This is a genomic window from Pseudoalteromonas sp. 2CM41L, assembly GCF_023161905.1.
GTDB lineage: Bacteria > Pseudomonadota > Gammaproteobacteria > Enterobacterales > Alteromonadaceae > Pseudoalteromonas > Pseudoalteromonas atlantica.
The window spans coordinates 272811-329886 of sequence record NZ_JALNTN010000004.1 but is presented as its reverse complement, the minus strand read 5'-3'; the positions used below and the strand labels follow the sequence as shown (position 1 = coordinate 329886).

The 57076-nt window shown below is 40.6% G+C and carries 57 protein-coding genes (2 of these 57 only partly in view); 28 read left to right on the top strand and 29 right to left on the bottom strand.

Annotated elements, in window-relative coordinates; genetic code table 11:
- The 4 genes from MTF64_RS08330 to MTF64_RS08315 all read left to right on the top strand — a co-directional run.
- On the top strand, window positions 1-1266 hold the 3' portion of the coding sequence (locus MTF64_RS08330) for a DUF1800 family protein (RefSeq protein WP_248451098.1). Its footprint begins 642 nt before the window's first position; 1266 of the gene's 1908 nt are visible here — the last part of the coding sequence; the start codon falls outside the window, past its left edge; it ends in the stop codon at window positions 1264-1266.
- Between the two features lie 9 nt (window positions 1267-1275).
- Complete coding sequence (locus tag MTF64_RS08325) at window positions 1276-2616, top strand: DUF1501 domain-containing protein (RefSeq protein WP_248451097.1); 1341 nt, start codon at window positions 1276-1278, stop codon at window positions 2614-2616.
- Between the two features lie 262 nt (window positions 2617-2878).
- Window positions 2879-3592, top strand: a complete 714-nt coding sequence (locus MTF64_RS08320) for a DUF1499 domain-containing protein (protein ID WP_248451096.1) — start codon at window positions 2879-2881, stop codon at window positions 3590-3592.
- 202 nt (window positions 3593-3794) lie between these two features.
- Window positions 3795-4844: an NAD(P)-dependent alcohol dehydrogenase gene (locus tag MTF64_RS08315; protein WP_248451095.1), complete on the top strand. Its 1050-nt coding sequence runs from the start codon at window positions 3795-3797 to the stop codon at window positions 4842-4844.
- 69 nt (window positions 4845-4913) lie between these two features.
- Here the strand turns inward: MTF64_RS08315 and MTF64_RS08310 are convergent, their stop codons facing one another.
- A complete protein-coding gene (locus MTF64_RS08310; RefSeq protein WP_138577556.1) occupies window positions 4914-6116 on the bottom strand; it encodes an MFS transporter in 1203 nt (400 codons plus the stop codon).
- Window positions 6117-6486: 370 nt separating this feature from the next.
- On the opposite strand from MTF64_RS08310, the gene MTF64_RS19915 reads away from it, so the two are divergent.
- Window positions 6487-7788, top strand: a complete 1302-nt coding sequence (locus MTF64_RS19915) for a PAS domain-containing methyl-accepting chemotaxis protein (protein ID WP_282446991.1) — start codon at window positions 6487-6489, stop codon at window positions 7786-7788.
- A gap of 98 nt (window positions 7789-7886) precedes the next feature.
- Window positions 7887-10016: a TonB-dependent receptor gene (locus MTF64_RS08295; RefSeq protein ID WP_248451094.1), complete on the top strand. Its 2130-nt coding sequence runs from the start codon at window positions 7887-7889 to the stop codon at window positions 10014-10016.
- A 42-nt stretch (window positions 10017-10058) separates the two neighbouring features.
- On the opposite strand, the gene MTF64_RS08290 is transcribed toward MTF64_RS08295, so the two are convergent.
- A complete protein-coding gene (locus MTF64_RS08290; protein WP_004587415.1) occupies window positions 10059-10232 on the bottom strand; it encodes a DUF2986 domain-containing protein in 174 nt (57 codons plus the stop codon).
- A gap of 215 nt (window positions 10233-10447) precedes the next feature.
- Here MTF64_RS08290 and MTF64_RS08285 point away from each other — a divergent pair, with 215 nt between their 5' ends.
- Window positions 10448-11935, top strand: coding sequence for a dipeptidase (locus MTF64_RS08285; protein WP_248451093.1), 1488 nt, complete (start codon window positions 10448-10450; stop codon window positions 11933-11935).
- Window positions 11936-12008: 73 nt separating this feature from the next.
- On the opposite strand, the gene MTF64_RS08280 is transcribed toward MTF64_RS08285, so the two are convergent.
- A complete protein-coding gene (locus MTF64_RS08280; RefSeq protein WP_248451092.1) occupies window positions 12009-12794 on the bottom strand; it encodes a putative porin in 786 nt (261 codons plus the stop codon).
- Between the two features lie 239 nt (window positions 12795-13033).
- Here MTF64_RS08280 and MTF64_RS08275 point away from each other — a divergent pair, with 239 nt between their 5' ends.
- Entirely contained in the window at window positions 13034-13222 is a 189-nt protein-coding gene (locus tag MTF64_RS08275; protein ID WP_004587412.1) for a 2TM domain-containing protein, read from the top strand.
- A 58-nt stretch (window positions 13223-13280) separates the two neighbouring features.
- Here MTF64_RS08275 and MTF64_RS08270 read toward each other — a convergent pair whose 3' ends face one another.
- The 3 genes from MTF64_RS08270 to MTF64_RS08260 form a co-directional block, all read right to left on the bottom strand.
- On the bottom strand, window positions 13281-13718 hold the full coding sequence (locus MTF64_RS08270; protein WP_248451091.1) for an OsmC family protein: 438 nt from the start codon (window positions 13716-13718) through the stop codon (window positions 13281-13283).
- A gap of 147 nt (window positions 13719-13865) precedes the next feature.
- Window positions 13866-14003, bottom strand: coding sequence for a DUF2256 domain-containing protein (locus tag MTF64_RS08265; protein ID WP_248451090.1), 138 nt, complete (start codon window positions 14001-14003; stop codon window positions 13866-13868).
- A 1-nt stretch (window position 14004) separates the two neighbouring features.
- Window positions 14005-15507, bottom strand: a complete 1503-nt coding sequence (locus tag MTF64_RS08260; protein WP_248451089.1) for a deoxyribodipyrimidine photo-lyase — start codon at window positions 15505-15507, stop codon at window positions 14005-14007.
- Between the two features lie 84 nt (window positions 15508-15591).
- Between MTF64_RS08260 and MTF64_RS08255 the strand changes: the two genes are divergently transcribed.
- The 4 genes from MTF64_RS08255 (at window position 15592) to MTF64_RS08240 (ending at window position 20600) form a co-directional block, all read left to right on the top strand.
- The gene (locus tag MTF64_RS08255; RefSeq protein ID WP_248451088.1) at window positions 15592-16200 is read left to right on the top strand and encodes a flavin reductase family protein; all 609 of its coding nucleotides are present in this window, start codon (window positions 15592-15594) and stop codon (window positions 16198-16200) included.
- Between the two features lie 70 nt (window positions 16201-16270).
- Window positions 16271-18199, top strand: coding sequence for a S9 family peptidase (locus tag MTF64_RS08250; RefSeq protein ID WP_004587407.1), 1929 nt, complete (start codon window positions 16271-16273; stop codon window positions 18197-18199).
- A 262-nt stretch (window positions 18200-18461) separates the two neighbouring features.
- Window positions 18462-19916 (top strand): ATP-binding protein, encoded by a 1455-nt coding sequence (locus MTF64_RS08245; RefSeq protein ID WP_248443043.1) that lies wholly within the window; start codon window positions 18462-18464, stop codon window positions 19914-19916.
- 9 nt (window positions 19917-19925) lie between these two features.
- Entirely contained in the window at window positions 19926-20600 is a 675-nt protein-coding gene (locus MTF64_RS08240) for a response regulator (RefSeq protein ID WP_029773415.1), read from the top strand.
- Between the two features lie 18 nt (window positions 20601-20618).
- Here MTF64_RS08240 and MTF64_RS08235 read toward each other — a convergent pair whose 3' ends face one another.
- Entirely contained in the window at window positions 20619-21473 is an 855-nt protein-coding gene (locus tag MTF64_RS08235; RefSeq protein WP_248451087.1) for a PA4780 family RIO1-like protein kinase, read from the bottom strand.
- 254 nt (window positions 21474-21727) lie between these two features.
- Here MTF64_RS08235 and MTF64_RS08230 point away from each other — a divergent pair, with 254 nt between their 5' ends.
- Together MTF64_RS08230 and MTF64_RS08225 are read left to right on the top strand one after the other, a co-directional pair.
- Window positions 21728-22003 (top strand): EF-hand domain-containing protein, encoded by a 276-nt coding sequence (locus tag MTF64_RS08230; protein ID WP_248451086.1) that lies wholly within the window; start codon window positions 21728-21730, stop codon window positions 22001-22003.
- Between the two features lie 11 nt (window positions 22004-22014).
- The gene (locus tag MTF64_RS08225) at window positions 22015-22467 is read left to right on the top strand and encodes a hypothetical protein (protein WP_004587402.1); all 453 of its coding nucleotides are present in this window, start codon (window positions 22015-22017) and stop codon (window positions 22465-22467) included.
- Between the two features lie 128 nt (window positions 22468-22595).
- Here MTF64_RS08225 and MTF64_RS08220 read toward each other — a convergent pair whose 3' ends face one another.
- The 5 genes from MTF64_RS08220 to MTF64_RS08200 form a co-directional block, all read right to left on the bottom strand.
- Window positions 22596-23897, bottom strand: a complete 1302-nt coding sequence (locus tag MTF64_RS08220; RefSeq protein ID WP_055252985.1) for an MFS transporter — start codon at window positions 23895-23897, stop codon at window positions 22596-22598.
- 4 nt (window positions 23898-23901) lie between these two features.
- Window positions 23902-25842: a bifunctional diguanylate cyclase/phosphodiesterase gene (locus MTF64_RS08215; protein ID WP_248443047.1), complete on the bottom strand. Its 1941-nt coding sequence runs from the start codon at window positions 25840-25842 to the stop codon at window positions 23902-23904.
- Window positions 25843-25988: 146 nt separating this feature from the next.
- Window positions 25989-26828: a glutathione-dependent disulfide-bond oxidoreductase gene (yghU, locus tag MTF64_RS08210; RefSeq protein WP_004587400.1), complete on the bottom strand. Its 840-nt coding sequence runs from the start codon at window positions 26826-26828 to the stop codon at window positions 25989-25991.
- A gap of 90 nt (window positions 26829-26918) precedes the next feature.
- Window positions 26919-27500, bottom strand: a complete 582-nt coding sequence (locus tag MTF64_RS08205) for a rhomboid family intramembrane serine protease (RefSeq protein ID WP_024034245.1) — start codon at window positions 27498-27500, stop codon at window positions 26919-26921.
- A 104-nt stretch (window positions 27501-27604) separates the two neighbouring features.
- The gene (locus MTF64_RS08200; RefSeq protein ID WP_029773419.1) at window positions 27605-28288 is read right to left on the bottom strand and encodes a type 1 glutamine amidotransferase domain-containing protein; all 684 of its coding nucleotides are present in this window, start codon (window positions 28286-28288) and stop codon (window positions 27605-27607) included.
- 164 nt (window positions 28289-28452) lie between these two features.
- Between MTF64_RS08200 and MTF64_RS08195 the strand changes: the two genes are divergently transcribed.
- Entirely contained in the window at window positions 28453-29376 is a 924-nt protein-coding gene (locus MTF64_RS08195; protein ID WP_024034243.1) for a LysR family transcriptional regulator, read from the top strand.
- Between the two features lie 12 nt (window positions 29377-29388).
- Here MTF64_RS08195 and MTF64_RS08190 read toward each other — a convergent pair whose 3' ends face one another.
- From MTF64_RS08190 to MTF64_RS08170, 5 genes are all read right to left on the bottom strand, one after another.
- Window positions 29389-30123 carry a dienelactone hydrolase family protein gene (locus MTF64_RS08190; protein WP_248451085.1) on the bottom strand — a complete coding sequence of 245 codons (735 nt, stop codon included), beginning with the start codon at window positions 30121-30123 and terminating at the stop codon, window positions 29389-29391.
- A gap of 77 nt (window positions 30124-30200) precedes the next feature.
- Window positions 30201-31532, bottom strand: a complete 1332-nt coding sequence (locus MTF64_RS08185) for a glycerophosphodiester phosphodiesterase family protein (RefSeq protein WP_248451084.1) — start codon at window positions 31530-31532, stop codon at window positions 30201-30203.
- Window positions 31533-31587: 55 nt separating this feature from the next.
- Window positions 31588-32451, bottom strand: coding sequence for a carboxylate/amino acid/amine transporter (locus MTF64_RS08180; RefSeq protein ID WP_248451083.1), 864 nt, complete (start codon window positions 32449-32451; stop codon window positions 31588-31590).
- A gap of 103 nt (window positions 32452-32554) precedes the next feature.
- On the bottom strand, window positions 32555-34690 hold the full coding sequence (locus tag MTF64_RS08175; protein ID WP_096042068.1) for a M3 family metallopeptidase: 2136 nt from the start codon (window positions 34688-34690) through the stop codon (window positions 32555-32557).
- A gap of 212 nt (window positions 34691-34902) precedes the next feature.
- Complete coding sequence (locus MTF64_RS08170; protein ID WP_004587392.1) at window positions 34903-35109, bottom strand: hypothetical protein; 207 nt, start codon at window positions 35107-35109, stop codon at window positions 34903-34905.
- 204 nt (window positions 35110-35313) lie between these two features.
- On the opposite strand from MTF64_RS08170, the gene MTF64_RS08165 reads away from it, so the two are divergent.
- The 6 genes from MTF64_RS08165 (at window position 35314) to yegD (ending at window position 42263) form a co-directional block, all read left to right on the top strand.
- Window positions 35314-36177, top strand: coding sequence for a mechanosensitive ion channel domain-containing protein (locus tag MTF64_RS08165; protein WP_154944788.1), 864 nt, complete (start codon window positions 35314-35316; stop codon window positions 36175-36177).
- Window positions 36178-36586: 409 nt separating this feature from the next.
- The gene (locus tag MTF64_RS08160; protein ID WP_248451082.1) at window positions 36587-38845 is read left to right on the top strand and encodes a TonB-dependent receptor; all 2259 of its coding nucleotides are present in this window, start codon (window positions 36587-36589) and stop codon (window positions 38843-38845) included.
- A gap of 106 nt (window positions 38846-38951) precedes the next feature.
- Window positions 38952-39251 (top strand): hypothetical protein, encoded by a 300-nt coding sequence (locus tag MTF64_RS08155; RefSeq protein WP_004587389.1) that lies wholly within the window; start codon window positions 38952-38954, stop codon window positions 39249-39251.
- Between the two features lie 53 nt (window positions 39252-39304).
- Window positions 39305-39961, top strand: a complete 657-nt coding sequence (locus tag MTF64_RS08150) for an HAD family phosphatase (protein ID WP_248451081.1) — start codon at window positions 39305-39307, stop codon at window positions 39959-39961.
- Window positions 39962-39994: 33 nt separating this feature from the next.
- The gene (locus MTF64_RS08145; RefSeq protein WP_248451080.1) at window positions 39995-40837 is read left to right on the top strand and encodes a DNA ligase; all 843 of its coding nucleotides are present in this window, start codon (window positions 39995-39997) and stop codon (window positions 40835-40837) included.
- A gap of 61 nt (window positions 40838-40898) precedes the next feature.
- On the top strand, window positions 40899-42263 hold the full coding sequence (gene yegD, locus MTF64_RS08140; RefSeq protein ID WP_248451079.1) for a molecular chaperone: 1365 nt from the start codon (window positions 40899-40901) through the stop codon (window positions 42261-42263).
- A gap of 11 nt (window positions 42264-42274) precedes the next feature.
- On the opposite strand, the gene MTF64_RS08135 is transcribed toward yegD, so the two are convergent.
- The 3 genes from MTF64_RS08135 to MTF64_RS08125 are packed head-to-tail and all read right to left on the bottom strand — an operon-like array spanning window position 42275 to window position 44630.
- Window positions 42275-42739 carry a methylglyoxal synthase gene (locus MTF64_RS08135; protein ID WP_004587385.1) on the bottom strand — a complete coding sequence of 155 codons (465 nt, stop codon included), beginning with the start codon at window positions 42737-42739 and terminating at the stop codon, window positions 42275-42277.
- Between the two features lie 59 nt (window positions 42740-42798).
- Window positions 42799-43440 (bottom strand): LysE family translocator, encoded by a 642-nt coding sequence (locus MTF64_RS08130; protein ID WP_024034231.1) that lies wholly within the window; start codon window positions 43438-43440, stop codon window positions 42799-42801.
- Window positions 43437-44630 (bottom strand): multidrug effflux MFS transporter, encoded by a 1194-nt coding sequence (locus MTF64_RS08125; protein WP_055252998.1) that lies wholly within the window; start codon window positions 44628-44630, stop codon window positions 43437-43439. Before MTF64_RS08125 ends, MTF64_RS08130 begins: the two co-directional genes overlap by 4 nt.
- Window positions 44631-44813: 183 nt before the next feature.
- Between MTF64_RS08125 and MTF64_RS08120 the strand changes: the two genes are divergently transcribed.
- Window positions 44814-45287 carry a hotdog fold domain-containing protein gene (locus MTF64_RS08120; protein ID WP_029773430.1) on the top strand — a complete coding sequence of 158 codons (474 nt, stop codon included), beginning with the start codon at window positions 44814-44816 and terminating at the stop codon, window positions 45285-45287.
- 7 nt (window positions 45288-45294) lie between these two features.
- Here the strand turns inward: MTF64_RS08120 and MTF64_RS08115 are convergent, their stop codons facing one another.
- The 3 genes from MTF64_RS08115 to MTF64_RS08105 all read right to left on the bottom strand — a co-directional run bounded on the left by MTF64_RS08115 (window position 45295) and on the right by MTF64_RS08105 (window position 47392).
- Window positions 45295-45786, bottom strand: a complete 492-nt coding sequence (locus MTF64_RS08115) for a polymer-forming cytoskeletal protein (protein WP_248451078.1) — start codon at window positions 45784-45786, stop codon at window positions 45295-45297.
- Window positions 45776-46939: a M23 family metallopeptidase gene (locus tag MTF64_RS08110; protein ID WP_096739952.1), complete on the bottom strand. Its 1164-nt coding sequence runs from the start codon at window positions 46937-46939 to the stop codon at window positions 45776-45778. Before MTF64_RS08110 ends, MTF64_RS08115 begins: the two co-directional genes overlap by 11 nt.
- A gap of 138 nt (window positions 46940-47077) precedes the next feature.
- Window positions 47078-47392: a YebG family protein gene (locus tag MTF64_RS08105; RefSeq protein WP_248451077.1), complete on the bottom strand. Its 315-nt coding sequence runs from the start codon at window positions 47390-47392 to the stop codon at window positions 47078-47080.
- Between the two features lie 345 nt (window positions 47393-47737).
- Here MTF64_RS08105 and MTF64_RS08100 point away from each other — a divergent pair, with 345 nt between their 5' ends.
- Window positions 47738-48034 (top strand): ComEA family DNA-binding protein, encoded by a 297-nt coding sequence (locus MTF64_RS08100; protein ID WP_024034225.1) that lies wholly within the window; start codon window positions 47738-47740, stop codon window positions 48032-48034.
- 11 nt (window positions 48035-48045) lie between these two features.
- Here the strand turns inward: MTF64_RS08100 and MTF64_RS08095 are convergent, their stop codons facing one another.
- Together MTF64_RS08095 and dsbB are read right to left on the bottom strand one after the other, a co-directional pair.
- On the bottom strand, window positions 48046-48348 hold the full coding sequence (locus tag MTF64_RS08095; protein WP_248451076.1) for a DUF6170 family protein: 303 nt from the start codon (window positions 48346-48348) through the stop codon (window positions 48046-48048).
- A 1-nt stretch (window position 48349) separates the two neighbouring features.
- Complete coding sequence (gene dsbB / locus MTF64_RS08090) at window positions 48350-48868, bottom strand: disulfide bond formation protein DsbB (protein WP_248451075.1); 519 nt, start codon at window positions 48866-48868, stop codon at window positions 48350-48352.
- Window positions 48869-49389: 521 nt separating this feature from the next.
- Here dsbB and fadR point away from each other — a divergent pair.
- Complete coding sequence (fadR, locus tag MTF64_RS08085; RefSeq protein WP_004587375.1) at window positions 49390-50103, top strand: fatty acid metabolism transcriptional regulator FadR; 714 nt, start codon at window positions 49390-49392, stop codon at window positions 50101-50103.
- 235 nt (window positions 50104-50338) lie between these two features.
- Window positions 50339-50944 carry a peroxiredoxin C gene (locus MTF64_RS08080; RefSeq protein WP_004587374.1) on the top strand — a complete coding sequence of 202 codons (606 nt, stop codon included), beginning with the start codon at window positions 50339-50341 and terminating at the stop codon, window positions 50942-50944.
- A gap of 87 nt (window positions 50945-51031) precedes the next feature.
- Here the strand turns inward: MTF64_RS08080 and MTF64_RS08075 are convergent, their stop codons facing one another.
- Window positions 51032-53623, bottom strand: a complete 2592-nt coding sequence (locus MTF64_RS08075; protein ID WP_096042063.1) for a TonB-dependent receptor — start codon at window positions 53621-53623, stop codon at window positions 51032-51034.
- 378 nt (window positions 53624-54001) lie between these two features.
- A complete protein-coding gene (gene smpB, locus MTF64_RS08070; RefSeq protein WP_004587371.1) occupies window positions 54002-54481 on the bottom strand; it encodes an SsrA-binding protein SmpB in 480 nt (159 codons plus the stop codon).
- Between the two features lie 145 nt (window positions 54482-54626).
- Here smpB and MTF64_RS08065 point away from each other — a divergent pair, with 145 nt between their 5' ends.
- Both MTF64_RS08065 and MTF64_RS08060 read left to right on the top strand, forming a co-directional pair.
- On the top strand, window positions 54627-55064 hold the full coding sequence (locus tag MTF64_RS08065; protein ID WP_055253005.1) for a type II toxin-antitoxin system RatA family toxin: 438 nt from the start codon (window positions 54627-54629) through the stop codon (window positions 55062-55064).
- Entirely contained in the window at window positions 55064-55381 is a 318-nt protein-coding gene (locus MTF64_RS08060) for an RnfH family protein (RefSeq protein WP_024031817.1), read from the top strand. The genes MTF64_RS08065 and MTF64_RS08060 overlap by 1 nt, the downstream gene beginning before the upstream one ends.
- A 67-nt stretch (window positions 55382-55448) precedes the next feature.
- On the opposite strand, the gene bamE is transcribed toward MTF64_RS08060, so the two are convergent.
- Window positions 55449-55808 carry an outer membrane protein assembly factor BamE gene (bamE, locus tag MTF64_RS08055; RefSeq protein ID WP_004587368.1) on the bottom strand — a complete coding sequence of 120 codons (360 nt, stop codon included), beginning with the start codon at window positions 55806-55808 and terminating at the stop codon, window positions 55449-55451.
- A gap of 107 nt (window positions 55809-55915) precedes the next feature.
- Between bamE and MTF64_RS08050 the strand changes: the two genes are divergently transcribed.
- Window positions 55916-56230, top strand: a complete 315-nt coding sequence (locus MTF64_RS08050; protein ID WP_054982155.1) for a GIY-YIG nuclease family protein — start codon at window positions 55916-55918, stop codon at window positions 56228-56230.
- On the opposite strand, the gene MTF64_RS08045 is transcribed toward MTF64_RS08050, so the two are convergent.
- Window positions 56216-57076, bottom strand: partial view of a tetratricopeptide repeat protein gene (locus MTF64_RS08045; RefSeq protein WP_248451074.1) — the 3' portion only. 318 nt of this gene lie beyond the right edge of the window; 861 of the gene's 1179 nt are visible here — the last part of the coding sequence; its start codon lies off the right edge, out of view; the stop codon is at window positions 56216-56218. The two genes, MTF64_RS08050 and MTF64_RS08045, sit on opposite strands and share 15 nt — an antisense overlap.

Here is a 57076-nt window from a genome sequence, read left to right as displayed (position 1 = left end):
AGTGAAATATTGGTCGTATCGGATGAAAATAGCGATTTACGTGCACAACCAGAGGGCATGATCACTTACTACGATTTATTACTTAAACATGCGTTTGGCAATTTTAGAGAGTTACTCGAAGAAGTAACGCTTTCGCCAATTATGGGCACGTACCTAAGCCATTTAGGGAACGAAAAAGCCGATGAAGCACTTAATATTCGCCCAGATGAAAATTACGCCCGTGAGGTTATGCAATTATTTACCATTGGCCTAGATGAGTTAAACCTTGATGGCACCGCTAAACTAGATGCAGACGGTAATAGCATAGCAACTTACGGGCAGGCTCAAATACAGGGGTTTGCGCGTGTATTTACAGGCTGGACATTTGCCGGCAGCGAAACCTTTAAACGCAAAAGCCGCGATTATATAAACCCTATGCAAGCTCACAGCGAATACCATTCGAGTAAAGAAAAAGTCCTATTAAATAATGAGGTTATACCGCCTGGTTATGGCCCAGAGGAGTCGCTAAAAATAGCCCTCGATAATTTATTTAATCACGACAACGTAGCGCCGTTTATTTCTAAGCAGCTTATTCAGCGGTTAATTACCTCAAACCCTACTGCGCAATATGTAGAGCGCGTTGCGCGTGTATTTAACGATAATGGAAGCGGTGTACGAGGCGATTTAGCCGCAGTTGTTAAAGCTATTTATTTAGATGACGAAGCACGCCATTTTGGCAGTGTACTTAGCTATCAAGGTAAAATTAAAGAACCACTTTTAAAAACTGTGCAGTTTTGGCGAAACCTTAACGCGAAGTCGCAGCAAGGTTATTATAAAACGTGGAACTTAGTCGATAGCTATGGGCAAGGCCCCATGCAGTCGGGCTCTGTATTTAACTTTTTTAGACCCGATTACCAAAGTGCGGCGTTACGCACGCAAGGTTTGGTAGCGCCTGAATTACAAATAGCTAACGATGCGACTTTAATAGGCACAATGAATGCCTTATTTGCAAGTTTGGTTTGGAGTACAGCCGAAGCGCATACCGAGTTAAACCCTGCAGGAATTTATGTTTATGTACAAAGCGATGTGGATTACTTGGCGCAAAATGGCATTAGCGCACTGATAGAGCAATATAATACCCTGTATTTTGCCGGCAATATGAGCGCTGACACTACACAAGCTTTACTTGATTTAGATGCCTATTTTGATGAGGGCCAGTACCGTGTGAGGGTTTCGTACTTGTTATACATGATTGCTATTTCACCTGAATTTAACGTGCAGTATTAGGAGCGCATAATGAGCCTAAATAGAAGAGACTTTTTGTCATTATGTTTAAAAGGCGGGGTATCGGCAGCCGCTTTAACCAGTTTGCAGCTACAAGCGCTAACGGGGGCAACTAATGCAATAGAACTCGGTGATTATAAAGCCCTAGTGTGTGTATTTTTATACGGCGGAAACGACTCACTTAATATGTTGCTACCCCTTGAGGGAGAGCAGCGTAGTTTATACGAGCAAAGCCGGCAAAACCTCGCAGTAGACAATCCGCTAGCGTTAAGTGTTTCTCAGCAGTTTGCAGGTGGCGTGGGAATTCATCCCTCACTTGCGCCTTTACAGAGCGTGTTTGAGTCGGATGATTTAGCCTTTGTTGGTGGCGTAGGCACTTTACTTACTCCCACCACATTAACAGATTACAAAAATAACGCGGTGCCTTTACCTAAGCATTTATTTTCGCATAACGATCAGCAAGCGTCATGGATGTTCGGCCGAGAAAAAGCCTCTTTAAACAGTGGGTGGGGCGCACGTATGCTAGAGCGATTAGCTGTGGAGGATCAGTTTGCGGCAAATATCTCTCTCGATGGCACTAATTTATGGCAAACAGGCACAAATACCAGTGCCTTTGCGCTTAACAAAAGTGGCATAAGCACAATTAACGCCTTTGGTGGTTATCAGCCCCGCACTGAGCACGTTACTAACATAATGAACCGCTTGCTAGGCAATGCAAGCCATGTACTAGGGCGTGAATATGCGAATGGCTTAAATAGCGCAATTACCAACACGCAAACGATGAACAGTGCGCTTGAACAAGCCCCAGCGCTTACTACCACCTTTAGCGATACTAGCTTGAGTGAGCAATTAGCCGCGGTGGCCAAAGCTATTAGTGTGCAGTCGTCGTTAAGTACACAGCGCCAAGTATTTTTTGTCTCTATGGGCGGATTTGACACCCACGATGATCAGCTTACTGCGCACCCTGCATTATTAAATACGCTAGCTCAAGGGCTCAGCGAGTTTAACAGTGCCATGAAAGAGCTAAACATGAATGATAAAGTCACCACGTTTACTATGTCGGACTTTGGCCGCACGCTCACCTCAAACGGCGATGGCACCGACCATGGCTGGGCGGGTAATCAAATAGTAATGGGCGGCGCGGTAAAAGGCCGTTCTATTTATGGCCAGTTACTTACTCAGCAATTAGAGGGCGAATACGATACCGGTGGCGGGCGGTTAATTCCGCAAGTGGCTAACGAGCAATACTTTGCAACATTAGCGCAGTGGTTTGGGGTGCCTGTTTCGGAGCTGGTTGATATTTTTCCTAATTTAAGTAACTTTAACAGCGCGACCTTAGACTTTTTTGTGTAATGATACTGACACGCCAGCCTAGGTACTTTAGTTTAAGGTTAAAGCGCCGCTGCTTGATAATAAAAATGCGTTATTTAGTTGTTTTAATTAGTTTATTTTAAGGTTTTTGAACAAAGCTTATTATTTAAAGCACTTAAGTATCACTATACAGTGGCGTTGGCTGTTAATTGTAATCTAAACCCAGTGCTTGGCAGTATAATTATAATGTACTGGTTTCAAATACTTAAAATTAAAGATCACACATGATAAAGGAATCATAATAATGAAAATTTTAGTGAGCTTAGTAAGTTTAATCGCTTTTTTACTCGTTTTACTGCCAGGGCCTTTATATAAGTATGGCGTTGTTGAACTAAGTACTGCGTTTACAGGGTTTAGATTTGGTGTGTATGTGGGTGGCGCTGCATTAGTGCTGCTTGTTATACAGGTTATTTTTATGCGTAAAACGCTTAGCATGGGCAGCACTTTAATGGCATTGGTGTTTGCAGTCATCGCGATTGCAATGCCACTGAGCATGATGAGCAAGGCTAAAAGTGTACCCGCGATCCATGATATTTCGACCGATTTAATTAACCCGCCAAAATTTGTGGCAATTCTACCGCTGCGAGCGGATGCTAAAAACCCAGCTGAATACGCAGGAGAAGAAACAGCCACGCAGCAACGCAAAGCTTACCCTGAGCTAAAAACACTAAATTATGCACAATCAAAAACAGACTTATTGGTTGCTACCGAGCAAGCGGTTAAAAATTTAGGGTTTGAGCTTGTTAATGTTAATGCGGCTACGGGCATTGTAGAAGCAACGGATACCACCACATGGTTTGGTTTTAAAGACGATGTAGTTGTGCGTATCAATGATGAAGGCAGCCAGCGCTTTGTAGATATACGCAGTAAGTCACGCGTGGGGCGCAGCGATTTAGGAAAAAATGCTGAACGTATACATTCACTCATTGATGAGATAAATACGTTACTGGATAAGTAACCAACATTTAAGTTAAAAAAGCCCAACCTTGTTGGGCTTTTTTGGTCAGGGTGCATTCACTGCGCCGGCGTTAGTGTAAACCACATCAAAGTGCATACCGGTATTATTTTTAGAGGCAGCCCTTATGGGATTGGTTTTAAAATAAAGCACTTAAATAAGCTAAAAGTACACGACTTAAATTTTTACAGACTATGGAGTTGTTATGAAAACAGTAGGATATGCAGCAAAAAGCGAAGGTGCGCAACTAGGTGAATATACTTTTGAGCGCCGCGATTTACGCGATAACGATGTAGAAATTGAAATTTTATATTGTGGCGTATGCCACTCTGATTTACATGCAGTGCGCAATGACTGGGGAGGCAGCCGTTACCCGTTAGTCCCTGGGCACGAAATTGTAGGTAAAGTAAAAGCCATTGGTAGCGCTGTTAAAAACTATGAAAAAGGTGACACGGTAGCGGTAGGTTGCATGGTTGATTCATGCCAAAGCTGCAAACAGTGTGATAACGGCGAAGAGCAATTTTGCCAAGAAGGCATGGTAGGCACATACGCAGGTAAAGACAGAGAAATCGGCGAGATGACCCAAGGTGGCTATTCTAAACATATTGTTGTTCGTGAAGAATTTGTACTATCAGTCCCTGAAAACCTAGAGCTTTCGCGCGTTGCCCCTTTATTATGTGCAGGTATCACTACTTACTCTCCTTTACATAAGTGGGGCGTTACAAAAGGCAGCCGTGTTGCCGTTGTAGGGCTTGGTGGCTTGGGTCATATGGCTGTTAAAAATGCCGTAGCCATGGGCGCGAGTGTAACAGTGGTTGGGCGAAGTGAGTCTAAAAAAGATGACGCAGTAAAACTTGGCGCGCAGCATTATTTAGTGTCGACTGACGAAGATGCAATGAAAGCGTCGCAGTCGGCTTTTGATATTATTATTGACACCGTACCTGTTAAGCACGATTTGTCTATTTACACACCCTTATTAGACATAGATGGGACGCTAGTTATTGTTGGGCAAGTTGGCCCCGTAGAAGAGCTAAACACTGTGCCTCTTTTAATGGGTCGTCGGCGCATCGCAGGTTCACTAATTGGTGGGATAGAAGAAACCCAACAGATGCTAGATTTTTGTGGCAAAAATAACGTATTGCCAGAGTGCGAAATGATTAATATTGACCAAATAAACACCGCGTATGAGCGAATGGAAAAGTCAGACGTACGCTATCGTTTTGTTATTGATATGGCGTCGTTAGAGGCCCAGTAAGGTGGGTGATTAAATACCCTTGTTAAAGTAAAAGAGCGGCTAATTGTATTAGCCGCTCTTTTTATATGCTTAACACGTTTGTGCTGCGGGTTGTTGTTTATTAAGTTGCAAGTAGCTTAAAAACCACATTACTAAGCCGCCTAAAAACAACGCCGCTGCGACATAACCTGTTTGGTTAGGCGCTGCACCTTGTGCAATAACAGCCCCGCCAACCCAAGGGCCGATAGCATTTGCGGTGTTAAACGCACATTGTACTAATGCACCAATCATTGCATGGCCCTCTGGGGCTACATCCATTAATAAAGATTGAATAAGCGTTGCCAAACCCACACTGCAACCAATAAAAAATATAACCGCATACAGCAACCAAATATTGTAACTTGCGCTAACGTAGGCAATTGCAAATACGATGGTGCACACCAGTGCAAGGCCTGTGGTTTTAATGGCAGATTTATCGGCCGCTTTACCTAATATGTAATTACCTAACGTACAACCAATACCAAACATCACCATAGCGATAGAAATAGTGTAAGGGGCTGTTTTAGTTACATCTAAAATTGTATCGGCAATGTATGTATAAATACAAAACACGCCGCCAAAGCCAATAATAACAATACCTAAAATAGACCACACCAGTTTATTTTTAAGTACGCCAAACTCGTTAAGTAAGTTAGATGGCTTAGCGTTATCAATATTTGGCACTACTTTATATACAAATATAAACGCAATAAACGCTAAAACCGCAGCGCCACCTAAGCAATAACGCCAGCTTAGGTTTTGCCCCACTAAGGTAACAATAGGCACGCCTACGATGGTTGCAATGGTTAAGCCCATAAATACTTTTGACATAAAGCTTGCGCGTTTACCTGAAGGGGCAATATCGGAGGCAAGCAAAATAGCGGCACCAAAGTAAGCGCCGTGAGGTAAGCCACTTAAAAAGCGAAAAATAACGAGCTGCTCTAATGAGGTTGCTAATGCACTCAAACCATTAGAAATACACATTAGGCTTAAAAAAATCAGCAAAGCTTTGCGTTTTCGCATATTGGCCGTTGTAAGCATTAATACCGGCGCGCCTACCACAACACCAATAGCATAGGCGCTAATTGCATAGCCACTTTGCGAAGGGGTTGAGCCAAACGTTTCACTGATCAGCGGCAGCATAGGCATCATTGAAAATTCTGATAATCCTAAAATAAACGTACCTAGTGCTAACACTAATAAAATAGCAGCTTTATTTAACTGATTAGATGCCGACGCAACATCTGCACTCATAGAAGATCCTTTAACTTTGATTTTAAAAATAGTGAATAGCCACACATTAACTGTGTGGAGAGTAAACATATATTAGGTGTGGAGTGTGTCAGTGAGATGGCTATTTTAAGTTAAAAAGTGTACTGCGTCATGTATAAAAAATAGTATTTTTGGCTTGTTTTACTTTTGTTAATTGCTATAAAGTGTTACTTATTAGATTAATTTATAAAAAGTTTTTACAAAGCAACTCACTAGCAAGCTTTTAATTGCTCGCAGAAAAACTAAAAAACACCTATATTTACAAAGTTATTACATTTATTACTAGCTTACATATTATTTTTATATTTGTTTGTTATTGTCATCCTATTATTATTCCCTAAAGGTTTAACACATGTTTGGTCTACGAAAAGATAACGCCAAAGTTGAAGAATTGGAACATCAACTCAATGAAAGTAAATCAGTACTATCCGCTATTTATAACCATGTAGCGTATATTGAATTTACACCCGAGGGAAAAATTTTAGACGCTAATGAGCTTTTTTTAGATACCGTAGGCTACAAAAGAGAAGAGGTAATAGGCAAGCACCACCGGATTTTTTGCGATTCAGACTACGCTAAGTCGAGTGAGTACAGCCAATTTTGGCAAGCGCTGCAAGGGGCAAACTCAACAAGCGGTACCTTTATGCGCTTTAACGCTAATGGCGAAAAGCTATGGCTAGAGGCTACTTATTTTCCTGTTGAAGTAAACGGGGTGGTTACTAAGGTTATTAAAATAGCGTCGGATATTACAAAAAATTATGTACAGCGAAAATCTCAAGAAGCGCTCACCGAAGCGCTTGATAAGGCGCTGGCTACAATAGAATTTAACCCCGATGGCACCATAATTAAAGCAAATCAAAACTTTTTATCTACGGTGGGTTATTCACTTGCAGAAATTGTTGGCAAACATCACAAAATGTTTTGTACTGACTCTTTTTATCAAAATAACCCTCGGTTTTGGGAAGAGTTAAGCGATGGGCAGTTTAAGTCGGGTAAGTTTAAACGCATAACCTCTGATGGCTCGCAAATATGGCTAGAGGCAACTTACAACCCAATTTTAGATAATAAAGGCAAAGTGACAAAAATAGTGAAGTTTGCCTCTAATATTACCGATCGCATAAAAGACAACGAAGCCGTTAGTGAGGCCGCACAAATTGCGTATGAATCGGCGGTGTCGAGTGCGCAAACGGCAAAAACGGGCTCAGATATATTACATGATGCAATTGCAAACTCAGATGCAATTGTAAGCCAAGTACTTAAATCGGTTGATTTAATTAAAAACCTGAATGAGCAGTCAGCAGTTATCGGCTCTATTGTGTCGACCATAAGCAGTATTGCCGATCAAACTAATTTATTGGCATTAAATGCAGCCATTGAAGCCGCCCGAGCGGGCGAGTACGGGCGAGGCTTTGCCGTGGTAGCCGATGAAGTTAGGCAGCTTGCAGCAAGCACCAGCAGTTCAACCAACGAAATTGCAACCGTAGTTAAAAACAACCAAGAGCTGACTAACGATATTTCAAAGCAAATCACCTCCGTCTCTGATTCCTCAGAGCAAGGCCGAGAGCTAATAGCGAAAGTCTCAGAAGTAATTCAAGAAATAGAACGCGGCGCAGATGCTGTTTCTGCAACAGTGTCTAAGCTTAACGCGAGTTAAGTGGCAGTAAGTTCTCAAAGTGCGACATTTTGTCGCGCTCTAAACTTGTAACTACATTATATAATTTATGCCATATATAACAGTGGCATAAATTATAAATGGCTCATATTCAACATATCCAACACACTTATTTATTCTCTCCTTTAGCACTTTTATTAACTGGCCTTTTTTCTCCTGCAGTATTTGCAGATGATAACACTTTAGAAATTATTGAAGTGCATGGACAGGTACACAATAAGCACTTATCGCTTGGTTCGTCAGAGGCAATGCTTAGCAATTTAGGTGTTGATTTTTCGGCTGCGGGCGGGGTGTCTAACTTACCTATTTTAAATGGTTTAATGGGCGATAGAGTAAAAGTACTGGTTGATGGCGCAGAGGTTACTGCAGCGTGCGCTAATCAGATGAACCCGCCTCTTTCTTACGTATCAGCTAATCAAGTAATGGCTTACAAAGTAGTTGCTGGTGTTTCACCTGTAAGCGCTGGTTGCGATAACATTGCAGGTGTAATAAGCGTTAACTCAATTTCACCACAATACAGCGAAAATACTGAGCTTGCATGGAACTCAGCCTATGTCTCGGCTAAGTACAGCAGTGTTGATAACGGGCAAAAGCTAGGTTTGGGAGCACGTTTAGCAAGCGATACTGTGAGCCTTAATTACCAAGGGTCGTTTAGTGATGCCAACAGCTACAAAGATGGAAAGGGTAATGTGGTACTTGATACATTATATCGGGCTCAAAACCACAGCCTAACTGGCGCGATACGTGACGATAAACAGCAAGTTGTGATAAAGCTTACGCATCAAAAAATACCGTATCAGGGTTTTGCTAACCAGTACATGGATATGACTGATAACACCAGTTATGGCGCTATTGCCCAATATAAGCGCAGTTTTGAAAACAGCGAGCTAGAAGGGCAAGTTAATTGGCACAGCGTTAAACACGAAATGGGTTTTTTTAGTAAAGAAAAAACCGGCATGATGCCCATGAAAACAGATGCAAAAGACATAAGCACACAGCTTAAATGGCGCCTTACACTTGATCAAAATAGCTCATTACTACTTGGACAAGAATATTATAATTACCGCATTGATGATTGGTGGCCGGCGATTGAAGGCTCAACCATGATGGGGCCAAATGATTATATAAATATTAATAACGGTAAGCGTGAGCGTATTGCCTTATTTGCAGAATATGCAAGCCAAATCAATAACAAGCTCTGGTTAAATACGGGTATAAGGGTTGAGCGTGTTAATACACAGGTTGATGAAGTACAAGCCTATAACGATGGCATGATGAATACGGGCAGTATGAGCGCAATGACAACTGCCAATAATGCGCTAGCTGCCAATAACTTTAACAATGCTGATAGAGATAAAACCGACACCTTAGTTGATGTAAATGTATTAGCTAATTATCAAATTACACTTTATGACGAGCTGCAATTAGGCCTGGCCCGCAAAAACCGAGCCCCTAATTTATATGAACGTTACAGTTGGGGTGTAAGTAATATGGCAAGCACTATGATTGGCTGGTACGGCGACGCTAATGGTTATATTGGTAACCCAAACCTCAAAGCCGAAACCGCCCATACCATCAGTGCAACGTATTCAAAAACAGCAAAAAATGATGCGTGGCGGGTAAGTGCTAATGTGTGGTACACCGATGTAACGGACTACATTGACGCAAATATTGTACGTAGTTTTAATAGTTATGGGTTAGCAAATACAACACGTAACATTTTAAGCTTTACTAATGTTGACGCCACACTTTATGGCGCAAAGGTTGATATAAGTAAGGCACTTTATCAATCAACACAGTTTGGCGAATGGCAATTAAAAGCAAACATAACGAGCACTCGTGGTAAGCGCCGCGACACTAACCAACCGCTTTATCAAATTAAGCCGTTACATACAGCGCTCTCATTAAGCCAGCAAATAGGGATATTCGAAAATGCATTGTTGTGGCAATGGGTGGATACAAAATCACGCGTTGATGTTAACCGCTTAGAAAACCAAACCGTTAGTTACAGCTTAGTTAATATAAGCTCTAAAGCTTCTTTTGATGCACTTACGCTGGGTATTGAGGTGGTAAACTTATTTGATGCGTTTTATCAATTACCCCTAGGCGGGGTAAGTATTGCAGCGCTTAAGCAAGGTAGCAGCACGGGGTTTACTCAATTAGCTGGGCAAGGGCGCTCATTTAATATAAGTGCCAGTTACGCATTTTAAACCCATATAAAGCGTTGAGAATAGGTTGCTTGGCGCTTTAGTTTAATCTGATGTTGGCGTAACTTGCTCTGCGTTGGTTGTTTGCTGCGCCTCTAAAGCTAGTTTTTCACGCTCTGCTTTTGATACATACGCCGGTTTATTACTTTTATGCAATTTAGCATTAGCACGTTTATCTTTTTTCTGAAATTTGGTGACAATTTTTTTGCGGCGGTTCATTAGTACTAATACTCTGATTAATTAAGGTCGCGCATTATACAACCAATGCAATGTAAGCCGCTATCTAAATTTAAAGCGCGATTGTTGTAACCCTGCCGCAAAGCGCTATTTAATACTATTGCTTGGCGGTATAATTTAGCTTTAATACCAATTTAATTATTTAAGCGATTTATTATTGCGCATTGGTAGTAATGATTCATACAAAAGGATACGTTTTGAAAAAGTTAGCTTTGCTTTGTAGTGCTTTATTTGCTTTTAGCGCACATGCACAATTACATACAAATATTGATAGTGTTGCCGATTACGCTGTTAATACTTATCAACAATCACAAATTCACACGTTAACTAATTTAGTGGCTTTTCCTACGGTAAATAAAGAGTCGATACCCGCGCCACAAAATCCTGACTTTATTAATTTCAAATCTGTATTAAAAATGAAAGCTGCAGAGCTTGGGTTTGATTACCAAGACCTAGGCTACACCGTGCTTATAGGCATGGGAGATCAAAGCGAAAAGGTTACCGTTGTAACCCACGGAGACGTACAACCTGCCAATGCCAGTAAGTGGAAGCAAAGCCCATTTATTATTGATACCTCAGAGCCTGGAAAATTAGTCGGGCGCGGTACCGAAGACGACAAAGGCGCAATAGCCACCGCACTATACGCCATGAAAGCGATTAAAGATAAAGGCATAGAGCTTAATAACCGCATAGAGCTGATGATTTACCTAGCTGAGGAATCTGACTGGGGCCCGCTTACTGAATTTATGAAAACCTACGAGCAGCCAAAATACGCCGTAACCATTGATGCATCATACCCAGTTGTAGTAGCCGAGAAAGGCTGGAGCTTAATTGCTCCTACTTTTAATGCTACCTCAAAACAAACCGGTATGTATGTGAGTGATTTAGCGGGCGGCGCGTTTAAAAGCCAAATACCAGAAGATGCAAGCTTAGTGCTGCATAACGCAAGCGCTGTAGTTATTAACTCATTAAAAGCTAAAGCTAAAACACTTAGTGAAGTTGAGTTTAACTTTGAAGAGCTAGCTGAAGGCTTAAAAATAACTGTAAAAGGGGTGTCTGCGCACTCTTCAGAGCCAGAGTCGGGCGTTAATGCTATTGCACACCTGAGCGAGCTATTTAAAGACGTAGCACTTGAAAATAATAGCGATGGGCAGCTTATAAAATTTGTAAATCAATTAATTGGCTTAGATATTCATGGTAAGCAATTTGGTAATATTGCCTACGAGCATGAATTCATGGGCCCAATGAGCGTAGCCCCAACCGTAATTGAACGCGATGGTAACGCACTAACGTTAGCCATTAACGCGCGCCGCCCAGTTGGTAAAGATGAAAACTTACTTAAAGCGCAAATAAACAGTGCGATTAAGGAATGGGAAACGGTAAATAACGTAACGCTTACTAATGTCGAGACCATTATTGGTACACCCATGCTGTTAGATAACGCGCCGCACGCACAAAAGCTGCTTGATATTTTTAAACATTTTACAGGTGACGAACAAGCTGACTTTGTATCAATAGGGGGCGGCACTAACGCAAAGCTATTTGATAATGCCGTCTCGTTTGGCCCTTCAATGCCAGGCAAACGTTATACCGGCCACTCAGAGCATGAATTTATTACGCTTGAGCAATTAGCGCTTAATTTACGTATGTATACCGCAATGATGATAGAGCTAGGTAATATGTAAGCTATAGCTGTTTTAATATAAAAGCCGCCTTGTTTAACTGAAGTGACTCCAGCAAGGCGGTTTTTTGTATTTACTAAAACTGAGCTACAAAACTGAGATTGTATATATCGTAGTCATCGTTATCGGTGTAATTAGCTGTAAAATAGTAGTTATCGTTAATAAAGTATTTACCTTCAACAACTAAATCTGAGTCGTATAAACCAACGCCAACTGCAACATGCTTATTAAAGTAATAATTTGCCAACACATTAAAAATTGAATCATCGCCAGTATCGAGATAGTCAGCATTTATAGTAAAGTAGCGTTCATCGTAAAGGTGAGCAAAGTAACGTGATGATAAGTCCCACGACTCTATTTCATCATCCGCCTCAACAGTAAAACCAATGTAGTCGGTGTCATTAATTTGGTGATTATATTGCGCTTTAAACAAATAAACTGTGTCACCATATTCGTAATCTACCATGCGTGCAGATACTTTTAGCGAATCAGCAAATAAGTAACCTATGCCAAGTGAATAGGTATCAGTATCGCCAATATTAGGCAGCTCTATGGTTGCAAAAGCATTACCGTAAAAGCCTTCTCCAAAGATCCCTTTTCTACTAAAACCATCTGAATTAAAGTAATTTAAGCCTATATTACTATCTGTATCTAGGTAGCCATAATCATCCCACACTCCCGAGCTTTGTTGCTCTTCAAAGTAATAATGCGTAGATAATCCGTACACATTATCGCTGTAATAGCGTGAATCAATTTTTGCGTAGTTAATTGTATTAAACCATTGCTTTGATGCTGATTGTTCGGCGTTTACTGACGGTGCACAGCTAAGTGCAAGCAAAGAGAGTGGTATTAAGTAGCGCATAAGTATCCTTTCTTATTAATTAAATAGGTGTATCTAGAAAAGGTATTATATTAAATACTCTTTAAAATACATTTAAATAATTGTAAGTAACTGTATGTTTGTATAAGTATTTGTAGAGATGCGCTTGAAGGGGCTGCTATAAATTTATGACTAATGTCATATTAACTGATGACAAATAGCACCTTTCAGGCTTAAAAATTAAGGCAATAATAACCTTACATTTTAAGAGGAGAGCAAACATGAATACACCAGCATTTTTTGATAATTTAAAACGTTACTTTGTGGCTTTGGTATTTTTGACCGCGATAAACTTAATTACATCGCCAAATTATTTATGGGTAGTGTGGCCTGCTTTAGGGATGGGTATAGCACTGCTAAATGAGTTATTAAACTCAAATAACTCAAAAAGGGTTAGGGATGAGTGTTAAGCCAAGTAACAGGTTACCTGGCTTAACGCGTAAAACCGTAAGGTTTAAAAATTACGTTTTATGCGGTTGAGTCGAGCGTTGCGTTTAGTGAGATTTCGGTATTAAGCAGCTTTGAAATAGGGCAGCCTTTTTTAGTTTGCTCACACAGTGCCTGAAATTGCTCGTTAGCAATATCTTTAATACGTGCGTTTACTTCAAGCGCTATATGGGTGACTGCAAAGCCGTCATCAACCTCATCAAGGCTTACGGTGGCTTTAGTATCAATTTTATCGGCTTTAAAACCGGCATCGCCAAGAGCAAGCGAAAGCGCCATACTAAAGCAGGCACTGTGCGCAGCTCCAACTAATTCTTCTGGGTTAGAACCAGGCTCGTCTTCAAAGCGAGTATTAAAACCAAATGGTTGTTTATCAAGTGCGCCGCTTTGTGTAGAAATACTGCCTTTACCTGTTTTAATATCGCCTGACCAGGTTGAGTTTGCCGTTTTTTTAATCGTCATCATCTTCTCCTTGCGTTGCATGTAAGCTTTTCAGGCTGAGTAAGTACTATTTACATAAAACACCTAAATACAGCCTTAAAAGCCGAGTTATTCATACCATTGCAAAATAGACGCCAGCTCACGCATAGCATAAAGGATTAATACCTTTTACTTTTTATTACGTTTACAGCGCTCTGAGCAGTAAATAACGTTATTCCAATCGCGCTGCCATTTTTTACGCCACGCAAAAGGCTTGTTGCAAACAGGGCACATTTTTTGTGGTAAGTGACTTTTTTTATGTGCCATATTAATTACTTTTTGCGGTGTTTTTGTGTGTACGAGTAAGCCCTACATGCTTTTTTAATATGTTAGGAATTGCACGTTTAACATCGGCGCGCTCGCGGTATTGCCATAAACGTTCGCGCGCTTGTTTGGAGGCTTGAGTTAAATCAAGCATTGGCTCGGGGTAGTCTTCACCAAGTTTAAAGTCGTTAAACAGCGCTTCCATTGGTGTTTGTTGCCAAGGCTCGTGTAAATATTCTATCGGCAGCTTTTCAAGTTCGGGGCACCATTTTTTAATAAAGGCGCCGCTTGGGTCTTGATCTTCAGATTGCTTAATCGGGTTGTAATGCCTAATGGTGTTAATACCCGTAACTGAGGCCTGCATTTGTATTTGTGGGTAATGAATGCCAGGTTCAAAGTCTAAAAAGTAATTTGCCAAAGGTAAGCTTGCCTGCTGCCAGCTTATATTTAAATGATGCGTTACAAAGCTAACCAACATAGCGCGCATTCTAAAATTAATATAGCCCGTGGTTTCTAAACAGCGCATGCAGGCATCAATAATGGGTATACCCGTTTGGCCTTGTGCCCAGCGCTCAATATCGTATTGTACGTTGTCATCGTTTCTATAGGGGAACTGATGATACCCCGCATTGAGCGCTTTAAATTCCATCGTACTCTCACTTTCAAATTTTTGCATAAAATGGCAGTGCCAATGCAAACGCGATACAAATGCAGCAAGCGGGCGCTTCCAGCCTTTTTTGCTTGGGTGTTTTGCATGGTATGCATCAATAGCCATTTGGTACACCTGTTTAAGGCTAATATTACCCCACGCTAAATAAGGCGAAAGCCTAGAGCAATGAATACGGCTTAAGCTGGGGCTAGATATGCCTTTTTGATATCCCTTACCGCGCTCAGCAAAAAAGCTTTGCAATATTGTGTGCGCAGTTAAAGGCCCACCTACTTGAAAGTTGTCATCATTTTGCGTGTAGCTGTCGGGCAATTTAGGTGTTTGGTAGTTATCAAGTGTAATGGTTTTTATGTTTTTCCAATTAGGAATAGCAATAGGGGCCTGCATTGTTTGTTGCCAGCGTGCGTTCCAATCTTTACGGTTTTTTTTGCCACGAATAACGCCGCCCGTTTGTGACTCAAGCCAGTTAACTTTGTTAGCTTTACACCATATAGCAACGGCTTTATCGCGCTCAAAGGTATTGTTTAAGCCAATTTCTTGATGGCTAAATATGTTTGCTATTTGATATGTTTGATTAAGCGTGTTTAACAGTGTCAGCATGTCTTGGTTAAAAATATACAGCGTTGCTTTGTAGCGAGTTAGTTGCTGATTTATTTCGCCTATTGATTGATAAACAAAACGCCAATGGCGCGCATTATAATGTGCATCCTCAAGCATTAGTGGCTCAAAGTTGTATAGCAGTAACGTGGGTAAATCATCACTAAATGCATTTTTAAGTGGTTGATGGTCGCTAAGGCGTAAATCGCGTTTAAACCACACTATGTTTATTTTTTTGCGCATGTTTAAAAAAGTGGCTGCAGTTATGAAATACTGTACGCAATACAGCGCTTTTACGATTTGCAGTACGACGTATAAAGGAAAATTATGTTTTTAGATTTAACGCAAAGCACGCAGCACAATGTTTACTCGTATTTAGTGGGGGGTATTAGCCCACGGCCTATTGCTTGGGTAAGCACACTTAGTAAGGAGGGGATTGCTAATATTGCCCCGTACTCTTTTTTTACAGTGGCCAGCTGTAACCCGCCAGTGCTGAGCGTGACCCAAGTAAACCCACGCGACAAAGCCAATAAAGACACGCTTTTAAACCTTCAAGCCACTAACAACTGCGTGGTTAATATTGTTAGTGAAGAGCTAGTAGAGAAAATGAATCAAAGCTGCGCTAATTATCCACATAATGTGAGTGAATTTGAGGCGGCAAATATTGAAACAATCGCCAGTACACACGTAACATCTCCAGGCGCCGCAGCGGCTAAAGTAAGATACGAGTGCACCTTAAGAGACGTTATTCAGATAAGCGACGAACCAGGTGGCGGCAAAGTTATGCTACTTACCGTGGTGGGAATTTATATTGACGATAACGTGTTAGTAAATGGCTATATAGATCCCACGCGTTTAAACAGCATAGGTAAAATGGGTGGAGACTACTTTAGCTCTACTAAAGATAAATTTGTACTAAAGCGGCCACAATTGTAAAATAACAGATTAACCTTATACACTTACTGTTAACTCATTAAGCGTTACCTATAAAACAAATGGATATTGAATGTCTAAACTTTACCTCACTTTAGTATTTGCCCTACTTAGTTTTAGCTGCCTATCAGCCTCTGATAAAAAGCTACCCATAGAAGCGTTTGCAGGCTTAAAAAGCATAAGCCAAGTTAAGCTCTCACCAGATGGAAATAACATTGCGTATGTTAGAAACCTTGATGGCGATTTAGTTTTAATGGTGCAAAGCCTTACAACAGGCAAGGGCAAACCGATTATTAAATCGGATAACCACACTGTATTTTTTGACTGGTTTAGTTGGGCAAATAATGATGTTTTGTTATTGGGCGCACGATACATTAAATATCAATTTGGTGGGGTTAAGTATGCGTCTACATTAATGTATTCGTATAATCTAAGTGATGATAAAGGAATAAAACTGGCTTTTAGAGCAAACAACACGCGTGATGAAAAGCAGCCTCAGTTTTCTGACCGAATTATTAGCTTTTTACCGGAGCAAGAAAATAAAATACTCGTGCAGGGCGATTTTAAAATAGCCAATACCCCTGCTGTGTATGAACTTGACCTAACTACCTTACGCAAAAAACAAATACAACGTGCTCGTGCAGATGTAACCAGTTGGTTTGCTGATAGACAAGGCAAGGTTCGTATTGCTAAAAAAATGGATGAAACACAATTTACTTACGAGCTGTACAACGAGCAAAATGAGTCGTGGCAAACACTATTTAGCTACGAAGTATTTAGTGAGCAAAGCATTTCGATACTTGGCTTTGATAAAGACCCTAACTTTTTATACATCACTGCGCTACATGAAGGGCGTGATGCATTATTTAAGCTTAATCTAACAACTAACAAACGTGAGCTCATTTTTAGCGACGACAAGTATGATGTAGATGGCGATATTTTTTACTCCCGTAAAACTGGCGAAGTGGCAGGCTTTACGCATTCGCATTTAGAAGATGGTATTGCGTATTGGGATGAAGACTTAGACAAGCTACATCGCTCTTTACGAGCATCACTACCTAAAGATTCATTTGAAATGGATATTGTTAGCACCAGCGACGATCAGCAAAAATATGTACTTTATGTCAGCTCAGATAAAACATCAGGCGCTTACATGTTAGGTGACAGAAAGCGAGGTGACTTAACATTTTTTGCAGACGTTTACCCGCACATTAACGAAAGCGTATACGCCGGTAAAGAGCACATTAGCTATAAAGCACGTGACGGGCTTATTATTGAAGGCTACTTAACGCTGCCTGTTGGCTACGAGAAAGGCGATAAGTTACCCACTATTATATTTCCACATGGTGGACCTATGGCGCGAGACTATGCAGGCTTTGACTATTGGACTGCGCTACTGGCATATAATGGTTATGCCGTGTTACAGCCTAACTTTCGTGGCTCAAGTGGTTATGGTTATGACTTTTTAATGCAGTCGATCCAAGGTTTTGGTTTAGCCATGCAAGATGACTTACAAGATGGAGCTAACTGGTTAATAGACCAAGGGATTGCTCAGCCAGATAAAATTTGTATTGGTGGCGCAAGCTACGGTGGGTATGCCGCCTTAATGGCTGTTATTAAACACCCTGAAACATTTAAATGTGCGGCAAGTTTTGCAGGGGTAACTGACCTTGAGCATATTGTGAGTAAAGCCCGACACTTTACAAATAAAGACATAGTACGAAAACAGTTTGGAACAAATAGCGATAAGTTAGAGGCCAATTCGCCGGTTAATTTTGCTAAATCAATTAACAAACCTGTTTTACTTGTGCATGGTAGCGACGACAGTGTTGTCCCTATTTACCATAGTCGAGAAATGGAAGATGAATTAGATGACGAAGATAAAGATGTTACTTACATTGAGCTAGAAGATGGCGACCATTACTTGTCTTATCAGCCGCATAGAATTAAAACGTTACAAGCGTTTCTCGATTTTTTTGATAAGCATTTAAAAAACGATTAATAACAAAGGCGACTTAGGTCGCCTTTTTTGAGCGTGATTTTTTATATAATGCACATTGTTTGCACTTTTACTTGTTAACGTTATACGTTGTTATTAAAGGCGCTATTTATAAGTCGCTATAATAGAACATGCAATTAATACAATTGTTATTACAGGCTATTCTTAAAAGTGCTTAGAGCTTTTAATAATACGTTTTAGCAGTAAAAAAATACGCAATAAATAACAGCTCAAATGCTTTTAGAGTCAGGTTTATAAAAAATAAATGAAAATTCACAACAAACTTTTTTTAATATTATTTAGCTTCACCTTTAGCATTATTGCGGGGCTTGTTGTGCTTATTCAGTACAGTATTGGCCAAGGTATTATTGATTTTGTAAACGCTAAAGAAGTAAAAGCATTAGAGCCATTAGCAGTACAACTGGCTAATAAATACGCGCAAACTCCTTCGTGGGATAAAATTATAGGTAACGATCAGCGCTTTTTAAGGTTGGTTGAATCGCAATTGCAATCAAGCCAGTTTTTACCTAGTTTACGCGATATGCCACAGCGCCCAGAAATTCGCGGCGAACGCAGACCCAGACCCCCACAGCATATGGCGCAACGAGATCGACGCCCACCGCCCGAGCATGCCGCGCACTATGCACTACTGGATGAAAACCAGCAGCGTATTTTTGGCAAATTATTTGAGGATTTAAAGTACATTAAAACGCCCATAGAGCTTGAAGGTAAAACAATTGCTTACCTTGCTGTTTCAAAAAGAAAAAGCCTAGCAGATGGGTACGAGTTGGATTTTTTAAAGCAACAAACTAACTATTTATGGCTTATTGCGTTAACCGCAGGGCTACTTACCTTAATGTTGTCTTTTTTACTGGCAAGGCATTTAGTTGGCCCTGTAAAGCAAATTGCCAGTGGTATGCATAAGCTAACCAAAGGGCAGTACAGCACCAAACTTTTATTAGATAGGAAAGACGAGCTGGGCCAGCTTAGTGAAGATTTTAATACCTTGGCCTTTACGCTCGCTAAGGATGAGCAAGTACGTAAACGCTGGTTAGCTAATATTTCTCATGAACTAAGAACGCCCATGAGCATTTTACTCGGTGAGCTCGAAGCTATGTTGCTTGGGATACGTGAACCAAATAATAAAAATATTAGTTCTGCTAACGATGAAGCGCTGCATTTAAAGCGCTTGATTGACGACCTACACATGTTAAACAGCGCCGAGCTAGGCGGCATGCATTACACCATGCAACCTACCGACGTAGGCTTTTTACTTAACTCCATAGAGCAAAAGTATCACGTTATTTTTGAGCAGCACGCTATTAATTTTTACCTTCTTAATAGTGCTAACAACACCACAGTAAACGCAGATAAAACACGTATACTGCAATTGCTAGATAATATATTAATGAATGCGGTGCATTACGCCCAGTGCTCAACTATTTCTTTAAGTGCCAATAACGTAAATATTAAAGGCCAAGCCTATTTAGAGCTTATAATAGAGGACAACGGGATAGGCGTTGAGCAAACGCATTTATCGCACTTGTTTGAATATTTATACCGTGTAGACAGCTCTCGCAATCGCCAAGAGGGTGGCTCTGGTTTAGGTTTGTCTATTTGTCAGCATATTGTTAAAGGTCATAATGGCGAAATATCAGCCGAAAAAGCCAGTATTGGCGGGCTTGGCATTGTTATTAAATTACCCTTATTAGTTCAGTAGAGGATAAGTATGAGTGAGCAAATACTCATTGTTGAAGATGAAATAAAACTTGCCAATTTAATGAGCGACTTTTTAACAAGTCATCATTATCAAACGCACCTTATTCATCATGGTGATGAAGTACTTAGCTGGCTTGAAAGTAATAAGCCAAGTGTTATTTTATTAGATATTATGTTGCCAGGGCAAAGCGGTATAGAGCTGTGCAAAGCGATAAGAAAGTTTTCTAATGTGCCCATTATTATGGTTTCGGCAAAGGTGGAGGAGATTGACCGGTTACTCGGACTTGAACTGGGCGCCGATGACTATATTTGTAAACCGTTTAGTTATGCTGAGCTGGTGGCGCGAGTAAAAGCAATTTTAAGGCGTGTTAATACCACAAAAGAGCCGGTAAATAATGCCATGACACTGGATGAAAGTACTTACAGTGTAAACTATAAAAATAGCAGTATAGAACTAACTAATTTTGAATTTCAGCTATTTAAGCCTTTGTATTCAAACCCTAACAGAATCTATTCACGCGATAGCTTAATGGACACCATGTACGCAGACCAACGTATAGTTAGCCACCGCACTATAGACAGCCACATAAAAAAGTTACGTAAAAAGCTTGATGAAGTAACGCAAACCGACAGCGTTATTCAGTCGGTTTACGGTGTGGGCTATCGGTTTGTTCACCCTCAATAGCTAAACGTGAGCGCAGTTTTACTCATCGTCAGCGTTTTTAATACGCTCTAAACGGTCGAACTCTTCGTATTCGGCCGCTTGTATTTCATCGAGTACCGCATCTACATCTGCAGATTCATTACTGTCTTCAAATTCTCCGCTGAGCACAGTGTTTGGCGTTAAGCTGGCCTCTTCAAACAGTGCCCACATTTCTTTAGCGTAATGAGTGTTTAATAGGCTAGGTGCAAACTGCGCATAATAACGACGTATGTTGTTTACATCGCGCGTAAACATTGCTTGCGCACTGTTATTGGCTGCGGCGTTTACAGCTTGCGGAAGGTCAATAATTACAGGCCCTTTACTATCAACAAGTACGTTAAATTCTGATAAGTCACCGTGGATAATACCCGCGCACAGCATTAATTTAATATAATGAACCATCATACTGTACTGCTCAATAGCGTCTTGCTGTGTAAGGGTCACATGCCCTAACTGTGGAGCAACATCTCCGTCTTCATCGCACACAAGCTCCATTAACAACACACCATCAATACAGTAATAAGTATCAGGAACTCTGACGCCAGCGCGTGATAAACGTGAAAGCGCGTCTACTTCTGCATTTTGCCAAATTTCTTCTTCTAGTTGTCGCCCATAACTAGAGCGTTTACCCATGGCGCGGGCTTGGCGTCCGCCTCTTACTTTTCGGCCTTCTTGATACTGAGCTGCCTTTTTAAAGCTGCGTTTAACGGCATCTTTGTAGACTTTAGCACAGCGAATTTCGCCACCGCTGCGCACCACAAATATATCCGCTTCTTTACCGCTCATTAAGCGGCTTATCACTTCATCAATTAGGCCATCATCAACGAGTGGCTGGAGGCGTTTAGGTATTTTCACTGCGATACAACTAGAAAAATTGGAAGATTAAACATGTATGTTAATAAGTCCTTAATATGTTAGCTCTCAAAACAGGTGTTGAAAGTGGTTTTAAGTAATTAGTTATCACAATAACCGAAATACCGAATAAGGTAAAAATAACATGATAAAAATCGGATTTATTTTTATTTCCTTATTGTTTGCACAATGTTTGCATTTTTTAAGCGTACTTTATATTCATACCCTTTATTAATATTTAACCCAAGGTGACCACGATGAAGCATTTTCCTACTTTTGCCGTTGCTGCATTATTATCAATGGCTTTTTCAGCCAATGTTGCAGCCAGAGGCGGTGATAACCCACCACCTAAACCTGACTTTTCAAGCATAGATGCAGATGGTGACGGTGTGATTAGCCTTGCAGAATTTAGCGAAAGTGCGCCACCGCAAGGCGATGCGCAAACTATTTTTGACGAAATAGATGCCGATGGGAATGGCGAAATTAGCGAACAAGAGTTAAGTGAACACAAGCCACCACGCCGCGCACGTTAAGGGAGAAAAATATGATCAACAGTATTGGTAGCTCAGCGAGTTTTATGACTCAACAATCTAGCCAAGTAAGCGCTTTAACTTCAGAGCAAACTGAGTTTGTTAAAGAAACACTTGCAGAATTTGATGCACAAAACCTAAGTACGGAAGATGCGCAAAGTATTCAAGCTGCATTTGAAGAGCAGGGGATCTCGCCGACAAAAGAGTTGGCTGATTTAATGAGCGAACTTGATTTTGACGCTAAAAGTATTGGCGATGCAGGACGCCCTGAAGGACAGCGCCCGCCACCGCCGCCGCAAAACTCTTTAGAATCTGTTGATACTGACGAAGTGGTTAGCTACTTAGATGAGTTATTAACTGAGTATTCAAGCCAGCTATCTGATGAAGATAAAGAATCAATTCTTTCATCGGTACAAGAAAAATTTGGTTTAAGTGAAGGTGATTCACTGCTAAATGTAACTGCTTAGGTGTTATAACTTGAGGTAAAGCTGACTGTTTATCCTTAGGTCTTAAGTCCAAAGCCCGGCAATTATTTTGTTGGGCTTTTTTAATATACCAATTCGCTTAATTGATCACGTATTATTGCGCATTGGTATTACTCCGCTTGAGGCAAAAAAATCGCGCTAATAGCACCTAACAAACCGAGCAGGCTATACAACAAAATAAGCTGTGCGGTTGATAAAAATGCTTCTAAAAGCCCTATACTGCCTAACATTAAAAGCAAAATGCCAATTACAGTATTACTAACCGACACGTAATCAGTGCGTTTATTGCCTTGTGCCATATCTACTAAATAGGTTTTACGCCCGAGCCGTACGCCTTGATGAGCAATGCAAAGCAAAAAATAAAAACCAGGTATTACCCAAGCATATTCAAACAGCTGGCTATACCATGTGGCTATTACAAACACACTCACCCCGTTTATGGTGACAAGTAACGCACTGATCACAAGCACCTTTTGGCTAGAAAAATCGCTGAGTCTTCCCCATATTGGCCCAGAAATTAAACTTGCTAAGCCAGACACGGCTAAAAATACTGCCAATAATGAAAATTCAAACTGCTGAGAGCTTGCTAAAATAATATAAAAAGGCGCGCTTAGGGCTGAGCAAAGTAAAAAGGCGCGGGTAATTACAAAGTGTGCAAATTGTTTATCTTGATAAAGCAGCTTTAATTTACTTAGCGCATTTAAAAAGCCATTTTTACCGCCTTGTGTCGCGCCTTTGTATTCGTTTATGCGGCTATAAAAAAGTGCAGCAACAACCCACAAAACGGCGCCTAAACACAGCGCAATTAATACCGTATTTTGCTCTTTTTGCCCCGAAAAAAACCACATCATTAAACCAAAAGTGAGTGTTGCAAAGCCAGCTATACTTGCCGCCAGGCCACTAATATTGCCCCGCTTTTTTTTAGGAATAACTTTACCTAATACATCTTTAGCGGCAATAGAATTAAACCCGCGGGCGAGGCTAAAGAGCACCAGCAGAGCTAAAATTGCATAGCCAGCCTGAGCGCCTTCTAGCACAAATGAAACACCAACCATAGCGCCAATACATACAGCTTGGGCAAATGCACCGCAAACCCATACCCACTTTCTTACTGAGAGTTTACGGATAATATTGGCTATCGCTAATTGTGGTAATAAAGAGCCCGATTCTCTTATAGGCACCAGCCACGCTATAAACGCGCTTGGTACGTTTAAGCTTTGCATTAACCAAGGCAGAGTGACTTTAGGGTTGAGGAGGGCATCGGCAAATTTACTAAAAAGCTGGCTTGTTAATAAAAGAATAAAGTTACCGGCCACTTCTTTGCAGTCATCTTCGTTTATGTCTTTACAGGCGCGTGCGTCTTCATCGTTGTTAAGGCGTTTATAGACTTGCTCTTTAGTGAGTTTTTTCATACTGCTAGCTACACAATTTGTTTTGCTCTTTGAGGTACGAATCTACAAAGTGTTGTTCCATAGGTTTAGAAAAGTAATAACCTTGTAGGTGAGACACACCAATTTCTTTTAGCATGTTAGCTTGCTCTAGGGTTTCTACACCTTCGGCGACTACTATAAAATCAAGTGTTGAGGCCATTTGCACAATCGCATGAATTATACTTAAGCCTCGCTTATCCATGTTTTGAATGAAACTTTTATCTATTTTTACTATGTCTACACCAATATCTAACATGCTCGACAAGGATGAGTACCCAGTACCAAAGTCGTCAATAGAAATACAAAATCCTTGTTTTTGCAGCTCTTTTACTGCTGCTAAAAAGGTGAGCTTATCCTCAGCAAACACAGATTCAGTGATTTCAAGGTGCAGGTTTTCTGGCTTTACGCCGTATTGATCAACGATATTTACAACCTTAGTGACAAAATCAGGGTCTTGAAGTTGTATTACAGATACATTAACGCTCACAGCAATAGGGGGTTGTACGTTTTTAAACGTGCAAGCTTGCACACACGCTTGCTCAATCACCCATAAGCCAAGTTCGGTTATGAGGTTGTATTGCTCGGCAATGGCAATAAATTCATCAGGAAATATCGCTTCGTCATTTAATTGCCAGCGTAAAAGTGACTCAAACGAGGTTACCTTCGCTGTTTGGCTATCCACAATAGGCTGAAACACTAACCGCAAGCCGTTGTCTTTTATTGCACTTGCCAAGCGTTTACTGAGCAATTGTTCGCGCTCTTGTTGGCGCTTTAAGTCGTTGTTGTAAATATTTACGCAGCCTTTGGCAATACGTTTTTGATGGTACATAGCTAAATCTGCTGAACGAATTAACGCGCTTAAATCGCCCTCATGCTCAGGAAATAACGCTATGCCAATAGTGGCAGATACCCAGCTTTGGTATTTGTATCGTTCATGCTCGGCACGAATGCTTTTAATAACCTTTTTGGAAAAATCAAATAAGTCTTGTTCATCCTCATAGGTTGTTAAAATTAAAAATTCATCTCCGCCCCAGCGGCATTTGTATAAGTGGCGGGTGCAAACGTTAGTGAGTCGCTCGGCTATTTCTTTAAGTACTTGGTCGCCAACTTTATGACCCATAGAGTCATTAATTTGCTTAAAGCCATCTAAGTCTACAAACAGTAAAGCGAGTTTTTCCTCGGGGTGATCTGCCAGCTGTTTATTTGCCACTTTTAAAAAAGCGGTACGGTTTAATAAACTTGTTAGTGGGTCAGTGTTTGATAAACGGTAAATTTCTTCTGTGCGTGTTTCTACTTTGCTTTCCATTTCGTTAAGTAGTTCGCGGTTTTGATTTCGTAATTTTATGGCTGTTTGGGTAAATGTGGCCGACTTATAAGAAGAGGCGATCATAATTGCCGAAAAAGTAATGCCCAAAAAGCCTAATACATAGTGGTAATAGTCATCAGATAAGGTTAGTACTATAGAGTAAGGCATTAATAAAATAATGCTGTAACACACCGAGGTAAAGCGACTACCCGAGAGCAAATTGGCTGAGCCACCAGCAAATGCCGACAAAATAGCTATTGTGGTGGTAATTTCAACGGTGGATGAGCTTTTATGAAACCACAGTGCGTAACATGACCACGAAATCGCGGTCGCTATACACCCCACCGAAAAGCGTTTTAAAAAGCTATTTGCATTAAAAGGCTGGTTAACTTCTTTGGTGTAGTTAAAGTAAATAACATCCATTAGCCTTGCTGCTAAAACAACCAGCATAAAAAAAAGCCAAATTATTTTTTCTTGATTTGTTCTCTCATCCGTTAGGTCAAATGCAAATACAAGTACAAAGCTAACTAACGCCGAAACACCAATGCCAGATAAAGCATTAGAATATAAAAGTTTTACGGCTTCTCTGCGTTCATCACTATTTAAATTTTTATATTGCACTCATTAAAGCCTTATGAAAAGTAATGCGGGTAAAGCAGGTTACATTTTATAAAAACACAATAATAAATATAGTTTAATGACAGGGAAAATGCAGATTTTAAATAAAAAAATGCCCATAACACAATGTCTTGTTATGGGCTGTTAGATTAAAAGTCGCTGGCGTTATGTCGTTCGCTAAGTTGCTCTTCTTCAGGGCCCCAGGTGCGATTAACACGTTGACCACGTTTAACAGCGGGGCGCTTTGCTATTTGCTCTGCCCAGCGCATTACATGAGTGTAAGAGGCAACATCTAAAAACTCAGCGGCGTCGTATAATTTTCCAAGCACCAACGAGCCGTACCAAGGCCAAATGGCAATGTCGGCTATAGAGTATTCACTACCCGCCATGTATTCGTTTTCACTTAAGTGGCGATTTAATACATCGAGCTGGCGTTTAGTTTCCATAGTAAAACGGTCTATTGGGTATTGCATTTTTGTTGGTGCGTAGCTATAAAAATGACCAAATCCGCCGCCTAAATAAGGCGCTGAACCCATTTGCCAAAATAGCCAATTACGGCACTCGGTCTTGGCTTTAAAATCTTTTGGGATTAGCACATCAAATTTTTCTGCCAAGTATTGTAAAATTGAACCCGACTCAAAAATGCGTGTTGGTGGCGTGGTAGAGTGATCCATTAGCGCAGGAATTTTAGAGTTTGGATTAATATCAACAAAGTCTGAGCCAAATTGGTCGCCTTCGCCAATGTTAATTAAATAGGCATCGTAGTCGGCATCGGTTAGGCCAAGCTCTAATAACTCTTCAAACATAATGGTCGCTTTTTGGCCATTAGGCGTGGCTAATGAATAAAGTTGAAACGCATGCTTGCCAATGTCTAAGGTTTTGTCATGAGTGGCGCCGGCAATAGGGCGGTTAATATTAGCAAATTTACCACCACTTTCGCTGTCCCACGTCCAAACTTTAGGCGGCGTGTATTCGTGTTCATTACTCATAAATAACCTCAATTTAAAAATGTAATTAATTTATATACTCATAGATAACAAGCTGGGGGCGTAAAAAATTAATTAAAGGCAATGAAAAAATTATCGTGCTTTTAATTTATCTGCTTTGGCAAGTTTATACCCTAAAAAGAACCCACTTAACGCACCAAAAAGGTGACTTTCGAACGAGACATGAAAGCGTTGTGGTAACACGCCCCAAATAAATCCGCTGTAAAGCACTGCCACTACTAGGGCAATAACAATAGACTTAAATGAGCGCCTAACCACGCCATAGCACAGTATAAATCCCCATAAACCATAAATAACGCCGCTTAATCCAACATGAAAACTACTTCGACCAAAGGCCCACACTAATAGCCCGCCAATTAACGCAGTAAATATAAACACGGTATAAAAGCGTTTTACACTGTATTGGCAAATTAGCCAGCTAAGTACAGCAAAAGGCAACATGTTGCTAGCAAAGTGCCACCAGCTGCCATGTAAAAATGGGGCGCATAAAATACCGATTAACCCTTGAACGCTGCGAGGGTAAATACCTAAACCATTAAGCGTAATGCCAGGTAAACTATTGATCACTTGTAGTATTAGGCATATAAAAACTACGCTAAATATTGCAAATCGCGTACTGGTTATCAGTGAAGATGATGATGGGGTAGTTGGCATATAAACGCTTTAGTAGGATTGTTTTGTACCAGTATAGGAGTATGTTTTCGCTATTAAAAGCGATTTAATAAGCGCGGCGTTATACGCCGCGCACAGGGGTTATTTTAACCTAGTTTAGTTAATAGTTTTTTCGCCGCAAGCTCTGAACTTGCTGGATTTTGGCCTGTAATCACTAAACCATCTTCGAGCGCTAATACGCCCCAGTCGTCAGTTTTTTGATAATCGCCGCCTTTTTTAATGAGTTCATCTTCAACTAAAAATGGCACTACGTCTGTTAATTGCACGGCGGCTTCTTCTGAGTTAGTAAAGCCTGTTACTTTTTTACCGGCTACGAGCGCATTGCCCTGTGCATCTTTAACATTTAAAAAAGCGGCACTTGCGTGGCAAACAGCCGCTACTGGCTTTTGCTCTTTTACAAACTTTTCAATAAGTGAGATTGAATCGCTGTTATCTACTAAATCCCATAGTGGGCCGTGGCCGCCTGGGTAAAATACCGCGTCAAAGTCGCTGGCGTTTACTTCACTTAACTTTTTGGTGTTTGCCATAAGTGTTTGTGCTGCGCTGTCGTTGTCATAGCGCTTTGTTGCATCGGTTTCAAAGTCAGAAAGCGTGCTAGTTGGGTCAATTGGCGGTTGGCCACCCGCAGGGGAAGCAAGTGTTACCTCTGCACCAGCATCAACAAATGCATAGTATGGTGCTGCAAATTCTTCTACCCAAAAACCTGTTTTTTCGCCTGTGTTGCCAAGCTCTGAATGTGAGGTAAGTACCATAAGTATTTTTTTAGCCATAACAATATTCCTTCGATTAGTGAGTAAATTAAAGCTTGGTGTTAACCAAGGTGCTGTAATAACTATATGCACTTAAAAGGATTTAAACAACGATGATAAATTTAACTTTATTGGTTTAATTATTGATACAATTATTGGGTTGAATAATCATTGGTGGATTTGTGATGAAAGTGTCGTTTGAGCAACTTAAAAGCATGGTGGTATTTGCGCAAATTGTCGAGCAGGGCAGTTTAACCGCGGCAGCAAAGCAGTTGGGGTTAACGCGTGCGGTGGTAAGTTATCACCTTAAAAAATTAGAAACGCAATTAGAAGTTACGCTACTAAATCGCTCAACCCGCACTATGGCGCTAACAGAGGCGGGCATTGCGTATTATGAGCGCTGTAGAGTGATCACAGAACAAGCAAACGCAGCTAATCAGCAAATAGAAAACATTAAAAGTGAGCCACAAGGAGTATTAAAAATTAGCTGCCCCGTTAATGTAGGCATGCAACTAATTGTGCCGGCAATTAATACGTTTAAACGCCAATACCCCAAAATTGAAATAGACCTGCAACTAACCGATGATGTGGTTGATATTATAAAAAACGGCTTTGATATTGCTATTCGTGGGGTCGCTTTAAGTGACTCAAACTTACAAGCCACTAAACTAACCACCATGAGTACCTGTATTTGTGGCTCAGCTGAGTATTTTGAACACTTTGGCAAACCTAAAACGCCAGCTGAATTAGCCTTGCATAAATGGGTGGTGTACCAACTTAGCAGTAAAACATTAACCCTTAGCAAAGAGGGCAAAAAATACGATGTAATACTTCAAGGCGGTATTAGCACCAATAATGCCGCGGCGCGTACCGCGTTTGTAGAGGCCGGGCACGGGCTTGGGCGCATTCCGTTGTATGATGCGTGGCCTAAAGTGCAAGCAGGGCTGTTGGAAATAATACTCGATGATTATAAAACAAAAGATATTGAGCTTTATGGCGTGTTTCCACCTGGGGCGGCAGGCTCCAAAAAGCTCAGGTTGTTTATTGATTATTTAAAAGCCTATTTTGTTAAACAGCATACTGCACTGGGCATGCTAAAAAGCACGTAAAACCGCACTTAATTACAAAGTACGATTAAATAATGCAACCGCTTGTTGGTACATAGTAATTGCAAGCGCGGCATCGTAACGCTCGCCCTCATCACGCATAAACGCATGCTGTGCGTTTACTTCTTGCCAGTGATAGTTAATACCCGTGGCTACACATTGCTGGTAAATTTTACTTCGGCCTTGTTGCGGTACATGTGGGTCTTGCTTACCCCAAATAAAGTGTATTTCACCTTGAATATCAGCCATGCGTTCAAACGAATTGTTACCTGCATTGGCCGTTAATGAATCACTATGAATATCGGTGGCGTATAAACAAAATGCAGCTTTTATGTGAGGGTTTAATGCGGCTCTGTAAGCTAAATGCCCACCAATGCACACTCCCATGGCGCCCACTGTGCCAGTGCAGTAATCTTGATTTTGTACAAAGTCGATGAGTGCTTGTGTGTCGCTGTCGTGGTGCTCAAGTGGCTTTTGCCATTTATCGGCATTGCCTTTATCTTTACCCGCGTCATCGTACGCAAGTACAGTACCAATCGGGTTTAGCTCATGAAATACCTCAGGCACTAACACAACAAAACCATGGCTTGCTAAAATAGCAGCGCTGCGCGCAATAGGCGCGGTTTGCTGAAAAATTTCAGAGTAAAAAATAATACTTGGATATTGGCCAGCTGCTTGTGGGCGGTAAACGGTAGTACGCATTAAGCCTGTAGGGGTGGCTAGGTCGGTATTATGGTGTTGGATTATCATAAAAGCGCTCAGTTAAATAATTAATAAGGTTATGGTAACTGAGCGCAAAAAAATAAACGACCACTGATACTGGTTTTTTAAATGCTTGCAGGCATTTTATTGCAACTTGCGTAGTAGCTTACGGTCGCAGGCCAATCCGAAAATATACCCATAACCCCGACATCCTGCGCGAGTACATCAACCACCGTCATCATGTCGCCATCGTTATCGATAACATCGGCGATTGATTGATAGTAGTAGCCACCGCCCTCGTTAAGAGGCCCCGAGCGCTCAAGGCTCCATGCTATCAGTTCAAGCCCTGCAGCTTTTGCGTCAATGGCGTATTGTGAGGGGACAATATTACTTTCGTTGTCTATGGTGAGCATCATCCAAATAGGGGGCGCTAATATTTTAACGCCATCGGCTACTAGCTCTTCCATACTTGGTTGCCACGTTTCAGGGTTACTTGGATCAAAGCCCGCTTCGCTGTCACGGCCATCTAAATATACGCTTTGATTTGCAAAGTCGGGGTTGTTATTTATCCAATATTTCACATCATCGAGATTAAACGATTGCGGGTATACATCACTGCTTGGTACGTCCAATTGCGTGTACTCATCAAGCATTTTTTGTGCGTATTGCTGTTGTGTCATTCCCTCAAAAGGCATGCTCACTTGCGGCGATTTTAGCTCTGGGGTCATTTTTACACCCAAACTTTTAAATAACTCAATACTTTGTTTATGAGTTACTAATGTTCCACCTGTGGCGTATAAATCGGTGCGCCAGCTGGGCGTGCCCTGCATATATTCACCAACAGTAGTGGCTTGGGTGTTGGCGCCATCCATTTTACCTTCAAGCGTTAAAAATTCGCTCAGGCTGATATCGCTTGTGCAGCATTTAGCGGTGGCAGGCGTGCCACTTGCTGCGTTAGCTGGAGTAAAAGGCACACTGCATTTAGCAGCAAGTTCATCAATGGCTAATATATTGGTGGTGGTGTGCAAATCGCACTGAGAGTGGCGACACACGAGCTCTTTGTCGCTGGTAAAGGTTACATCGCACTCGACAATACCTGCACCCATACGCGCCGCAGCTATATAAGACTCCTTGGTATGCTCAGGGTATTGCATTGGCGCACCACGATGCCCAATAGAAAAATCTGTACGGTAAAATGGCCCATCTGTACACGATTCTAATTTTGTTTTTAAATCGCTCTGTGCCATATCGTTAATAAGGTAGTCGGCACGAGTACCTAATTGAATATCAGGCGCCTCGCCTTTTGCAACTTCAACAATTACAGGCGTCGGTACTTCAACAACCTCAACGGTGGTATTTGTAACGACTACGTCTTTTTCTACAACTTCGACATCGTCGTCGCAGCCGCTCAGTAGTGCAAGTATTACTGAGCTTGTTATTAGGGTGAGATGTTTCATGTTTGTTCCTTAACGTTATTTTATTCAACCCTAATCGCATTCAATGACAAATTAGCTACAAGGATGTGACGTTCTGTTTATTTGTCCCTATTTGATTAATTACCAGTGCTGCTAACATAATTGCACCCCCCATACTTAAGCGCATAATGTCGGCATTTTTATTCCATATAAGCACGTTAACAATAATACCGGCAGGAATAAGCACGTTGTTCATAACGGCTAATGCTCCCACATTTACTTTTGTTGCCCCTTTGTTCCATAAAAAGTAACCAAGGCCTGAGGCTACAATACCTAAATATATTAAAATACCCCACTGGGTAGGTGTACTCGGTAATTTGCTTGTATTGCCAAATAAAGCGTAGCAAGCACTCGCCACCACTAAGGCGCCAATAAAAAACCAACCAAATACGGTTTTGTCATCCAACTGATTAGTGGCCATTAAACGTTTATATGTTACTTGTCCGGTGGCAAAACTAATATTGGCACCCTGAACCAGTAATAAACCGATGATGAAATGACTATTGAGGCCTTCCCAGCGAATAGCTACCGCGCCCAGTACGGCAATAAGCGCAACCGCAAAAAAGCGAGGGTTAAAATGCTTATTAAATGCATCGTTTAAAAGCGTTATATAAAGCGGCGTCATAACGGTAAAGAGCAACACTTCGGGTACGCTTAAAAATAAAAAGGAGTGATAGTAAAAGCTGTACATAACACCTAGTTGCACAGCGCCTATCAGCATCAGCTTAAGTGCGAGTGGTTTTGAGGTAAGTTTAGGTTTTAAAAAGGGTAAAAAAACCAATGTGGCTAATGCAACTCGTATTAATACGCTAAACCACGCATCAACTTGGCCTGCTAGGTACACACCAATTAAACTAAATGAAAAAGCCCAAAGTAGGGTAACTGCAAATAAATAGCCCATAATTGTCGTTTTTTATAATTTATAGTGTGGCTAGTTTATCTGTTATAAACAATAAAAGCCCGCAAGCGGGCTTTTATAAGGTTAAAATTAATAAACGAGGTTATTAATCAACTAAACCACGGCGCTTAAGAAGTGCGTCTGTCGTTGGTTTTTGGCCTCTAAACTCAATGTAGCTTTGCATTAAATCGCGGCTGTTACCTTTTGATAGGATTTCTTCACGGAACTTGTCACCGTTTTCACGGGTTAGGCCACCGTTATTTTCCATATGGGCAAACGCATCGGCTGCAAATACTTCAGTCCATAGGTAGGCGTAGTAACCTGCTGAGTAACCACCGGCAAAAGTATGGCTAAAGTAGTTTGATTTATAACGCGGTGGCACTGGGTAGTAATCAATACCGTGTGCTTTTAGCGCATCGCTTTCAAACTTTTGAACATCACTGATTTTTTTATCAGAACCAAATGAGTGCCATTCCATATCAAGTAAAGCAGCTGCTAAGTATTCAGTAGTACCAAAGCCTTGGTTGAATTTTTGCGATGCTAGTACTTTATCAAGTAATGCTTGTGGAATTGGCTCACCCGTTTTGTAATGCTTAGCGTAGTTAGCAAGTACGGTAGGTTCAATCATCCAGTCTTCGTGTGCCTGTGAAGGAAATTCAACAAAGTCACGTGCTGTAGCAGTACCCGCTAGGCTTGGGTATTTAACATTTGAGAATAAACCGTGCGCAGCATGACCAAATTCATGGAACATAGTCGATACTTCGTCGAAGGTCATTAGCGTAGGCTCACCTTCAGCTGGTTTTGGAATGTTTTGTGCGTTGTAAATAACCGGTTTAGTGCCTTTTAAGCCGCTTTGGCTTACATATGCACTCATCCATGCACCGCCACGCTTACCTTCACGTGCGTATGGGTCCATGTAAAATAAACCAATAGCGCTACCATCTGCGTTAAATACTTCGTACGCTGTTACATCTTCGTGGTAAACAGGCAAGTCTTTACGCTCTTTAAAGGTGATACCGTAAAGCTTGTTCATTGCGAAGAATAAACCATCATGGATCACAGAGTTCATTTCAAAGTAAGGCTTAACTAGCGCAGGATCTAGGTCGTACTTTTCAGCACGTACTTTTTCTGCGTAAAACGCCCAATCCCATGGCTTAAGCTCAAAGCTTTCGCCAGAATCGTTAATTACTTTTTGGATAGCGGCCGCTTCTGCTTTGGCTTTTTCAACAGCTTTTGGTGCAAGGTCATCTAAAATACCGTACACATTGTCGGTTGTTTGTGCCATACGCGAAGTCATTACATACGATGCCCAATCTTTAAAGCCTAACAGCTCTGCTTTTTGTGCACGCAGGTTAGTTTCTTCAATAATGATAGGGCCGTTAGTTTTAGCAGCACGGTTTGTAGAGGCTTTAAAAATTTGCTCGCGTAGCTCACGGTTTTCAAGGCTTGATAAGATAGGCTGCTGAGTGGTATTAACCAAGGTGATCATGTAGCCGTCTTTGCCTGCTTTTTTAGCTGCGGCTGCAAGGCCTGCAATTTCACCTTCAGATAGGCCAGCAAGTTTAGATTTGTCTGTAACAACAATAACGTCTTCTTTAAACGATTTTAAAATGTTTTGAGAGAACGCAGTAGATAGCTCTGCAAGCTGAGCGTTTATTTCACGCATTTTTGCTTTTTCAGCATCGCTTAACTTAGCACCGGCTTTTACAAATTGCTTGTAGTAGAAATCAACTAAGCGTTGATCTTCAGCGTTAAGCGCATCTTTATTGTCGTAAATAGTTTGTACACGCTTAAATAACGCACCATTTAGGTAAATGTCATCAGAGTGAGCAGATAATACCGGCGCCATTTTTTTGCTTATACGTTGGTATTCGTCATCTGAAATTAAACCCGATAGGTTGTAAAAAGCAGCAGATACGCGGTTTAACAACTCACCAGATTTTTCCATCTCAACAAGTGTGTTTTCAAATGTTGCTGGTTCTGGGTTGTTTGCAATTGCTTGAACTTGCGCAGTGTGCTGAGCAATACCTGCATCAAAGCCTGCTTCGTAGTCTTTTGTACCAAACTTATCAAACTCTGGTGCCATGTATTGTAATGGGCTTGGTTTGAATAATACATTGTTTGCGTTCATATCTTGCACTTGTGCTGCGCTCTCTTTAGCTGTGTTCTGAGTTTCGTTAGATGAACAAGCAGATAGGATTAGGGCACTAGCAATAGTAGTGGCGATCAGTGTTTTACGCATAATAACTCCATAAAAAGATGAGCCGAAATAGGCTTTTCGAGTCGAAAACCCAGTTAACTTATCAAATTTTGGCGTTTATACAATAAAGTTTATCGGTATTAAGCGGGATTTAAACGCAAATTAGCTACTAAAAATGCGATTTGGAGGTAAAAGTAGCCTTAAAAATAAACGTAAGGCTACTTAAATATTGTATTGTGTGTGTTTTTTAAAGGCTAGTTATAGCCAAGAACAAAGCGTTTTTCAGAACCAAAGCTATTAGATTGCTGGCCAAATTCTTTATTAATAGTAGCAAGTGTTTGTTCTTGCTCAGCAAGAAGGCACAAAATTTTATTGCGGTAATCTAGGCTGCTTTCAAACAAATTTAAATCTACCTGCGGCTGCAAAGTAGCGAGTCTTTGATTTAGAGTAAGTTGTGACATATGTAATCTCCAGTGCTTGTACACTATTTATATAGCACTCGGTGCAATAAAGAGTTAATAAATTGTTTAAACAAAAACGTTAAACCTATTAACTTAGCGTTTTAACACTATTATGCCGTGCTAAGCTTAGCGAAGACTGAACCACACTCATTTTTACTGAACAAATAACAAATAACAAACAACAAATAATACTTTGGAAAATACATGACGCTCGAACACATTCAACATTATCTCAGCTTGGTTATTTTTACCTATAACGACGTACACATCACTGTGGCTAAGGTTATACAAGTTCCTTTAATTTTATTTGCTATGTGGTTTGTAGTAACGCGCATTGGCAAACTTATTAAAAAAACACTGCTGGCAAAAAAAATCAGCCAAGACGCGGTTCATCTATTTACGCGCATTTATTTTATTTTGAGTATCGCAATATTAATTTTCACCTCGTTAGAGGTTTTAAGTATTCCGCTTACGGCCTTTGCATTTGTATCAGGGGCCATAGCCATTGGGGTTGGATTTGGTGCGCAAAACATTATTAATAACTTTATTAGTGGCTGGATTTTAATGTGGGAGCGGCCAATTCGTATTGGGGACTTTTTAGAAGTAGGTAATGCAAAGGGCGTAGTAGAAACTATTAATACGCGCTCTACCCGCATTCGCCGTAACGATGGTGTGCATATGTTAATCCCTAATTCGCAACTATTAGAAAACACAGTGACTAACTGGACCTTAATAGACGGTAATGCCCGCTCCTCGGTTAGCGTAGGTGTTGCTTATGGCAGCGATGTATTGTTAGTTAAAACGTTAATTCAACAAGTACTTGATGAACATGATGCGATACTAACAAATCCAAAAGCCTCTGTTTTATTTGACGACTTTGCTGATAGCTCACTGGTGTTTAATGCAATTTTTTGGGTTTGTGCAGAGTCAGAAACCATGCTCAGAAAAGTACGTAGTGATATCCGTTTTAGTATCTATGCTGTTTTTGAAAAACACGATGTGGTGATTGCGTTTCCACAGCGCGATATTCACATTGATGGAGAAATTGCGTTAAAGCGTACTCAATGAATTTAGCCTTTAAAATTTAGCAAGCATTAACGGGTTTTAACTGCGCGTTTCTAGTTTGGGTTTATTTATAAAAATACGCAGTTTGCTACTTTAAAGTGACTTTTGAAAGAAAGGACATATGTCCGTATTATTAGTCTTTTGCATCTAAAAGCGGGTAAAAAAGCTATAAAATGAGGTTAAATGTTGCAAAAAAGTTTACTTTTTTGTACATATTTATGCAGTAAATTTGTAATACGATGGTATAATCTTCATCGTTCGTTCAGCCTCATTACTCCGTTTTTGTACTCTCGGTGATGAGGTCCGCGCGCCATAAAGCTAGACGCGAAAAATTGTACGAGCCCGCAATGAATACATTGCGCAACACAAAAAACCGTTGAACAAGAGTGCATACAAAAGGTTTATACCCGACATGAAAGCAATCAAAAAAACTGCAATAGCGACCATAATTAATGCTGCTTTATTATCTGCAGCTGGTACCTCTGTTTCTACTCTTGCTGCTGAAGAAGAAACTGCAAAAAAAAATAACCAATTAGAAGTTATTCAAGTTACTGCTCGTAAACGTGTAGAAAATGCACAAGAAGTGCCTGTTGCTGTATCTGCATTACAAGGTGATAACCTTGATGCTTATAGTTCTGCTGGTATGGATATTCGCTTTATGAGTGCGAAAATCCCAAGTCTTTCGATCGAATCATCGTTTGGACGTTCTTTCCCTCGTTTTTATGTTCGTGGTTTGGGTAATACCGATTTCGATCTTAATGCTTCACAACCTGTTTCATTAGTTGTTGATGAAGTGGTTCAAGAAAATGCCATTTTAAAAGGCTTTCCAGTATTTGATGTTGAGCGTGTAGAAGTACTACGTGGTCCACAAGGTACTTTGTTTGGCCGTAATACGCCGGCTGGCCTAGTTAAATTTGATACTGTTAAACCAAGCCAAGAATTTGAAGGTTACGGTGCTGTTTCTTACGGTAGCCGTGGCGCTGTAGATACAGAAGGCGCTGTAGGTGGTGCATTAACTGACCGTTTATCTGCACGTGTTTCTTTGCTATGGCAAGATAAAGATGATTACATCGACAACCAAGCGCCTGGCTTTGAAGCGAAAGACGAGCAGGGCGGCTACACAGAAAAAGCAGCGCGTATTCAGTTTTTATACGAAGGCGATGACTTTACTGCTCTTCTAAACTACCACACGCGTGACTTAGACGGCTCACCAATTGCGTTTCGTGCAAACGTTATTGAATCAGGCTCAAACGATTTAGTAGACAACTACGAACACGATGTTGTTTATCAAGATGCTGCTTCACGTTCAACACAACAAGTTGAATCTGAAGGCGCAAGCTTGAAGCTTGAGTGGGATATTAGCGATGAATACACGCTAACCTCTATTTCAGGTTGGGAAAGTGCAGAAATATACTCACGTGCCGACATTGATGGTGGTTGGGGTTGTGGTTTTTGCCTGCAAGAGAATGGTCCAGGCGATGTACCATTTGAATCTGAAAGTGCGGATGGTATTCCTGAGCAAGATCAATTAACGCAAGAGCTTCGCCTTGCTAGTAACTTTAGTGGCGATTTTAACTACCAAGTTGGCCTTTTTTACTTTGACGAAGAACTAACAATTGAAAACTTTAGTTATAGCACTCCTGATAGCGGTGCTTTAAATGGTTACGTTCAACAACAGCAAGATACAACGGCATGGGCTATTTTTGGCTCAGTAGATTACATCTTCTCAGATAAATTAAAAGTAACGGCAGGTCTTCGTTACTCTGACGATGAAAAAGATTTTGTAGCAGATCGTACAATTAGCCCAATTGGCGGTGGAGCTTTATACGTAGAGCGCAGTGTTAGCGACAGCCATGTAAGCTGGGACTTATCTGCAAACTACAAAGTTAATGACGATGTAAACTGGTATAGCCGTGTTGCCAACACATTCCGTGCGCCTAGCTTACAGGGTCGTATTTTGTTTGGTGATGACGTAACAACTGCTGATTCAGAAACCGTTACTTCATTCGAAACCGGTATTAAATCAGACGTTCTTGATGGCCAAGGCCGTGTAAATGCAACGGTATTTTACTACACAATGGATGACCAACAGCTTACAGCTGTAGGTGGTGGTGCTAACTTTAACCGCTTAGTTAATGCTGATAAAACTACAGGTTATGGGTTTGAGCTAGATACTGAGTGGGTATTAAGCGATGAGTTTAATGCAACATTTAACTTAAGCTACAACAAAACTGAAATTAAAGATAATGATTTAGCAGTGGCTGCTTGTTTTCAATGTACAGTTACTGACCCAATTAATGACTCTGGTTTAGCTGTACTAGATGGCAACAGCTTACCGCATGCGCCAGAGTGGATCTCTAACTTTACCCTTCGTTATACGAAAGAGCTTGAAGATGGTAACTTCTTCGCATTAGGTGATATTTCTTACCGTAGCGAAATTAACATGTTCCTATACGATTCAGTAGAATTTGAAGGTAAAGCATTAACAGAAGTAGGTTTACGTGCAGGCTACGAGTGGGCTGAAGGTGACTACGAGTACCAAGTATCTGCATTTGTTCGTAACTTATTTGATGAGCAACAAGCAATTGGTGCGGTAGACTTCAATAACAATACGGGTATTGTTAATGAAGAGCGCTACATTGGTGCTGAATTTAAAGTTAACTTCTTCTAAAGATAACCTTAAATTTTATTAATTTTTAAAAGCCTGCCTAGTGCAGGCTTTTATGTTTTTATAAAGCTGGTAAAGTAGCGTTAATTAACTTTGATGAGATAGAAAAATGGCTGGATTTTGGAACTACCGTGTAATTTTTTGTGAAGCAACGAAAGATGAAGCAGCGCAATATCAAATACACGAAGTAGAATATAACTTAAATGGCAAAGTAACTAATTGGTCAGAAACAGGCGCAGCACCTTTTGGTACAACGCTAGATGAGTTAGCCGCTGATGCCGATCGTTTAAAAACGGCGCTAGAAAAACCAGTACTTAAGGTTGTGCGCAAAGCGCGAGGCTACGAGCTGGTTGATGTTGAAACCGGTGAAGAAGCATTTGCTGAGCCACCTGCTGGCTTAACAGCATAATATTATAAAGGCGCCTAGGCGCCTTTTTTAACGTTAAAATTTAAGGAATGAGGATGAGCTTAAACGCAGTATTGTTTGATATGGATGGCACGCTAGTTGACTCTGAAAGCATGCACTTTGAGTGTTGGAGCCAGCTGCTTGCACCCTACAATGTAAGTTATAACGAAGTGGAGTTTTGTCAGCGCTTTTCAGGGCGCCCAACGTTAGAAGCAGCAATTAATATTAAAAATGAGCATAATTTAGACGTCAGCGCACAGTTTTTAGCAGATGAAAAATATCGGTTATTTGATGAATACGTAAAAACTAATTTACCGCCTGTTATGCCTTTTACTGAGCAAACCTTACACGCTGTTAAAAACAGTGGGCTAAAAATGGCGTTAGTTACCGGTAGTGCTCGCAGCGAAGCTATGCCTATTTTAAAAGGGCTAGGTTTTTATGAGTTATTTGATACTGTAGTGACAAAAGACGATGTAACAAATCCAAAGCCAGCAGGCGATCCTTATCTTTTAGCGCTTGAGCACATACATGTAGCCCCAGAGCATGCAATTGCTGTTGAAGACACCTTTACGGGCGTTTGTGCTGCAACTAATGCACAGGTTAGAGTCGTTGCGATTGCAAATCATCATACAATTGACCATGACTTTAGTAAGGCGACGTACAAAATGGCTGACCTAGGTGAGTTTTGGCAGTGGGTTGAATCTCAACTATAGTTAAAGCCTTATTTTATTTGCAGGGATGCAGTAATGGCTCAGCTAAAGTACTTACTTTTCATTGTCAGCTTAATTGGCTCATCGCTCGTTTTTGCGGCGCAGCCTCAGGTGTTATTGGCAAAAGTATATGATGAATCTAAACATGGCAATATTAGTGAATACCTCGTCAGTGAAAAATTTGATGGTGTAAGAGCAATATGGACGGGCGATAAATTTATTACCCGTAAAGGAAATGCGATTAACGCTCCGAATTGGTTTACGGCGCCATTACCAAATGTTTGGTTAGATGGGGAGCTGTGGATAGCGCGCACTCAATTTTCTTTGGTCAGTGGGATTGTAAGAACTAAACGCCCCAGTAATTCAGATTGGCACGCTATACGCTATCAAATATTTGATATGCCAGACTCAACCCTTCCTTTTAGTGCGCGTTATAAAAACTACCAAGCCTTGGTAAAACAAATCAATAAGCAGCATATAACTGCAGTTAAGCAACACCGCTTTACTAGCACAGCCCAATTAACAGCGTACTTTAAAGATTTAACTAAGCAAGGGGCTGAAGGGGTGATGCTGCATTTAGCCAATGCTAAACATAAAAGCGGGCGCAGTAATACATTATTAAAGTTAAAGCCCTACCTTGATGCTGAAGCGGTTGTTATTGCACATTTACCGGGCAAAGGAAAATACACCGGTATGTTAGGTGCATTAAAAGTAAAAACACCTCATGGGAAAATATTTAAAATAGGCACGGGCTTTAGTAACAAACAGCGCCAAACACCTCCGGCTATAGGTAGCACGGTAACGTATCGGTACCATGGGTTAACAAAGCATGGCTTACCACGATTTGCGAGCTTTTTAAGGGTGAGGGAGGGTCATTAGCGTTTATAATATTGGCAAAGTATGCTAAATTGCGCGGCCTTTTTCTAATGTATGGTGAAGTATGTTTGTAGGTTTTGATTACGGTAGTTCTAATTGTGCCATGGGTGTTATGGAGCAAGAGGAAGTACAGTTAGTGCCACTTGAGCAAGGAAAACATTATTTACCTTCTACTCTTTATACGCACCATAGCGCATTAGTTGTCGACTTTGTGGCAAAGCATGTAAAAGGCACTGCCCACGAGCATGACTTTTTAACGCAGCGCCAAGCTTTATTAAATACACTCCCACGTATTAAGTCAGATCTTGATTTACAACCTACAGATGAAACGCTTTTTATTGGCCGTGAAGCCATTAGTGAATATGTGCAGTTTCCTGAAGAAGGCTACTTTGTAAAATCTCCTAAATCGTTTTTTGGTGCCACAGGCTTAAAGCAAGGGCAAATTAATTTTTTTGAAGATATTGCTACGGCAATGATTTTAAAAATAAAGCAACGCGCAGAGCTTTCACTTAAAACCCCATTGACGCAAACGGTTATTGGTCGTCCAGTTAACTTTCAGGCTGTTGGCGGTGAGCAGTCAAATCAGCAAGCTGTAGGTATTTTAGAGCGCGCAGCTAAGCGTGCGGGCTTTAAAGACGTTGAGTTTTTATACGAACCGCTTGCAGCAGGGATTGATTACGAAAGTAGTTTAGTGGAAGACCAAAAAGTGCTGGTTATTGATATTGGCGGTGGTACCAGCGATTGCTCGTTTGTACAAATGGGGCCAAGCTTTAGAGGTAACAGTGAGCGCGATAGTGACTTTTTAGCCCACAGCGGTAAGCGAGTTGGCGGGAATGACTTAGATATAGCGCTTAGTTTTCATGGTTTAATGCCATTGCTTGGTTTAGGCAGTACCTTTAAATCCGGCCTACCTTTACCAAACCAACCTTTTTGGCAAGCCTGTAAAATTAATGATGTAAATTTACAAAGTCAGTTTTATAGTGAAAGCCACTATCGAGAACTCACTGCCCAATTACGCGATGTCAGTGCACCTGCGCTTTTCAAACGCTTAATTCATCTACAGCAAAATAAACAGGGCCATCAGTTAGTACAGCAAGGTGAGGCGGCTAAAATAGCGCTTTCATCGGCAGATGCTTTTGATTGCGATCTTCGCTTTTTAGATAATGACCTTAGTAAAAACCTATCGGTTAGCGATTTAGCGGTTGCAGTAGAAAGTAGTATTAGCCAAATAGTAACGTTAGCAAAACAAGCAATTACCGATGCAGGAACCACTCCAGATGTTATTTATTTAACAGGGGGAAGTGCACAGTCACCACTTATTAAAGCGGCGTTAAGTGAGCATTTAGGTGATACTAAAATGCTGAATGGCGATCACTTTGGTAGCGTAACGGCTGGCCTAACAAAATGGGCCAGCATGCTTTATAAGTAGCTTAAAAGGCTTTAAAGACTAATTTGTCGGGTTGCGAGGTATTTTTCGTAATCTGGCAAAGTACGTTCAAGCTCAGTGTCCATTAAGGGCGAGCTTAATAACATGTCGGCGCTGACTTCATTACAGGCCACAGGAATATTCCAAACAGCAGCTAAACGCAGTAATGCTTTAACATCAGGGTCGTGTGGTTGTGATGCCAACGGATCCCAAAAAAACACCAATACATGAATTTCGTGCTCGGCAATTTTAGCTCCTAGCTGTTGATCGCCCCCCATAGGACCACTTAATAGCTGAATAACCTCTAGCCCGGTGGTTTTTTCGATTAAATGGCCTGTGGTGCCAGTACCGTATAAGGTGTGTCTGCTTAAGGCTTCTTTGTGTTTTTCGCACCATAATTTCAGCGCGGCTTTTTTACCATCATGCGCAACTAAGGCAATATTTTTATTAGCGGGTAGCGATTGTTTTTTTTGTTCCATGCTGCATCTTATTTTGTTGAGTAACCAAGGCTTTGGTTAAGTAATACAATTTAGTGTAATTAGTATAATAAATTAATGGCCAGTGCAATAAATACCATGCCGGTCACTCGATCTATCCAAAGTTGGCTATGTGGGTATTTTTTGAAAAATTGCGCTATTTTGTCGCCAAAATAAATATACGTACAGTCAATTGGGAAAGCAAAAATAGGGTAGAGCAGACCAAAAAATGCTAATTGAAACGTTGCCGATGATAAGCTTGGGTCTACAAACTGCGGGATAAAAGCAATAAAAAATAACGCGACTTTAGGGTTTAATACCTCGGTCATCATGGCTTGAAACATGACATTTGGCTTTTTACTGGTGCTTACATGAGGCTTATCATCACTAGCGCAATCCACGGTATTTTGCTGCGAAAAAGTGCTTTTAATCATCACAAACCCTAAATAGCACAAATAAGCTGCGCCTAAGTACTGTACTGCACTATAAGCGGTGGGCGAGGCTTTTAATACCGCGCTTAATCCAATAACGGCAAAAAATGTATGTATTACTCCACCTAAAGCAAAGCCAAATGCGCTTTGCATACCTGCCGCTCTGCCATTGGCAAATGTTTGCGCCATTAAAAATGCGTTTGATGGCCCAGGGGCCACCGCCATTAAAAAGCTCGCTAGTAAAAATGATGCTAAAAAATCAGGGTTGATCATGTATTAACCGGGTGCAATGTATGGGCTTTTTTACTCATTAAAATTAACCAAAGTGGCGCCAGTAACAATAAATGAAAAGCAATTAGCCAAGGTGTGCTAAGGCCTAAATATTGCGTTAAAAACACAAGCACACTAGCGCCACTCATTTGCATAGCACCAATTAAGGCAGAGGCTGTACCGGCTTGTTTAGGAAAGCGCGATAACGCCATACCAGCCGCAGAGCCTAAGCTTAGAGCAAAACCAAGTGCAGCAATTAAAATAGGTAGCATAAGCGCAATGGCCGATTCTATATGGCTAAGTGCAATCATTAATATGCCAGAGGCCACCAATACTGTAACTCCAACGCGCAGGGCTTTTTGGCTATTACGTTTAATATAAATGGGCGTAATAAAGCTGGCTACAATACTTAATACGGCATTGAGCGTAAACCAAAAAGTAAAGTCGGCAACGGTGCCCCCTAAGTGCGTAATTATCCACCCAGGTGCCAAGGTGACATACACAAGAATTGCCGACATGGCGACCATACACAGTAAGCTATTAAATAAAAATATCGGTGTTTTTAATATTGGCACAAACCGGCGTAAGTCCAATATATGCCCTTGGTAGTGACTATCAGCAGGGCGGGTTTCTCTAAATAAGGTGAGCGTAATGACCAGGCCCGCTAACGCAAACAAGGTTAAAAACATAAAGTTCATGCGCCAGCCAAATTGCACGGTAAGCCAAGCACCTAAAATAGGCGCAAGCGCAGGAATAAAACACACGATTCCATTTAAATAGGTAATCATTTGCCCGCTGCGTTCGCTGCCGTATTTATCACGTACAATAGCAAAAGCAACCACAAACGTAGCACATGCACCTAACCCTTGCAGAGCGCGTGCAAACATTAATACAGCAAAAGAGGGTGCCATGTAGGCAAGTAAGGCAGAGCCTGCATACAAGCTAACACCTACAACCGCTACCGGCTTTCGGCCAAACTTATCGGCAAGCGGCCCTGCAATTAATTGCCCTAAACCCACAGTAAGCATAAAAATAGCCACTGTTTGCTGAACCTGTTGTTCGGTTACGTTAAATTGCGTGGCAATAGTTGGAAAAGCGGGAAGATAAATATCAATTGCCATAGGGCAAAATATTACGAGTAACGCTAAGATGAGTAATAAAATTAAGTTAGGTTTAGCGGGCTGTGTTTGCATTAGGTCTCCTTTTGCTGGCTATTTTAGGTGCCCGCTTATAAAAAAGAAAGGGCTTATGAGTGAGCCACGCTTTATTGTGATAAATATTTCATGACATTAGGATTAACAGCGCGGTGAATTACGCTTTTTTTAACTGGTCTGATGTGTTAATTTGAATTTATAAACACAAAATGGGAAATAACAATGAGTAATAAATCAGCCCTTTTAAAAACTTGGCTTAAATTTAAACGCTTACCTTTTGGCAATTGGTTGTTTAGCAAAGCGGTATGCATAAAAGCCCCGTATTTTGGCTCAATGAAACCTTACGTACTCGATTTAAGAGAAGGGCACTGTAGCGCTGTCGTAAAAAACCGCCGTAGTGTGCATAACCATATTGGGACTATTCATGCTATTGCACAATGTAACTTAGCTGAGCTGTGTGCTGGTGTAATGGTAGATGCCACCGTGCCTTATAAAACGCATCGCTGGATCCCTAAAGGAATGACGGTACACTATTTAGCAAAGGTTGATACCGATGTAACTGCTATTGCAGAAATCGACTTGCCTCGCCAATGGGTAGATAAAGAAGATTTAGTGGTGCCAGTTAAGCTTTACAATACCCGCAATGAACTGGTGTTCACTGCAGATATTACGATGTACATAACCGAGAAAAAGTAATGAGCGCTTAATTAGATTTGGCTTTATCAGCGGCTTGCTTATTAACAAACGACAAGTCGCTATCAGCATCATCAAGCAAAGTTTTTACTTCTTTAGCCGGCTTTAAATCTTCGCTAATAAGTTCCGGTTCTTCTTTTTCAAAGCGCTGTTTTAAGCTGCCTTCAATAATGGCTCCAGCATCAATACTTAGTGTATCGTGAAAAACATCGCCATGTACGTGAGCGCTGCTTTGAATATTCACTTCACTTGCGTTTAGTGAGCCAATAATTTTACCTTTTACAATGACACTTTTAGCTTCAACCACACCTTCAACAATGCCGGTAGAGCCAATTACCAAGTGCTCTGCCTTTATATCGCCATCAATTCGGCCATCTAGCTGCACTTCGCCCTGGCTTGTAAGTGTGCCAGTTAAGCGCACATCTTCAGAAATAATAGAAGGGGTATGATTTACTCTTTTTAACTTAGTTTGACTACTTGGTTGCTTTTTTTTACCGAACACGAGAAAGCGCCTTTGTTATTTTTAGAGGATTGACATGTTTGCCATCGAGTAACACTTCATAGTGTAAGTGGGTGCTGGTACTTCTGCCAGTACTGCCCATTAATCCAATTACCTCATTTTTAGCAATTGTTTGGCCTTTTTTCACTTTAATTTTATTTAAGTGGCCAAAACGGGTGACCAAGCCATTTTTGTGCTCTAGCTCGATAAAGTTACCATAGCCGCCATTTTTACCAGCGCGCAAAACACGTGCATCAGCAGGGGCAAAAATTTCGGTTTTATGCCAGCCGGCTAAATCAACACCTTTGTGAAAAGCGCGGCGGTTGTTCATCGGATCTTTACGTAACCCAAAGTTGCTCGAAATATAGTATTTAGCTGCAGGCAAGGGCAGTGAGTTAGGCAGCTCTGTTAAAAAGTTTTCAAGGTTGTTAAGTAATAATAGCTTATCAACAATGGCTAAAAACTGCCCTGGTATTTTAGTTTCGTCAAATACATCTAACGGGCCACCTTGCGCACTGGTTTGTGCGCCCAGTGCTAAATGTTGTTCAAGGGCTGATTCTAAGCCTGCGCCTTTTAACATCGCTAAAATTGCATCATGGCGTTTATTAATTTGCGCATCAATAAGCGCAAAATTGTGCTCGTAGTATTTATTTAAGCGCTCGTAACGTGCGGCAAAAGTGATTGGCGTTAGAAGGCTGGCGTGTTTGTTTTTCGGATCTTCATCTACAAGTGGTTCATGAAACTCGCCTTTGTCTTGATTAACAGGCGACTCAAGTTGTTCTTCTAGTTTTATTGTCTCTTTACTAATAGATGCGGGGAGGGATTCAATCATACCTTGCAAAAGTGCTTGCTTTTGCTCTAGTACAGCAAGTTGTTCTAATTGCTTAGCGTGCAGTGCTTTTTGTTCTTGGACCTGCTTTTGCCACACTTGTTGTTTATCAATTTGGCTTTGTTCTATGTCGGTAATTTTATTTGTTTGGCTATAAACACGAAAACTAGAAATACCGACCCAAGTAATAGTGCCTAAAATAAGCAGTACTGTAAAAAGCTGAAACCAAGGCGCCAAAACAACATGCTTAACTTCGCCATTTTGACGAATAAGCAACTGACGGGCTGGGAAAAATTTTTGGTAAAAAGACTTAATAAATACTGACATGGCACATAAACACTCGCTATTAACCGGATTAATGTATCAATTTCAGTCTAAAAAGCCAGAAAAAATTTGTAACTGTTCAAAAATTAATAAAAAAGGGCTGCTATTTAGTAGCAGCCCTTTATTTAAAATAGTCACAAATTAGCTAGCTTGTTGCTCATCGTTATCTTTTATTAATGCTACGTTGTCGGCTTTTTTAGCTTTAGCTGTACCTTTTGTTGTGGGCTCTTTTGCGCCTTTTAACACCGCCATAAAGTCATCTTTACTCTTTGCAATTTCAAGCGCAAGCGATTCAACCTGTTGCTCGCTCAGTGGCACATCTACTTTTTCCAGCATTACTTCAAGCGATTCTGCTATATCGAGCATTTTGTCATAGGCATCCGCTTCTTTTTTAGTAGTAAACGTCATTCGCTCAACTCCGTTTCGTTCTACAACATATTTAACAACAACAGCCATGATCTCTCCTGCTTGATTGCGTGGTAATGTGGTTACTGACCCATAGGTCACTGTTTTTATATACAGTAAATGTTTGTGTGTAAAATTGCAAGCATTCGGTGCATTTTTAGCTTGTCATCAATTTGACAAAAAAGCGTAACTTTACTTTAGTTAAGCAATCACTTGTTGTACCAGCTGCATTTTAGGTTTTCGGATTTAGGTGATTATGCACTGGAAATAATATAAGTGATGCGCGTTGCTCCTTATTTAACATTATTTCCTCAAATAAAAATTAAGCACATGTTTAAAGCCAAATTAGCAGTTTAACTATAACGCTTTGGTATAAACAAAAATAAGGAATAACAAATGAAAAATCTATTAACGCTACTTATTATTAGCTTTTTAAGCTTTAGCGCGTTTACCCACGCTAACCCTGTTGAAGATAAGCCTATGGTTGAAATGCCGCAAGCGCCGGTTATTAATATTAATAGTGCCGATTCAGAAATGCTGGCCAAGTTGCCTGGTATTGGTAAGAAAAAAGCGCAGGCTATTGTTGATTACAGGGTTGAAAATGGTGAATTTTCCCAGCTGAGCGACTTAACTAACGTAAAAGGAATAGGTAAAAAGCTTGTAGCTAAACTAGAAGGAAAAGTGTCTTTATAATAGGCAGGGCGCTAAGCGCCCTGTGAATACTGCTCAAGTGCTTTGGCTAAATATTTTTTAGCGAAGTTTATTTCAATCGGGGTTGTTAAAAGCGGGTAACACAGGCCACCTAAAATTAAAAAGGGAATGAGTTCCCACCCTTTAAAAACAGTAAATAATAAAAACAATGGGCTGAGCAATATCAGCTTTACTATTCTTAATAACACTCTATCGGTAGCAGGTAGCATACTTAGCGCAATAGCAACAATGGCTTGTCGCTGCCTCACTTTAAGGTGCTTTAGTTCAGGCAGCTGACTGGTAAAAAACGTAAACATATTAAATAGTCTTTTTAGTAAGTAAGCGAGTGGTAACAATTACAAAAAGCGTGATAGTAAATAACGCAAATAGTATTTCCATCCATGCTGGCATACTTAATCCCGCAAATTGCCAATCGATATTACCGCAATCCCCTGTGGCTTGAAAAAAGCTTGGGATCCATTCATGCAATGGCATAAATAAAGGAAAGTTTGGCTCAAACTCACAGCTAAATGCAAAGGGATCGGTGGTTGTTTGCATTTCAATGTGCTCACGCGCAATAAAGTAACCCCACACACTTGATACACCCCACACTAAATAAGCGATAGCGCGTACTAATTTACTTTGTGGTTTAGTTGCGCCAATAATGCCTGCCCCTAATAAGCCTAATACCGCAGTTCGCTGGTAAATACACATAATGCATGGAGCAAGTCCCATCTGGTATTGAAAAAACAGTGCGGTGACTTCTAATAAAAATACAATGCCTGTAAATAGTAGCCATGGAGTACGTTGAGTAGGGAGTTGTGCTAGCCAGTTCATAAAAAATCCGCATTGAAATAAGACTTTGAATTATGTACTAGGATAAAGTAACGAGCAACAAAAAGGGTAAAAAAGCTACCGAAGTCGCTTTTTTTAAGATGAAATTAATAAGCGGTTATGGCCAATCCTATTTAGGGAAAGGTTAAGCTTAATTTGCTAAGTGAACAAGCAATATAAGATTGGTTCGCTAAAAAGGCTTGTTTAAACGTTACAGTTAACAGGCTCTGCTGTATGCGACTTTTAAATGTGCTTGCTGCCGCACACGGGAATTATTGTAGTAATGTAATGGTTAAGCAAAAACAGCAATGGTATTAATGTACCTACTATGAATAGGGTTAATTTATTTAGCGAATTAGGCCTAATTTAAGCATGTTTAATTTTATTATTTACTATTGCGAAATTTTCAGCGGTTGGTTGGCACTTATATCAACGAGTTTACTTGTTAGTTATATTTCATCTGGTACAATCTGTCAGTTATTCGTATAAAACGATGAGTTGTGATTAATTCGAGTGGGAATTGAATGAGAATTTTTAAAGCTAAAAGCCCAGCAGGATTTGCTGAAGAGTATATAGTTGAATCTATCTGGAACGGCGATTTCCCTCCAGGTTCAATTCTACCTGCAGAGCGTGAGCTTTCTGAGTTAATTGGTGTAACCAGAACAACCTTACGTGAAGTACTGCAACGTTTAGCACGCGATGGCTGGCTAACTATTCAGCACGGCAAGCCAACCAGAGTGAATAACTTTTGGGAAACATCGGGTTTAAACATACTCGAAACGCTGGCGCGCTTAGATGAAGACAAAATGCCAGAGCTGACCGATCAGTTATTATCTGCACGTACTAATATTAGTGCTATTTATACCCGTGCAGCGATAAAGCTTAACCCTGAGCGTGTTATTGAAATTTTATCAAAAAGCGATGAACTTGAAGACACTGCGCAAGCTTTTGCAGATTACGATTACAAAGTACACCACGAATTAGCTGTCGCTGGTAATAACCGCATTTACGTACTTATACTTAACGGTTTTAGAGGGTTTTACTTTAAAATTGGTTGTCATTATTTCTCAGACGCAGGCACTCGCCAGTTAGCACGTCAATTTTATAAAGATCTAACAGTATTGGCTGAAAACCGTGAGCATGATGGCGCGATTTCAATGATGCGTAAGTTTGGCCACCAAACCGGTGAAATCTGGCAAAATATTAAAGGCGATATGCCTTCCGATATCATGGATTAACCCATTTTTAAAACCTGCAAATGCAGGTTTTTTTATAGGCGTAATAAAGTTTTAATATCTGTTCGGTATTTTCGATTGTGCACATCGCTAAATACGATTGTTCTTTTTTCCTTATTAAATTTAAAATGCCACGTAATTATGTGTTGGCGCTATTGTTTTTTTATTTTTAGCGCCCATATAAGTATCAGCATTGCGTATGCAATCGACAACAAACTCAAAATATTTGGAGAATAAAATGGGTGTATTAGTAGGCCGCCAGGCACCAGACTTTACCGCTGCAGCTGTACTAGGTAATGGTGAAATTGTAGATAGCTATAACCTTCATGAAACAATCAAAGGTAAAAAAGCAGTAATCTTCTTTTACCCACTAGATTTCACGTTTGTATGTCCTTCAGAACTTATCGCATTTGATAAGCGTTACGAAGAATTCCAAAAGCGTGGCGTAGAAGTAATTGGTGTTTCTATCGATTCACAATTCTCACACAACGCATGGCGTAACACTGCTGTAGCAGACGGCGGTATTGGTAAAGTTCAATACGCACTAGTTGCAGACGTTAAGCACGAAATTTGTAAAGCATACGACGTTGAGCACCCTGAAGCGGGCGTTGCATTTCGTGGCTCTTTCCTAATTGATGAAGAAGGTAACGTACGTCACCAAGTAGTGAACGACTTACCACTTGGTCGTAACATCGACGAAATGATCCGCATGGTTGACGCGCTAGCATTTCATAGCGAAAACGGCGAAGTATGTCCTGCTGGTTGGGAAGAAGGTAAAAAAGGTATGGACGCAAGTCCTGAAGGTGTTGCTAAGTTCCTATCTGAAAACGAAGGCGAGCTATAATTTAGCCCCTACGTTTTAATAAAAAAACCGCCATATGGCGGTTTTTTTGTTTTTAGCATAGCCCATTTAATAATGGGCTATATTAAATTAAAACGAGAAGGTTACTTTAGTGTAGAAGTAACGTCCACGAGGGTTGTGTACACCCGATGCATAACCGTAAAGGTCGGCATCGCCATCACCAATGGCAAATGGTGGCTCTTCGTCAAATACGTTATTTACACCAAGCGATACTTTAGTTGCATCACTTACACGGTAAGATGTTTGTAAATCTACCAGTGCTTGCGAGTCAACCATACGCGATGTATTGCTATCAAAGTCTAAATTACCGTCAAAGTCTATATCTGGGGTATCTTCAAACTCGCCTACGTAGCTAATATTTACGTTGGTATTAAATTGGCCAATTTCCCAGTTAGTAGAGAAAATCCAGCGGTGCTCTGGGTAATTGTATTCACCCGTGTAATCGCGGCCGTCTTTTTCAAACTTGTTTTGGTACGCCCATTCTAAGTTAAATTTAAGTAAGCCTAAATCATCCAGCGAATGGTTGTAATTTGCTGATAAATCAACACCTGACACTTCTTGCGAAGAGACGTTTTCAAAGGTGCTGTATATTTTTTGAATGGTGCCTAAGCTATTGCCACCACTAGGTGCTAAGCGTACACACACCGTGCTATCTTGGTTATTACACTCAGAGTTATAAATTGGGCCAAATTCTTGTTCATCAATTTTATTATCTTGGGTAATACTCCACACATCTACGCTTAAACCAAACTCAGCAGAAGGTGCCCAAATAAAACCAACGTTCCATGATTCTGACTCTTCGGCTTCTAAGTCAGGGTTACCCGCAAATTCAATGTTGTAATCTAGCGCGTCACAATCAAGGCCAGTTGCTTCACAGCGATAAGTATCTACAAAAAACTGACTTTCTTGTGATGGACCTAAACCTACTTGTGCAAGCGATGGCGCTCTAAACCCTTGTGCCCACGAACCACGAATGGTTATTTCGTCGGTAGGTGCCCAGCGTAAAGCGACTTTAGGGTTTGTTGTATTACCAAAGTCGCTGTAATCATCGTAACGGCCAGCGAGTTGTAGCTCTAGGTTTTCAGCAAGTGGGATTGAAAATTCCACATAGGCTGCGTATTGGTCGCGCTCTGCTGCAGCAGACACAGACTCAGTACCAAAAATTAAACCGCGCTGAAATTGGTCATCCGGTGTATCGGTTACATCTTCTTCACGGTATTCAATACCCGCGGCCATCATAACCACATCATCACCAAAGCTAAATGCTTCACCAGAGATGTTAGCGTCGAATGAGGTCATATGAGACTCACCGCGGCGAACTAAGCTTGTGGTAATTCTGTCAATAACTTCTGGGCTGTTATAGGTGCCACCAAATGGGTTGTAGTTACCGGCATCAATTTCTTGTTGTAAAAAGTCGGTGCGAACCCAACCTTGCGAACGATCGCCTGTTTGAAGTGATTTACTACGGCCTTTTTGAACTGCAGCTTCCCAGCTCCATTCCTTAATTTCGCCTCTTAGGCCAGCTACAAAGCGAAGCGTGTCTGATTCAATATCCCATTGGCGAGCGCCTGCATCAACCGTACGGTAACGGCCAATTTGAATATCTTCACCAAACGGGTTGTTAGGGTGGCTAGCGGGTACTGTTAAACCTGCATCTTCATCTAGTGGAGTAGGGGCACCGGCTGCAACTGAGGTATTATGCTGCACTGCCATTTCTAAAAAGCCGGTAATACCATTATCAAAATTGTATTCAAATTGAGAAATAGCACCTACGCGCTCAGACTCAGGGGCGATGTAACCAAATGGGCCGTAATCAAATAAACAACTGCCGCTTGATGTGGCGTTTTCTGCAGGACAATCTGGGTCAATTGTTTTTACACCATCAACATAAAAGTAGCCTGGAAAGCCACGAGAAGAGCGAAAGTCTTCGCCGCCATAAGGCGATTGATTAGCGGTGCCTAAGCTGCCCATTTCATCTGACGAAAGCGAGGTGTTTTTAAAGTAATCAATAATAATTGAGGCGCTGCTTTTTTCGCTAGTTGTACCCCATACTAAACTTGCTGTTGTTTCTTCGTAATTAGGGCCATCGGTACCACCGTAGCCTAAGTTTAGTTCAACGCCATCTATGTCTTTTTTCAAAATAACGTTGACTACGCCCGCTACTGCATCAGAACCATAAATTGCTGATGCGCCATCTTTTAAAATATCAATGCGTTCAATCGCCGATACCGGAATGCTATTAATATCGACAAATGAGTTTGTAATACCTTCGGCAAAGGCACTAATAGCCACACGGCGGCCGTTGATTAGTACCAATGTAGCATCAGCACCTAAACCACGTAGGCTGACCGCGGCAGATCCATTTGCAGTTGAATCTTGGTTGTTGCCGCGTGTTGAGAAAGTACCGCTGCCTGCCACAGGCATTCTTTCGAGGAGTTGTTGAAGGTTATCGTAACCCATGTTTTCGATATCTGCTCTGCCAATAGATTGTACTGGCGAAGGCCCTTCGATATCGGTGCGTTTTATGCGCGAACCTGTTACTTCAATGCGTTCTACTTTTTTTGCTTCTTCAGCAGCATAAGCTGTTGTTGTAAACCCTGCTGAAAGTGCGATTGTAGCACCTGCAATTATGCTAGGTGTAAATGCAATTGATTGCTTCATCCTTAAGTCCTTGTTGATATGTTATAAATTTAGTTGCTTAACAAGCGCTGACATTAATATCATGTAACTTAAGTGTTATCAATCTACACCCTTTGCGATTTTAGTATGAGTTTTTGTAGAGTATTGAGGGAAAAATATTCAATAATAGAAACAACGAAAAGGGATAGACAAGGCTAAATTACTCGCTTTGTACCATAAAATTTGCGCACTAAAATGGACAGGCATCTAAAGAAATTAAAAAAATAAATAAAGTGTAATAATTTATTTATATCACGCACAGGGATGAATTAAATAAAGCTGAGGGGAATTTGATCAAGTTGTTTTAAATTTAACCGGTGAGAAATTAAAAAAAACGCCTAAATAAATTAGGCGTTGTGTTTATACTTTATGTTTCATGAGGCGTTCTTTCTCACGCGACCAATCTTTATTTTTGCCGTCTTCACGTTTGTCATGCATTTTTTTACCTTTTGCTAAGTGAAATTCAAGTTTCACCCAACATTTTTTCCAATACATGGCAGTGGCAACAAGTGAGTAGCCATCTCGTTCAGTGGCACCGACTAATCTATCAAGCTCTTTGCGGCTTAATAACAGTTTACGGTATCGCATTGGATCGCAAATAACATGAGTCGAGGCGCTATTTAAAGGCTGAATTTGACTGCCTAATAAAAAAGCTTCGCCATTTTTAAGATGAATATAAGTTTCTGAGATGTTTACCTTACCAGCTCGGATACTTTTTACTTCCCAGCCCTGTAGTTCAACACCTGCTTCAAACTTGTCGTGTAAAAAATACTCATGACGCGCTTTTTTGTTAAGCGCGATGGTATTACTGTTCGATTTTGATGATTTGTTCTTAGCCATAGTGCCCTATAATATACGTATTAAGAGATGTTTTACATCGATTTTTTATATGTGCCTTTAAAATAATCTGGTGAACTTAAGACCATGAAAATTTGGGGAAACGCGCAAAGCTTGCTAAAATTCGCCCACACAGTTGGGAGTGAGTATGCCACAAATAGAAAAAAGTGCGCTGGTTATGTACAGCACTAAAGAGATGTTTGACCTAGTTAATGATGTAGAAGCTTATCCGCAGTTTTTACCTAATTGCTCAGACTCTAAAATCGTTTCGCAGCACAATAATAACATGACCGCGAGTTTAGAAATATCCAAGGCGGGTATAAAAAAGTGGTTTACCACTGAAAACACCTTTATTGACGAGCAAACCGTGCAATTAAGGCTGGTTGATGGCCCATTTAAAACTCTTAAAGGGCGTTGGCATTTTCAAGCGTTAGATAAAAAAGCCTGTAAAGTTGAGCTTAAGCTTGAATTTGAATTCTCTAGCAAGCTTATAGAATTGGCGTTTGGTAAAATATTTAATGATGTAGCTAAAAATATGGTTAGCGCATTCACGCAACGTGCAAAAGATGTATACGGAGCAAGATAATGATTAGCGTTGAGATAGTTTTTGCATTACCGACTAAAGCGACCACATTAACAGTGGAAGTAGCGCAAGGAACCACAGCCGAACAAGCTGTTATTCAATCGGGGATCATTGATAAGTGCCCTGAAATAGACCCAACTGCGCTTACTTTAGGTGTATGGAATAGAACAGTAAAAGCGCATTACGAATTAAAAGATGGCGACAGAATAGAAATTTATCGTCCACTAATTGCAGACCCTAAAGATGCTCGAAGAAAGCGTGCTGAAAAAGCAAAAGAGGAAGGTCGAGCAAATAAAGTTACCGGTGGGCGTCCTTTATAAAGGTCATTAATGTAGTTATTAAAAAAAAGGTGAGCTATGCTCACCTTTTTTTTAATAACTAAAGCGTTTACTGCTCTAGCGGAGTATCAAAGTTTTCTGGTTGATCATAATCACCCGAAACAGCAACTAGTTGATCATTTTCAAATTTAACCAGCAACTCTTTATGCTGCTCATTATCGCGGCCTTTGTTAAAGCTGTACACATAACGCCAGGTACTATTATCAAACGCATCTTCTGCTATTGGACGACCTAATACATAAATAACTTGCTCTCGTGTCATGTTTACACGAAGCTTATCTACATCTGATTGCTCTAAAAAGTTACCCTGTGGGATATTGATTCTATATACCCAGCTAGAACAACCGGCTAAAGAGCTGAATGTGAGAGCAACGATAAGCCAAAGAGAAAAAGTTTTTAACGACTGCATTGTTAGTTGTGATCCTTATTTTTTATAATCTGCATGATACCGATTAGTCACTGAAGGTAAAACCCTTTTAAGAAATTGTTTTTAGTTACGAGGGTTAGGGCAACGTTTTGACCACAAACAAACAAAAAAGTTTAAGTATAAATATAAGCAAAGCACACAAAGTACCCTCAACGTGGTATTTGTATATAGTGCAAACGCGTTTAGGCCACTGGTATACGGGTATAACAACCAATGTTGATAAGCGCTTAGCCACTCATCAAGCGGGTAAAGGCGCAAAAAACTTAAAAGGCAAAGGCCCTTTAGTTTTAATTCATCAACAAAAGGTGGGCTCAAAAAGCGAAGCCAGTAAGTTAGAGTGGCAAATTAAAAAATTAAGTAGGGCCCAAAAAGAGCACTACGTACAACAGCTAATGACTAAGTGAAGCTGTGGCATTTTTTAATGCTTTTAATTTATTACGATAGCGGGCTTTGTCATAGTTAAACTCGGCGTTTATACCCGCTAAACGCATATAATGTGTTGCCTGCTTTATATTGCCGGTAAAATAATATGCTCGCGCAAGGCCAAAGTGGCTTTCGTGTAACTTAGCGTCAATTTTATAAGCGCTTTTAAAATGCTTAATCGCTTGAGAGTAATTTTTAAGTACCAGTTCACTATTACCTAATGATATATGGTAATACGGGTTAGCTTGGCGCTTTTTATTGAGCTGTTTTAGCATTTGCTGACCTTGTTTAGCGCGGTTACTTAAGGTGTACAGCACAGCGAGATTACCTATGGCAGTATGGTTATTTTTATCAAGCAATAATGCATAGTTATATGCCTGTTCAGCTTCTTTTAAATAATTAAGCTGCCTAAATACAATACCTAAATTTCCCCAGCCACCACTGTATAATGGGGCGGCTTCAACGGCGGCACTAAAGTAGCTATAAGCTAAATTATAATTTTTATTTACTAAAGCCAGAGCGCCTTTATTGTTATAAAACATAGCTGTAACAAACTTTTTGCTTATTAGGCTGGTTTTAAAGCGTTGTTTTCTTATATTTGGGTCGAAGTCTATGGTTAACTGTTTATCACGTTGATAAACCATTGTGGCTGGTATTGTTTGCATAAGCGCATTGTCAATTGATAAATTAATATGCCCTGTCAGTAAATTAACCCCTTTATTCATTGCCCAATATTCAGGAATATGGACCTTTTGAAAGCGCGCTTTTATACCTAAATAATCGGCTAAGCTATACGCTAATATCGATAACGACAGGCAATTAGCATT

What these genes read in the sequence shown, in the direction of transcription:
- MTF64_RS08325 (WP_248451097.1), top strand. Translation starts at nt 1,276, where the DNA reads ATGAGCCTAAATAGAAGAGACTTTTTGTCATTATGTTTAAAAGGCGGG.
- MTF64_RS08320 (WP_248451096.1), top strand. Translation starts at nt 2,879, where the DNA reads ATGAAAATTTTAGTGAGCTTAGTAAGTTTAATCGCTTTTTTACTCGTT.
- MTF64_RS08315 (WP_248451095.1), top strand. Translation starts at nt 3,795, where the DNA reads ATGAAAACAGTAGGATATGCAGCAAAAAGCGAAGGTGCGCAACTAGGT.
- MTF64_RS08310 (WP_138577556.1), bottom strand. Translation starts at nt 6,116, where the DNA reads ATGAGTGCAGATGTTGCGTCGGCATCTAATCAGTTAAATAAAGCTGCT.
- MTF64_RS19915 (WP_282446991.1), top strand. Translation starts at nt 6,487, where the DNA reads ATGTTTGGTCTACGAAAAGATAACGCCAAAGTTGAAGAATTGGAACAT.
- MTF64_RS08295 (WP_248451094.1), top strand. Translation starts at nt 7,887, where the DNA reads ATGGCTCATATTCAACATATCCAACACACTTATTTATTCTCTCCTTTA.
- MTF64_RS08290 (WP_004587415.1), bottom strand. Translation starts at nt 10,232, where the DNA reads ATGAACCGCCGCAAAAAAATTGTCACCAAATTTCAGAAAAAAGATAAA.
- MTF64_RS08280 (WP_248451092.1), bottom strand. Translation starts at nt 12,794, where the DNA reads ATGCGCTACTTAATACCACTCTCTTTGCTTGCACTTAGCTGTGCACCG.
- MTF64_RS08275 (WP_004587412.1), top strand. Translation starts at nt 13,034, where the DNA reads ATGAATACACCAGCATTTTTTGATAATTTAAAACGTTACTTTGTGGCT.
- MTF64_RS08270 (WP_248451091.1), bottom strand. Translation starts at nt 13,718, where the DNA reads ATGACGATTAAAAAAACGGCAAACTCAACCTGGTCAGGCGATATTAAA.
- MTF64_RS08265 (WP_248451090.1), bottom strand. Translation starts at nt 14,003, where the DNA reads ATGGCACATAAAAAAAGTCACTTACCACAAAAAATGTGCCCTGTTTGC.
- MTF64_RS08260 (WP_248451089.1), bottom strand. Translation starts at nt 15,507, where the DNA reads ATGCGCAAAAAAATAAACATAGTGTGGTTTAAACGCGATTTACGCCTT.
- MTF64_RS08255 (WP_248451088.1), top strand. Translation starts at nt 15,592, where the DNA reads ATGTTTTTAGATTTAACGCAAAGCACGCAGCACAATGTTTACTCGTAT.
- MTF64_RS08250 (WP_004587407.1), top strand. Translation starts at nt 16,271, where the DNA reads ATGTCTAAACTTTACCTCACTTTAGTATTTGCCCTACTTAGTTTTAGC.
- MTF64_RS08245 (WP_248443043.1), top strand. Translation starts at nt 18,462, where the DNA reads ATGAAAATTCACAACAAACTTTTTTTAATATTATTTAGCTTCACCTTT.
- MTF64_RS08240 (WP_029773415.1), top strand. Translation starts at nt 19,926, where the DNA reads ATGAGTGAGCAAATACTCATTGTTGAAGATGAAATAAAACTTGCCAAT.
- MTF64_RS08230 (WP_248451086.1), top strand. Translation starts at nt 21,728, where the DNA reads ATGAAGCATTTTCCTACTTTTGCCGTTGCTGCATTATTATCAATGGCT.
- MTF64_RS08225 (WP_004587402.1), top strand. Translation starts at nt 22,015, where the DNA reads ATGATCAACAGTATTGGTAGCTCAGCGAGTTTTATGACTCAACAATCT.
- MTF64_RS08220 (WP_055252985.1), bottom strand. Translation starts at nt 23,897, where the DNA reads ATGAAAAAACTCACTAAAGAGCAAGTCTATAAACGCCTTAACAACGAT.
- yghU (WP_004587400.1), bottom strand. Translation starts at nt 26,828, where the DNA reads ATGAGTAATGAACACGAATACACGCCGCCTAAAGTTTGGACGTGGGAC.
- MTF64_RS08205 (WP_024034245.1), bottom strand. Translation starts at nt 27,500, where the DNA reads ATGCCAACTACCCCATCATCATCTTCACTGATAACCAGTACGCGATTT.
- MTF64_RS08200 (WP_029773419.1), bottom strand. Translation starts at nt 28,288, where the DNA reads ATGGCTAAAAAAATACTTATGGTACTTACCTCACATTCAGAGCTTGGC.
- MTF64_RS08195 (WP_024034243.1), top strand. Translation starts at nt 28,453, where the DNA reads ATGAAAGTGTCGTTTGAGCAACTTAAAAGCATGGTGGTATTTGCGCAA.
- MTF64_RS08190 (WP_248451085.1), bottom strand. Translation starts at nt 30,123, where the DNA reads ATGATAATCCAACACCATAATACCGACCTAGCCACCCCTACAGGCTTA.
- MTF64_RS08185 (WP_248451084.1), bottom strand. Translation starts at nt 31,532, where the DNA reads ATGAAACATCTCACCCTAATAACAAGCTCAGTAATACTTGCACTACTG.
- MTF64_RS08180 (WP_248451083.1), bottom strand. Translation starts at nt 32,451, where the DNA reads ATGGGCTATTTATTTGCAGTTACCCTACTTTGGGCTTTTTCATTTAGT.
- MTF64_RS08175 (WP_096042068.1), bottom strand. Translation starts at nt 34,690, where the DNA reads ATGCGTAAAACACTGATCGCCACTACTATTGCTAGTGCCCTAATCCTA.
- MTF64_RS08170 (WP_004587392.1), bottom strand. Translation starts at nt 35,109, where the DNA reads ATGTCACAACTTACTCTAAATCAAAGACTCGCTACTTTGCAGCCGCAG.
- MTF64_RS08165 (WP_154944788.1), top strand. Translation starts at nt 35,314, where the DNA reads ATGACGCTCGAACACATTCAACATTATCTCAGCTTGGTTATTTTTACC.
- MTF64_RS08160 (WP_248451082.1), top strand. Translation starts at nt 36,587, where the DNA reads ATGAAAGCAATCAAAAAAACTGCAATAGCGACCATAATTAATGCTGCT.
- MTF64_RS08155 (WP_004587389.1), top strand. Translation starts at nt 38,952, where the DNA reads ATGGCTGGATTTTGGAACTACCGTGTAATTTTTTGTGAAGCAACGAAA.
- MTF64_RS08150 (WP_248451081.1), top strand. Translation starts at nt 39,305, where the DNA reads ATGAGCTTAAACGCAGTATTGTTTGATATGGATGGCACGCTAGTTGAC.
- MTF64_RS08145 (WP_248451080.1), top strand. Translation starts at nt 39,995, where the DNA reads ATGGCTCAGCTAAAGTACTTACTTTTCATTGTCAGCTTAATTGGCTCA.
- yegD (WP_248451079.1), top strand. Translation starts at nt 40,899, where the DNA reads ATGTTTGTAGGTTTTGATTACGGTAGTTCTAATTGTGCCATGGGTGTT.
- MTF64_RS08135 (WP_004587385.1), bottom strand. Translation starts at nt 42,739, where the DNA reads ATGGAACAAAAAAAACAATCGCTACCCGCTAATAAAAATATTGCCTTA.
- MTF64_RS08130 (WP_024034231.1), bottom strand. Translation starts at nt 43,440, where the DNA reads ATGATCAACCCTGATTTTTTAGCATCATTTTTACTAGCGAGCTTTTTA.
- MTF64_RS08125 (WP_055252998.1), bottom strand. Translation starts at nt 44,630, where the DNA reads ATGCAAACACAGCCCGCTAAACCTAACTTAATTTTATTACTCATCTTA.
- MTF64_RS08120 (WP_029773430.1), top strand. Translation starts at nt 44,814, where the DNA reads ATGAGTAATAAATCAGCCCTTTTAAAAACTTGGCTTAAATTTAAACGC.
- MTF64_RS08110 (WP_096739952.1), bottom strand. Translation starts at nt 46,939, where the DNA reads ATGTCAGTATTTATTAAGTCTTTTTACCAAAAATTTTTCCCAGCCCGT.
- MTF64_RS08105 (WP_248451077.1), bottom strand. Translation starts at nt 47,392, where the DNA reads ATGGCTGTTGTTGTTAAATATGTTGTAGAACGAAACGGAGTTGAGCGA.
- MTF64_RS08100 (WP_024034225.1), top strand. Translation starts at nt 47,738, where the DNA reads ATGAAAAATCTATTAACGCTACTTATTATTAGCTTTTTAAGCTTTAGC.
- MTF64_RS08095 (WP_248451076.1), bottom strand. Translation starts at nt 48,348, where the DNA reads ATGTTTACGTTTTTTACCAGTCAGCTGCCTGAACTAAAGCACCTTAAA.
- dsbB (WP_248451075.1), bottom strand. Translation starts at nt 48,868, where the DNA reads ATGAACTGGCTAGCACAACTCCCTACTCAACGTACTCCATGGCTACTA.
- fadR (WP_004587375.1), top strand. Translation starts at nt 49,390, where the DNA reads ATGAGAATTTTTAAAGCTAAAAGCCCAGCAGGATTTGCTGAAGAGTAT.
- MTF64_RS08080 (WP_004587374.1), top strand. Translation starts at nt 50,339, where the DNA reads ATGGGTGTATTAGTAGGCCGCCAGGCACCAGACTTTACCGCTGCAGCT.
- MTF64_RS08075 (WP_096042063.1), bottom strand. Translation starts at nt 53,623, where the DNA reads ATGAAGCAATCAATTGCATTTACACCTAGCATAATTGCAGGTGCTACA.
- smpB (WP_004587371.1), bottom strand. Translation starts at nt 54,481, where the DNA reads ATGGCTAAGAACAAATCATCAAAATCGAACAGTAATACCATCGCGCTT.
- MTF64_RS08065 (WP_055253005.1), top strand. Translation starts at nt 54,627, where the DNA reads ATGCCACAAATAGAAAAAAGTGCGCTGGTTATGTACAGCACTAAAGAG.
- MTF64_RS08060 (WP_024031817.1), top strand. Translation starts at nt 55,064, where the DNA reads ATGATTAGCGTTGAGATAGTTTTTGCATTACCGACTAAAGCGACCACA.
- bamE (WP_004587368.1), bottom strand. Translation starts at nt 55,808, where the DNA reads ATGCAGTCGTTAAAAACTTTTTCTCTTTGGCTTATCGTTGCTCTCACA.